Source organism: Streptomyces sp. NPDC046866, from assembly GCF_040704625.1.
Taxonomy (GTDB): Bacteria; Actinomycetota; Actinomycetes; order Streptomycetales; family Streptomycetaceae; genus Streptomyces.
On the sequence record NZ_JBEYXN010000008.1, the window covers coordinates 115,344 to 172,646 of the forward strand.

Annotated in this window: 47 protein-coding genes, 1 tRNA gene and 1 pseudogene (1 of these 49 cut by a window edge); 21 read left to right on the forward strand and 28 right to left on the reverse strand. The window is 73.3% G+C overall.

What is annotated here, in order from left to right; all coding sequences use genetic code 11:
• The 3 genes in view from AB0953_RS14795 to ettA are tightly spaced (at most 14 nt apart) and all read right to left on the reverse strand, a layout consistent with a single transcriptional unit that may run on beyond the window.
• Positions 1-169: the start of a hypothetical protein gene (locus tag AB0953_RS14795; protein ID WP_366859837.1), read on the reverse strand. It extends 626 nt beyond the left edge of the window; only the first 169 of its 795 coding nucleotides appear in the window; it begins with the start codon at positions 167-169; its stop codon lies beyond the left edge, outside the window.
• Complete coding sequence (locus AB0953_RS14800) at positions 166-654, reverse strand: thioesterase family protein (protein ID WP_366859838.1); 489 nt, start codon at positions 652-654, stop codon at positions 166-168. Before AB0953_RS14800 ends, AB0953_RS14795 begins: the two co-directional genes overlap by 4 nt.
• Before the next feature lie 14 nt (positions 655-668).
• Positions 669-2,333 (reverse strand): energy-dependent translational throttle protein EttA, encoded by a 1,665-nt coding sequence (ettA, locus tag AB0953_RS14805; protein WP_366859840.1) that lies wholly within the window; start codon positions 2,331-2,333, stop codon positions 669-671.
• A gap of 174 nt (positions 2,334-2,507) precedes the next feature.
• Between ettA and AB0953_RS14810 the strand changes: the two genes are divergently transcribed.
• A complete protein-coding gene (locus AB0953_RS14810; RefSeq protein WP_366859841.1) occupies positions 2,508-3,092 on the forward strand; it encodes a hypothetical protein in 585 nt (194 codons plus the stop codon).
• Between the two features lie 13 nt (positions 3,093-3,105).
• Here AB0953_RS14810 and AB0953_RS14815 read toward each other — a convergent pair whose 3' ends face one another.
• The 5 genes from AB0953_RS14815 to AB0953_RS14835 all read right to left on the reverse strand — a co-directional run bounded on the left by AB0953_RS14815 (position 3,106) and on the right by AB0953_RS14835 (position 9,949).
• Positions 3,106-4,599, reverse strand: a complete 1,494-nt coding sequence (locus tag AB0953_RS14815; RefSeq protein WP_366859842.1) for a phosphatase PAP2 family protein — start codon at positions 4,597-4,599, stop codon at positions 3,106-3,108.
• Between the two features lie 84 nt (positions 4,600-4,683).
• Positions 4,684-5,805, reverse strand: coding sequence for a thioester domain-containing protein (locus AB0953_RS14820; protein ID WP_366859843.1), 1,122 nt, complete (start codon positions 5,803-5,805; stop codon positions 4,684-4,686).
• A gap of 221 nt (positions 5,806-6,026) precedes the next feature.
• On the reverse strand, positions 6,027-6,434 hold the full coding sequence (locus AB0953_RS14825; RefSeq protein ID WP_366859844.1) for a single-stranded DNA-binding protein: 408 nt from the start codon (positions 6,432-6,434) through the stop codon (positions 6,027-6,029).
• A 97-nt stretch (positions 6,435-6,531) separates the two neighbouring features.
• Positions 6,532-8,331: a GTPase gene (locus AB0953_RS14830; RefSeq protein WP_366859845.1), complete on the reverse strand. Its 1,800-nt coding sequence runs from the start codon at positions 8,329-8,331 to the stop codon at positions 6,532-6,534.
• 4 nt (positions 8,332-8,335) lie between these two features.
• A complete protein-coding gene (locus AB0953_RS14835; RefSeq protein WP_366859846.1) occupies positions 8,336-9,949 on the reverse strand; it encodes a dynamin family protein in 1,614 nt (537 codons plus the stop codon).
• A 331-nt stretch (positions 9,950-10,280) separates the two neighbouring features.
• On the opposite strand from AB0953_RS14835, the gene AB0953_RS14840 reads away from it, so the two are divergent.
• Positions 10,281-10,353: transfer RNA gene (locus AB0953_RS14840), tRNA-Arg, on the forward strand.
• Positions 10,354-10,439: 86 nt separating this feature from the next.
• Here AB0953_RS14840 and AB0953_RS14845 read toward each other — a convergent pair.
• Positions 10,440-11,975, reverse strand: coding sequence for an AMP-binding protein (locus tag AB0953_RS14845; RefSeq protein WP_366859847.1), 1,536 nt, complete (start codon positions 11,973-11,975; stop codon positions 10,440-10,442).
• Between the two features lie 148 nt (positions 11,976-12,123).
• Here AB0953_RS14845 and AB0953_RS14850 point away from each other — a divergent pair, with 148 nt between their 5' ends.
• Complete coding sequence (locus AB0953_RS14850; protein WP_366859848.1) at positions 12,124-12,903, forward strand: class I SAM-dependent methyltransferase; 780 nt, start codon at positions 12,124-12,126, stop codon at positions 12,901-12,903.
• A 101-nt stretch (positions 12,904-13,004) separates the two neighbouring features.
• Here AB0953_RS14850 and AB0953_RS14855 read toward each other — a convergent pair whose 3' ends face one another.
• A complete protein-coding gene (locus AB0953_RS14855; RefSeq protein ID WP_366859849.1) occupies positions 13,005-13,517 on the reverse strand; it encodes a phospholipase in 513 nt (170 codons plus the stop codon).
• Positions 13,518-13,871: 354 nt separating this feature from the next.
• On the opposite strand from AB0953_RS14855, the gene AB0953_RS14860 reads away from it, so the two are divergent.
• The gene (locus AB0953_RS14860) at positions 13,872-14,366 is read left to right on the forward strand and encodes a hypothetical protein (RefSeq protein WP_366859850.1); all 495 of its coding nucleotides are present in this window, start codon (positions 13,872-13,874) and stop codon (positions 14,364-14,366) included.
• Between the two features lie 84 nt (positions 14,367-14,450).
• Here AB0953_RS14860 and AB0953_RS14865 read toward each other — a convergent pair whose 3' ends face one another.
• Positions 14,451-15,221, reverse strand: coding sequence for an alpha/beta hydrolase (locus AB0953_RS14865; protein WP_366859851.1), 771 nt, complete (start codon positions 15,219-15,221; stop codon positions 14,451-14,453).
• A 121-nt stretch (positions 15,222-15,342) separates the two neighbouring features.
• Here AB0953_RS14865 and AB0953_RS14870 point away from each other — a divergent pair, with 121 nt between their 5' ends.
• The 5 genes from AB0953_RS14870 to AB0953_RS14890 all read left to right on the forward strand — a co-directional run bounded on the left by AB0953_RS14870 (position 15,343) and on the right by AB0953_RS14890 (position 20,609).
• Positions 15,343-16,044, forward strand: a complete 702-nt coding sequence (locus AB0953_RS14870; protein ID WP_366859852.1) for a 4'-phosphopantetheinyl transferase superfamily protein — start codon at positions 15,343-15,345, stop codon at positions 16,042-16,044.
• Between the two features lie 168 nt (positions 16,045-16,212).
• Complete coding sequence (locus tag AB0953_RS14875) at positions 16,213-16,626, forward strand: GNAT family N-acetyltransferase (RefSeq protein WP_366859853.1); 414 nt, start codon at positions 16,213-16,215, stop codon at positions 16,624-16,626.
• A gap of 78 nt (positions 16,627-16,704) precedes the next feature.
• Positions 16,705-17,895 (forward strand): S8 family peptidase, encoded by a 1,191-nt coding sequence (locus AB0953_RS14880; RefSeq protein ID WP_366859854.1) that lies wholly within the window; start codon positions 16,705-16,707, stop codon positions 17,893-17,895.
• Between the two features lie 220 nt (positions 17,896-18,115).
• The gene (locus tag AB0953_RS14885; RefSeq protein ID WP_366859855.1) at positions 18,116-19,408 is read left to right on the forward strand and encodes a hypothetical protein; all 1,293 of its coding nucleotides are present in this window, start codon (positions 18,116-18,118) and stop codon (positions 19,406-19,408) included.
• Between the two features lie 124 nt (positions 19,409-19,532).
• A complete protein-coding gene (locus AB0953_RS14890) occupies positions 19,533-20,609 on the forward strand; it encodes a DUF916 domain-containing protein (protein ID WP_366859856.1) in 1,077 nt (358 codons plus the stop codon).
• Between the two features lie 144 nt (positions 20,610-20,753).
• Here the strand turns inward: AB0953_RS14890 and AB0953_RS14895 are convergent, their stop codons facing one another.
• Genes AB0953_RS14895 through iolC form a run of 4 tightly spaced genes read right to left on the reverse strand, consistent with a single transcriptional unit; the run spans position 20,754 to position 26,020 of the window.
• On the reverse strand, positions 20,754-22,253 hold the full coding sequence (locus AB0953_RS14895) for a CoA-acylating methylmalonate-semialdehyde dehydrogenase (protein WP_366859857.1): 1,500 nt from the start codon (positions 22,251-22,253) through the stop codon (positions 20,754-20,756).
• 13 nt (positions 22,254-22,266) lie between these two features.
• Positions 22,267-24,147, reverse strand: coding sequence for a 3D-(3,5/4)-trihydroxycyclohexane-1,2-dione acylhydrolase (decyclizing) (gene iolD / locus AB0953_RS14900; protein ID WP_366859858.1), 1,881 nt, complete (start codon positions 24,145-24,147; stop codon positions 22,267-22,269).
• Positions 24,144-25,115 carry a 5-deoxy-glucuronate isomerase gene (gene iolB / locus AB0953_RS14905; protein WP_366859859.1) on the reverse strand — a complete coding sequence of 324 codons (972 nt, stop codon included), beginning with the start codon at positions 25,113-25,115 and terminating at the stop codon, positions 24,144-24,146. The genes iolD and iolB overlap by 4 nt, the downstream gene beginning before the upstream one ends.
• Positions 25,103-26,020 carry a 5-dehydro-2-deoxygluconokinase gene (iolC, locus tag AB0953_RS14910; RefSeq protein WP_366859979.1) on the reverse strand — a complete coding sequence of 306 codons (918 nt, stop codon included), beginning with the start codon at positions 26,018-26,020 and terminating at the stop codon, positions 25,103-25,105. Before iolC ends, iolB begins: the two co-directional genes overlap by 13 nt.
• Before the next feature lie 60 nt (positions 26,021-26,080).
• Between iolC and AB0953_RS14915 the strand changes: the two genes are divergently transcribed.
• The 5 genes from AB0953_RS14915 to AB0953_RS14935 all read left to right on the forward strand — a co-directional run bounded on the left by AB0953_RS14915 (position 26,081) and on the right by AB0953_RS14935 (position 31,288).
• The gene (locus tag AB0953_RS14915; protein ID WP_366859860.1) at positions 26,081-26,995 is read left to right on the forward strand and encodes a sugar phosphate isomerase/epimerase; all 915 of its coding nucleotides are present in this window, start codon (positions 26,081-26,083) and stop codon (positions 26,993-26,995) included.
• 19 nt (positions 26,996-27,014) lie between these two features.
• Positions 27,015-28,025, forward strand: coding sequence for a Gfo/Idh/MocA family oxidoreductase (locus tag AB0953_RS14920; RefSeq protein WP_366859861.1), 1,011 nt, complete (start codon positions 27,015-27,017; stop codon positions 28,023-28,025).
• Between the two features lie 258 nt (positions 28,026-28,283).
• Positions 28,284-28,484: a MerR family transcriptional regulator gene (locus tag AB0953_RS14925; RefSeq protein WP_366859862.1), complete on the forward strand. Its 201-nt coding sequence runs from the start codon at positions 28,284-28,286 to the stop codon at positions 28,482-28,484.
• 152 nt (positions 28,485-28,636) lie between these two features.
• Positions 28,637-28,873 (forward strand): heavy-metal-associated domain-containing protein, encoded by a 237-nt coding sequence (locus AB0953_RS14930; protein ID WP_366859863.1) that lies wholly within the window; start codon positions 28,637-28,639, stop codon positions 28,871-28,873.
• Between the two features lie 96 nt (positions 28,874-28,969).
• On the forward strand, positions 28,970-31,288 hold the full coding sequence (locus AB0953_RS14935) for a heavy metal translocating P-type ATPase (RefSeq protein WP_366859980.1): 2,319 nt from the start codon (positions 28,970-28,972) through the stop codon (positions 31,286-31,288).
• Positions 31,289-31,669: 381 nt separating this feature from the next.
• On the opposite strand, the gene AB0953_RS14940 is transcribed toward AB0953_RS14935, so the two are convergent.
• The 3 genes from AB0953_RS14940 to AB0953_RS14950 all read right to left on the reverse strand — a co-directional run bounded on the left by AB0953_RS14940 (position 31,670) and on the right by AB0953_RS14950 (position 36,528).
• Positions 31,670-32,959, reverse strand: coding sequence for a citrate synthase (locus AB0953_RS14940; protein ID WP_361915118.1), 1,290 nt, complete (start codon positions 32,957-32,959; stop codon positions 31,670-31,672).
• A 167-nt stretch (positions 32,960-33,126) separates the two neighbouring features.
• Complete coding sequence (locus AB0953_RS14945; protein ID WP_366859864.1) at positions 33,127-35,370, reverse strand: ATP-dependent RecD-like DNA helicase; 2,244 nt, start codon at positions 35,368-35,370, stop codon at positions 33,127-33,129.
• A 255-nt stretch (positions 35,371-35,625) separates the two neighbouring features.
• Positions 35,626-36,528 (reverse strand): EamA family transporter, encoded by a 903-nt coding sequence (locus AB0953_RS14950; protein ID WP_366859865.1) that lies wholly within the window; start codon positions 36,526-36,528, stop codon positions 35,626-35,628.
• 111 nt (positions 36,529-36,639) lie between these two features.
• Here AB0953_RS14950 and AB0953_RS14955 point away from each other — a divergent pair, with 111 nt between their 5' ends.
• Positions 36,640-37,596, forward strand: coding sequence for a LysR substrate-binding domain-containing protein (locus AB0953_RS14955; RefSeq protein ID WP_366859866.1), 957 nt, complete (start codon positions 36,640-36,642; stop codon positions 37,594-37,596).
• A gap of 10 nt (positions 37,597-37,606) precedes the next feature.
• Positions 37,607-39,490: a glycoside hydrolase family 3 N-terminal domain-containing protein gene (locus tag AB0953_RS14960; RefSeq protein WP_366859867.1), complete on the forward strand. Its 1,884-nt coding sequence runs from the start codon at positions 37,607-37,609 to the stop codon at positions 39,488-39,490.
• Positions 39,491-39,553: 63 nt separating this feature from the next.
• Here the strand turns inward: AB0953_RS14960 and AB0953_RS14965 are convergent, their stop codons facing one another.
• The 8 genes from AB0953_RS14965 to speB form a co-directional block, all read right to left on the reverse strand.
• On the reverse strand, positions 39,554-41,017 hold the full coding sequence (locus AB0953_RS14965; RefSeq protein WP_366859868.1) for an aminopeptidase: 1,464 nt from the start codon (positions 41,015-41,017) through the stop codon (positions 39,554-39,556).
• A gap of 85 nt (positions 41,018-41,102) precedes the next feature.
• Positions 41,103-41,462, reverse strand: a complete 360-nt coding sequence (locus AB0953_RS14970; RefSeq protein ID WP_366859869.1) for a hypothetical protein — start codon at positions 41,460-41,462, stop codon at positions 41,103-41,105.
• Positions 41,463-41,616: 154 nt separating this feature from the next.
• Positions 41,617-45,462 carry an ABC transporter ATP-binding protein gene (locus AB0953_RS14975; RefSeq protein WP_366859870.1) on the reverse strand — a complete coding sequence of 1,282 codons (3,846 nt, stop codon included), beginning with the start codon at positions 45,460-45,462 and terminating at the stop codon, positions 41,617-41,619.
• 231 nt (positions 45,463-45,693) lie between these two features.
• Complete coding sequence (locus tag AB0953_RS14980) at positions 45,694-46,173, reverse strand: hypothetical protein (RefSeq protein WP_366859871.1); 480 nt, start codon at positions 46,171-46,173, stop codon at positions 45,694-45,696.
• A gap of 178 nt (positions 46,174-46,351) precedes the next feature.
• Positions 46,352-48,499 (reverse strand): hypothetical protein, encoded by a 2,148-nt coding sequence (locus tag AB0953_RS14985; RefSeq protein ID WP_366859872.1) that lies wholly within the window; start codon positions 48,497-48,499, stop codon positions 46,352-46,354.
• Between the two features lie 12 nt (positions 48,500-48,511).
• Entirely contained in the window at positions 48,512-48,958 is a 447-nt protein-coding gene (locus AB0953_RS14990; protein ID WP_366859873.1) for a hypothetical protein, read from the reverse strand.
• A 54-nt stretch (positions 48,959-49,012) separates the two neighbouring features.
• Positions 49,013-50,707, reverse strand: coding sequence for a thiamine pyrophosphate-binding protein (locus tag AB0953_RS14995; RefSeq protein WP_366859874.1), 1,695 nt, complete (start codon positions 50,705-50,707; stop codon positions 49,013-49,015).
• Between the two features lie 45 nt (positions 50,708-50,752).
• The gene (gene speB, locus AB0953_RS15000; RefSeq protein ID WP_366859875.1) at positions 50,753-51,721 is read right to left on the reverse strand and encodes an agmatinase; all 969 of its coding nucleotides are present in this window, start codon (positions 51,719-51,721) and stop codon (positions 50,753-50,755) included.
• 114 nt (positions 51,722-51,835) lie between these two features.
• On the opposite strand from speB, the gene AB0953_RS15005 reads away from it, so the two are divergent.
• On the forward strand, positions 51,836-53,497 hold the full coding sequence (locus AB0953_RS15005) for a helix-turn-helix domain-containing protein (protein ID WP_366859876.1): 1,662 nt from the start codon (positions 51,836-51,838) through the stop codon (positions 53,495-53,497).
• Here the strand turns inward: AB0953_RS15005 and AB0953_RS15010 are convergent.
• On the reverse strand, positions 53,457-53,747 hold the full coding sequence (locus AB0953_RS15010; protein ID WP_366859877.1) for a hypothetical protein: 291 nt from the start codon (positions 53,745-53,747) through the stop codon (positions 53,457-53,459). The genes AB0953_RS15005 and AB0953_RS15010 overlap by 41 nt on opposite strands.
• A 106-nt stretch (positions 53,748-53,853) precedes the next feature.
• Between AB0953_RS15010 and AB0953_RS15015 the strand changes: the two genes are divergently transcribed.
• Both AB0953_RS15015 and AB0953_RS15020 read left to right on the forward strand, forming a co-directional pair.
• On the forward strand, positions 53,854-54,648 hold the full coding sequence (locus tag AB0953_RS15015) for a helix-turn-helix transcriptional regulator (protein ID WP_366859878.1): 795 nt from the start codon (positions 53,854-53,856) through the stop codon (positions 54,646-54,648).
• Positions 54,641-54,865 (forward strand): DUF397 domain-containing protein, encoded by a 225-nt coding sequence (locus AB0953_RS15020; protein ID WP_366859879.1) that lies wholly within the window; start codon positions 54,641-54,643, stop codon positions 54,863-54,865. Before AB0953_RS15015 ends, AB0953_RS15020 begins: the two co-directional genes overlap by 8 nt.
• Positions 54,866-55,451: 586 nt before the next feature.
• On the opposite strand, the gene AB0953_RS15025 is transcribed toward AB0953_RS15020, so the two are convergent.
• A complete protein-coding gene (locus tag AB0953_RS15025; protein ID WP_366859880.1) occupies positions 55,452-55,745 on the reverse strand; it encodes a YciI family protein in 294 nt (97 codons plus the stop codon).
• Positions 55,746-55,829: 84 nt separating this feature from the next.
• Here AB0953_RS15025 and AB0953_RS15030 point away from each other — a divergent pair.
• Positions 55,830-56,370 (forward strand): annotated as a pseudogene (locus AB0953_RS15030) (HAD family hydrolase).
• Between the two features lie 116 nt (positions 56,371-56,486).
• Positions 56,487-57,299, forward strand: coding sequence for a hypothetical protein (locus AB0953_RS15035; RefSeq protein ID WP_366859881.1), 813 nt, complete (start codon positions 56,487-56,489; stop codon positions 57,297-57,299).
• Positions 57,300-57,303 lie beyond the last annotated feature (4 nt).

Genomic DNA, 57,303 nt, shown 5'->3' on the forward strand with positions numbered 1-57,303 from the left:
TGCGGATGGCCAGCACGTCGAAGGACGGCGGCCGCCCGAAGACGGCGAGCGCGCCGCCGCCCGCCTGGAGGCGGACCGCGGCGGCGCGGTCGTAGCGCACCAGCCGGCCCAGGAAGGCGGCGAGGTCCGCCGCCTCCCCGGGATCGGCGAAGTGCAACTGCAGGCTCATGCCGCGAGGCGTCCTTCGGAGCGCTTGGCGCCGGCGCCGGCACCGGTCCGCTGGGGCGCGGGCGCGTCGAGGTACTCCTCGAGGAAGTGCCGCTCCTCGTCGGTGATGCGGCGGGGCCGCCCCTCGGCGAGGTTGTACGGCACGACGACGGTCTCGGCGCGCACGTACACCGTCTCCGGCCGGTCCTCGGTCGCCTCGTCCTTGACCTCGTAGCGGATGGTCAGGGACGCGGCGCCGATCCGGGTCACCCAGGACTCGATGAGCACGGGCTCGTGGCGGTGCACGAGGGGCAGCTTGTAGTCGATCTCGTGGCGGGCCACGACGGAACCGCCCGTGAAGGACTCACTGCCCTCGCCCGGCGCGAGGCGGAACATGAAGTCGATCCGCGCCTCCTCCAGGTAGCGGAGGAAGACCACGTTGTTGACGTGCCCGAAGGCGTCCATGTCCGCCCAGCGCATGGGGCATCGGTACTGGTGTCTTGCCATGGTGGCTGCCTGCCTCAGCCCCGGGTGAGCTTCTTGTAGGTGGCGCGGTGCGGACGGGTGGCGTCCGGGCCGAGCCGCTCGACCTTGTTCTTCTCGTAGGACTCGAAGTTGCCCTCGAACCAGAACCACTTCGAGTCGCCCTCGTACGCCAGGATGTGCGTGGCGACCCGGTCGAGGAACCAGCGGTCGTGGGAGACGACCACGGCGCAGCCGGGGAAGTCCAGCAGCGCGTTCTCGAGGGAGGACAGGGTCTCGACGTCGAGGTCGTTGGTCGGCTCGTCGAGGAGCAGCAGGTTGCCGCCCTGCTTGAGGGTGAGCGCCAGGTTCAGGCGGTTGCGCTCACCGCCGGAGAGGACGCCGGCGGGCTTCTGCTGGTCCGGGCCCTTGAAGCCGAACGCGGAGACGTAGGCGCGGGAGGGCATCTCGACCTGGCCGACGTTGATGTAGTCCAGCTCGTCCGAGACGACCGCCCACAGGGTCTTCTTCGGGTCGATGTTGGCACGGCCCTGGTCGACGTAGGAGATCTTGACGGTCTCGCCGACCTTGATGTCGCCGGAGTCCGGGTTCTCCAGGCCCTGGATCATCTTGAACAGCGTGGTCTTGCCCGCACCGTTCGGACCGATGATGCCGACGATGCCGTTGCGCGGCAGCGTGAAGGACAGGTCGTCGATGAGGACCTTGTCGCCGAAGGCCTTCGAGAGGTTGTTGACCTCGACGACGATGGAGCCCAGGCGCGGGCCCGGCGGGATCTGGATCTCCTCGAAGTCCAGCTTCCGCATCTTCTCCGCCTCGGCGGCCATCTCCTCGTAGCGCGCGAGACGGGCCTTGGACTTGGCCTGGCGGCCCTTGGCGTTGGAGCGGACCCACTCCAGCTCTTCCTTGAGGCGCTTCTGGCGCTTCTCGTCCTTCTTGCCCTCGACCTTGAGGCGCTCGGCCTTCTTCTCCAGGTAGGTGGAGTAGTTGCCCTCGTAGGGGTGGGCGCGGCCGCGGTCGAGCTCGAGGATCCACTCGGCGACGTTGTCCAGGAAGTAGCGGTCGTGGGTGACGGCCACGACGCAGCCCTTGTACTGGGCCAGGTGCTGCTCGAGCCAGTTCACGGACTCGGCGTCGAGGTGGTTGGTGGGCTCGTCGAGGAGCAGCAGGTCGGGGGCCTCCAGCAGGAGCTTGCAGAGGGCGACGCGGCGCTTCTCACCACCGGAGAGGTTGACGACGGGCCAGTCGCCGGGCGGGCAGCCCAGGGCGTCCATGGCCTGCTCCAGCTGGGCGTCGAGGTCCCACGCGTTGGCGTGGTCCAGGTCGTCCTGGAGCTTGCCCATCTCCTCCATCAGCTCGTCCGTGTAGTTCGTGGCCATCTCCTCGGCGATGGCGTTGAACCGGTTGAGCTTGCCCTTGATCTCGGCGACGCCGTCCTCGACGTTCTCCAGGACCGTCTTGGACTCGTCGAGCTTGGGCTCCTGCATGAGGATGCCGACGCTGTAGCCGGGCGAGAGGAAGGCGTCGCCGTTGGACGGCTGCTCGATGCCCGCCATGATCTTCAGGACGGTGGACTTGCCGGCGCCGTTCGGGCCGACCACACCGATCTTCGCCCCGGGCAGGAAGTTCAGGAAGACGTCATCGAGGATCACCTTGTCGCCGTGCGCCTTGCGCGCCTTGCGCATGGTGTAGATGAACTCAGCCAAGAGAAACCGTCCGGCAGATCGATGGTGGGCAGATACACCCCATCTTGCCAGCCGTCCACCCTGCGACGGAAACCCGTATGGTCAGCGCCCTGATCTGCGGCGGGGCCGGGCCCGGCCGCGGGCGGGGCAGGATGTCCGTACATCCATGGCACGAGCACGGAGAAGGGGAGCTCTGTGGGAAACGCTCTGGTCGGACTGGCCACCGCGCTGGTCGGCGTCACCGGCACGCTCGTCGTGGCCGTCCTGTCGCACCGGTCCCTGGCCCGCGTCCAGACGGACCAGTTCGAGCGCCAGCGGCGGCTGGCGGAGGTCCAGTGGCTGCGGGAGCAGGAGAAGGCGGAGCTGGACCGCCGCCGGGACTGCTACATGAACGTCAACGCGGTCTTCCGCCGCTACCGGACGCAGCTGATGAACTTCCTGTGGCTGATACAAAAAAGGGAGGTGACCGCCGATGCCCGGGAGGCGCTCGAGGAGGCGCGGCGGGAGCACCACTCGGCCTTCGCCGAGGCGCAGATGATCGCCTCCGCCTCGGTGCTGGCCGAGCTCGACGGGATGAGCGGCGCCCTGTCCGACATGTACCGCCGGATCATGTGCCTGGACGAGGGCAGTCCGGAGCCGGACGGCTCGTTCGACGAGATACGCACGGGGGACTTCCACCACCTCTACCGGCGCTGGGACCGGATGCGCGCGGTGATGCGGACCGACCTCGGGGTCGGGGCGGCCGCCTCCGCCCCGGCCCCGGCGGCGGCCGTGAGCTGAGACCACGGCGCCGTCAGTCCCGGCGGTCCGGGCGGTACACCGTCAAGGCCGCGGGCATGGTGTCGAGGGTCAGGGAGGAGGGGGAGCGGGCGTACTCGCCGTCGTACGCGAAGGGGGTGTCGGGCGGGATCTCGGCGATCCGGAGAGTGCGCAGGCTGGTGGCCGTGTGCAGCGGGGAGCGCGAGAGGGGTCCGGTGAAGGCCGCGGCGAGGAGGCGGGGGCCGGGGCGGCCGCCGCCGTGGACGAGGCGGACGTCCAGCAGGGCCTCGCCGAGGCCCTCGCGGCGGCGCGGCGCCGGGCCGGTGCCGTGGTAGGTGCCGTTGCCCGCGAACAGCAGCCAGACGCTGCGCCGGCGCCCGGCCAGCCGCAGCCGCACCGGCCGCTCGGCCCGCAGCACCTTCCAGGCGGCGAGCAGCGCGGCCGGGCCGCTGCCGATCCGCGGGGACCAGTGCAGCCGGTGGCGCAGCAGCTCGGGGTACGCCCCGATGCTGAAGGTGTTCAGGAAGTACCCCGGCTCCGCCGGCCCGTCCTCGGACCCGGGGGTGAAGCGGCCGACGGCGACACGGACGGCACGGCCCTCGGCGACGGCGCGGCAGGTGTCCTCCGGGCCGGTCAGGCCGAGGTCGAGCGCGAAGTGGTTCATGGTGCCGCCGGGGAACACGGCGAGCGGCACCCCGGCCTTCATCGCGGCGCCGGCGGCCGCGTTGAGGGTGCCGTCGCCGCCCCACACCCCGAGGACGGCGGCCCGGGAGGCGGCGTCCGCCAGCGCCTCGGGCAGCTCCGTGCCGTCGCACTCGACCACCTCGGCCGCGGGCAGGGCGGCGCGCAGGACGTCGAGCCCGGCGGCGGCCGGGGTCCCCGAGGCGGCATTGACGACCACCACGAGCCCCTCGCCGTCGGGCAGGGCCGGGGCGTCGGCGGCGGCCGGCTCGTCCCGCGGGACGGCCCGGGCCTCCTCGATACGGGCGGCCAGCCGGCGCACGGCGAAGCCTGCGGCCACGCCCAGCGCGGCCCCCGCAGCCACGTCGGACGGGTAGTGCACGCCCGTGTACACGCGGGAGAACGCCACGGACGCGGCCACGGGGGCCAGCGCCGCGCCCCACAGCGGCGCGTGCAGCGCCAGCCCGGTGGTGAAGGCGAACGCGGAGGCCGAGTGTCCGGAGGGGAAGGAGGTGGTCAGCGGCTGGACGGCCAGCTGCCGCACGGCGGGCACCCCGTCGAGCAGCGGCCTCGGACGGCGCACGGACCACTTGCCGATGGTGTTGATCGTCGCCGAGGCCAGGGCCAGCGAGGCCGATGCGCGCAGCGCGGCCTTGCGGGCCTCGGGCGGGCCGAAGGCGGCGATGGCCGCCGCGGCCGCGCCCCAGAGCACCCCGTGGTTGGCGGCGCGGCTGAGCCGCGGCAGCACTCGGTCGCCGCCGGGCCAGTGCCGCCGGGCCACTGCGTCGAACAGGGCCCGGTCCCACCGCGCAGCGGTGCCCCACCAAGTCAGTTCTTGATCAGCCATTGTCCGCGCCTACCCCGGGACCGGGTCACGGAATCGGGCCGATCGAGCGCTGTCCCCCCGTACGCACCCCCTGCGCCTCGTCGTCTACGCCTCGTCGTCCTCCAGCGGCCGCTTGCGGACCAGCAGCACCACGAGCCCGCCCAGCACCACCAGTCCCACCGCCAGCGACGCGATCACGGGCGTGGCGGCCGAGCTGCCGCTCGTGGCGAGGCGTTCCTCGTCCGGGCTGGTGGGGGGCTCGGCCGCGGCGGAGGCGGCCGTCACCGCGCTCCCCCCGCCGCCCGTACCCGCCTCGGCCACCAGCGGCTGCGGCCACAGGGCCGTCGCCCGGGCCGCGGCCGCGGACTCGCTGGAGCCGGCCACGATCTGCGCCTGGGCGGGCAGGCCGCTGGTGAAGACCCGCCCGACCGGCACCTTCGTGGAGCCCTGGACGCTGATGGAGGCGGTCCCGTCCGGGGTGCCCGCCGGCACCTCGACGTACAGCCGGCTCCCGTTGGCCGCCGCGGTGACCGGTTGGCCCTCGGCATCGACGACCCGCACCCCCAGGGCCACGGCCGCCGCATCCGGCGTGACCGCCACGCTCTGCGCCCCGGTGCGCACGGTCACCGGCCCGATCCGGCTGCCCACCGGCCCGGAGACGCTCGCCGGATCCAGGTGGAGCGAGGCCGGCGGCTCCGGCAGGCGCCCGGCGGACCGCTGGAGGTAGTCGGCGAGCTTCTCCGCCGCCGGATCGGCGGCCTCCACCTGCACCCCGTCCGCCAGCCGCCAGATCGCCACCTGGGTCCCGGCCGCCGCGCTCTCCGCGGTGAGCGCCCCGGCCCCGGCCGCCTTGGCCAGCCCGACGAGATCGTTCAGCTGGGGGTAGGAGTGCTCCAGGACCCAGCGGATCCGGCCCGCCTCGGCGTTCCCGGCGAGCGGGCTGCCGCTCCAGCCGCTCTCCGTGTACCGGGCCTGGGGCTGCGCGTTGCCGGCCACCCCGACCCCGTAGGTCTGGAGCATCCCGCCGCCGTCGACCCGCATCTCGTACAGCCCGGCCGGGATCTGCCGGACCGACCCGTCGGGGGCGTGCAGGACGGCCTGCCCGAAGGTCTTGAGCCCGTCCAGTACGGCGGTCGCCCCCTCCGGTGCCCGGGCGGCCGGCGCGCCGGAGTCGGCGGCCGCCGTCGCCCCGGGCGCGGCCGCGAGGGCCGCGGCCAGGAGGGCCACCGCCAGCGGCCGCCGCGCGGAGCCCCGCCCCGCCGCGGCAGCGGCAGGCAGGGCGCGACCGGCAACGGCGACAGCAGCGGCGGCAGCCGCAGCAGCAGTGCGCGGAGCAGAAGCGGAATCAGAAGCGGAGGATGCGGGAACGCCAATCGACACAGTCTTCCCCTTCGGGCCAAAGACCCTGGTGCCCGTGAGTACCGGGGAATCCTAGCCGCCTCGAACACTCAGACCACCGCCGCCTTCTGAGTGACCATCAGCGACGGCTCCGCCTTGACCACGCGGCGGAACGCGGCCGTCCCCCGGTTGAGGTCGTGGCCGATGGCGGTGGCGTCGATCTCCGCCGAGAACCAGCGGTTCCCGTCGGCGTCGGGCGGGTCGTCCCGCACCCTCAGCCGCCCGTGCACCACCAACGGCTCGCCGACCGAAACGGAACCGGTCAGATTCACCGCGAGGGTGCGTCGGGCCCACACGGTGTAGAAGCTGGTGGCCCCATCCGTCCAAGCGTCCTTGCGTCGGTCAAAATACCGTGGTGTGACCGCGAAACGGAACCGTGCGGACGGCCCGTTGACGGTCTCTTTGTAGTCAATCTGCGTGGCCACATGGCCGATCAGCGTCACCAGCGTGTCGTTCACCGCGGCCGCCTCCCCCGCGTCGGTCCCCGCACGGACCCTCCGCGCGGCGTACGACCACAGTGGCCGACCGCCCCCGCACCCGGGCGCGGCCTGTGGATTACTGACGGGTTGTGGACAACTTCGCCACCGTCGCGTACTGCTCCCGCACCTCCCGGTAGCGCAGCAGCTCGGCCGCCACCGGCTCCAGCACCCGTGCCCGCCCGCACCCGGCCGCCGCCTGCCGCAGCCGCCGCTCGGCGTCCTGCCCGTACCGCCGCGCCGGTCCCCGCGCCGCGATCGAGCAGGCCCACTCCACCAGCGGCCCGCCGACGATGCCCGCCGCCATCAGCAGCACGGGCGGCAGCAGGTCCGGCTCGAGCACCCCGGCGATCTGCCCGACCAGCCACAGCCCGCCGTAGACCTGCAGCAGCGTCATCGCCGCCTGCGCCAGCACGGCCGCCGGCCACCACGCGGGCCGCGGCGGCTTGGCGCCCGGCACCGCGGCGGCCGCGCCGAGCGTCACCGCGACCTCGTCCAGCAGCCGGGGCAGCTGCTCGCCGCCGCGCACCGCGGTCTCCCGTACGGCCTGGGCCCAGGGGTCGGGCAGCCCGGCCACCGACGCATCGGCGACGGCCCGTACGGCCTGCTCCACCCGCTGCCGCGCCGTGACCTCCTCCTGCGCCGGACCCGCCCCGGAGGCGGTCCCGCCGCTGCCCGCCTCGAGGGCGGCCAGCGTGCGCGGGGAGCGCCGGCTCTCGTACCAGCGCCACAGCCGCAGCCACGGGGTGCCGCACGCCTTGCCGGCGTTGCGCCGCCAGGCCCGCTCGGCGGCGAGCCCGGCCGCATGCGCCCCGACCGCCTCCGCGAGCCGGTCCTCGAACTCGGCGCGCGCCTCCTCGCCGATCTCGGGCCCCGGGTGGCCGTCGGCCACGTACAGCGGGCGCATGCGGTCGGCGGCGCGGTCGACGTCGGCGGCGATCCGCCGGGTGGCGGCGCCGCGCTCCTGGGTGAACTGGCCGAGCAGTTCGCGCAGTTCCCCGACGCCCTCGCCGGTCAGCGCGGACAGCCCGAGGACGGTGGCGCCGGGCTCGTCGTGCTCGCCGAGCGCGATGCCGTCCTCGTCCAGCAGCCTGCGCAGGTCGTCCAGGACGAGGTCGGCGGCCTCCCCCGGCAGCCGGTCCACCTGGTTGAGCACCACGAACGTCACCTCGGCGTGTCCGGCGAGCGGGCGCAGGTACCGCTCGTGCAGCACCGCGTCGGCGTACTTCTCCGGGTCCACCACCCACACCACGGCGTCGACCAGCGCCAGGACGCGGTCCACGTGCTCGCGGTGGGCGCCCACCGCGGAGTCCAGGTCGGGCAGGTCCACCAGGACCAGCCCGCGCAGCGCGCCGGTCTCGGTGGTCTCGCGGGGGCGGCGCCGCAGCCGGCCGGGGATCTCGAGCCGGTCCAGCAGCCCGGCCGCGCCGTCGGACCAGCTGCACGCGATGGGCGCGGCGGTCGTCGGGCGGCGCAGCCCGGTCTCGGAGATCGGCACCCCCGCGAGTGCGTTGAACAGGGTGGACTTGCCGCTTCCGGTGGCTCCTGCGATCGCGACGACCGTGTGCTGCGCCGACAGCCCGCGCCGCGCCGCCGCCTCGTCCAGGACCCGACCGGCCTCGGCGAGGGTCTTGCCGTCGAGCCGGGTCCGGGAGAGCGCGACCAGCCGGCCCAGCGCCTCCAGCCGGCTGCGCAGGGCTCGGGCCTCGGGGCTGACGGGGGGCGCGGGCGTCCGGCCGCCGTCGCTGCCGGCGCCCGACAGGGCCCGCACCAGCGCATCGTCGTCGTCCCCGTCGTCGTCCGCCTCGCGGGCGCGGCGCGAGCGTGCGATCAGTCCGTCGTCCCAGCGGTCGTCGGTGCGGTCGGTCAGGAAGTTCACCGCGTCACCTCTCCTTCTGCAGTACGGACAGCGCGGCGATCAGCTCGGCCTGCGGCTCAGGGGTGACCTCGAGGGCCTCCAGCGGTGCCAGGCGCCGGTCACGTTCGGCGCGCAGCACCTGTTCGAGGTGGTCGGCGACGAGCTCGCCGCCGCGGTCGCGCAGCCGTACGGCGGCCTGTACGCCGATCCGCTCGGCGAGCCTCTCGCCCGCGGGGCGGGCCCGCCTGCCCCCGAGGAGCGCCGCGACGAGCAGGGCGGCGACCGCGTCGGCGTCGGGGGCGGGCTGCCGCTCGGACCAGGCGACCTCCTGCTCGGCGAGTTCCTCCAGGACGCGCCGCCAGCGGCGTACCGCCATGCCGATGCGTTCCGCCGCCTCCCGGTCCGGGACGGGCACGGGCACCGCCCCGGCGGCCGGCTCGCGCCGCCAGGCCTCGGCGATCCGCTCGTCGGCGGCGGCGACGGCGCACTGCAGGAGGGCTGCGAGGGATTCGGCGAGCGAGTCGAGCAGTTCGTCGGCGGTGGTGTCGAGGGGGTAGCCGCGCCACCGGGTCAGCGCGTCGCCGGCGAGTACGGCGCCCTGGTCGAGCCGGGCCCGCACCCGCTTGCCCTCCTGCTTGTACGCGTCCTCCACGGCCGTGGTGAGCCGTACGGCGGCGGCGTACTGGGCTGCGACGGCCGAGGCGAGCTCCGGCATCCGGCGCCCGAGGGAGTCCAGCGCGCCGAGCGCGGTGCGGCCGACGGCGTACTGCCGGGCGGCCGGGTCCTGGGCGTGGTGGGCGAGCCAGGCCCCGAGCGGGGCTACGGCGCTGGCCGGCAGCAGCCCGCCCCCGCCGGCCGATTCGGGCAGCTCGGGCACCGTGAAGCGCGGCACGTCGCCGAGCCCTGCGCGGGTCAGGAGCGCCCCGTACTGCCGGGAGACCTCGGCGAGCACCTGGTGCGGCACCCGGTCCAGGACGATGACGAGGGTGGCCTTGTACTGCTTGGCGGTGCGCAGCAGGTGCCAGGGGACGGCGTCGGCGTAGCGGGAGGCGGTGGTGACCATGACCCAGACGTCGGCGGCGCAGATCAGCTCGGCGGCGAGGGTGCGGTTCTCGACGACGAGGGAGTCGATGTCGGGGGCGTCGAGGAGGGCCAGGCCCCGGGGCAGCCCGGTGACGGTCTCGATCCGCAGCTCACGGGTGGGCGCGCCGTCCTCCCGCCCGGCGTCGTCCGCCCGGCCGGTGTCCGGATACGGATCGTCGTCGCCGGGCGGCGCCCACACCCGCAGCAGGTCGGGCAGGACCCGCATCCCGGCGAACCAGTGGTGGTCGTCGGGGTGGCACACGAGCACGGGGACGCGGGTGGTGGGCCGCAGGACTCCCGCTTCGCTCACCTGGCGGCCCACCAGGGAGTTGACGAGGGTGGACTTGCCGGCCCCGGTGGACCCGCCGACGACGGCGAGCAGCGGGGCCTCGGGCGCCTTCAACCGCGGTACGAGGTAGTCGTCGAGCTGCGCGAGCAGCTCGGCTCTGGTCTGGCGGGCGCGCGGGGCGCCGGGCAGGGGCAGCGGCAGACGCACGGACGCGACCCGGTCGCGCAGGGCGGACAGGGCATCGAGCAGCTGAGGCCGAACATCCAAGGTCACCACATGCGAAGAATGCCCAATTTAGGACCATTTTTGAAGCTTATACGCCCTCTGCGCGCCGACCGCGACTCGGAGGGACCTTCCGGTCAGAGCAGACGAGTGGGACGCAGGCATAACGAGTGCACAACACCCAGGGCGCCGCGGCGCAAAAGCGGTGCGAGAATCGCACCTGCCTGCGATTATCGGGACCGCTTCACCGAACCTCCACATCGTGGCACGCGGGTGAAGCAACCGGGACAAGGCAACCGGAGCCCTATCCTTGACCCGGCACGGACGACAGTCACACCCCCACCCCGGGGCTCCAGGCCACCACGGCCACCTTCCGGCCCCCGTAGCTCAGTGGATAGAGCAGGTGCCTTCTAAGCACTTGGCCGCAGGTTCGAGTCCTGCCGGGGGCGCTTTCACCACCCCAGTCGAAGCCCTCCCCCGGGAGGGCTTCCGTGTATGCGCGCGCGTTCCCGGGGCGGGACGTTTTATCTGTTTTTCATCTGCTTTCACCGGTGAACCCCGCCTCGGCGCGGAGAAGGGATTTATCGGGTTTTCCCTGGGGGGTCAGCGGAAGGTCCGCGCGCCAGAACACGGCCGTCGGGCGGTGCGCCGGGGAGAGGGTTTCCTCCACCAGGGCGCAGGCCTCGGCCGCGGTCGCCGGAGCCGGGGCGCGGCCCGGGGCCGGGACCAGGAAGGCGCAGACCTCCTCGCCCGTCGTGGCGCTCGGGCGGCCCACCACCGCTGCCCGGGCGATCGCGGGATGCCGGGTCAGGGCCGCCTCCACCGGCAGGCAGTAGACGTTGTCCCCGTCGACCAGCACCGCGTCCGCCAGCCGGTCGTCGAGGTGGAGGTAGCCGTCCGCGTCGAGGTGCCCCAGGTCGCCGGTGCGCAGCCAGCCGTCCCGGATCGCGGCCGCGGTGAGGTCGGGGCGGCCCCAGTAGCCGGTCATCATGGCCGCCGAGCGCGTCCAGACCTCGCCCGTGCTCCCGGCCGGCAGCGGCCGGCCGGCCGGATCGCGGACCTCCACCTCGACCCCGGGCGCCGGCCGTCCGACCGAGGCGAGCAGCCCCGGCCGGCCGGCGACGGCGGCCTCGTGGTCGCCGGCGGTGAGGCGGCAGATCACCGCCGACTCGTTCATGCCGTAGCCCTGCTGCCAGCGGCCGCCCCAGCGGGTCACGGCCTCGCGCAGCCGCTCCGGCAGGATGGGGGCGGCCCCGTACGAGACCACCCCCAGGCCGGGGATCCCGCCGGCCGTGGCGGGATCGTCGAGCAGGCGGTAGACCATGCCGGGCATCAGGTACGTCGCCACGGGCCCGAGCCGCCGGCAGACGGCCGCGAACTCCCGCGGCTCGAAGGCGCCCAGGACCTCCGTACGGCCCCCGGACCGCAGCTGCTCCAGGCAGCGGCCGCCCGCGCGCTGGGCCAGCGAGGTGACGGACACGTACGTCGGGGGCGGGGGGAGCTCACGGCCCCGGCGCCCTTCCGGTGCCTCGCGGCCCGCACGGCCGTCCGTGCGGGCCGCCAGGGCGCGGAAGGTGGAGGCCACCCCCTTGGGCGTGCCGGTCGTGCCGCTGGTGTACGCGACCCGGGCGATGTCGTCCTCCCGCGCGGCCACCGGCAGCGGCTCCGCCGGCCGGCGGGCGGCCGCCGCCAGCAGCTCGTCCAGGCCCAGCCGGGCCGCCCAGGGCGTCTGCGGCACCGCGATGTCGTGCACCACCAGGCGGGGCCGGCAGTCGCGCAGGATGAAGTCCAGCCCGTACGTGGAGCGGTCGGTGACGACCTGGGTCAGCCGCGCGCCCAGCAGATGGGCGGCCAGCCGCACCTGCACCACCTCCGGCCGGTTCCCGCCGAAGACGCAGGCGAGTCCGGCGCCCCGGCCGACGCCGCGGTCGGACAGCTCGCCGGCCAGCCGGTACACCAGCTCCAGCAGCCCGGAATGGTCCAGAAGCCGGCCCCCGCCGCCGAGCGCGGGGCGGCCCGCGTACCGCTCCAGCGCGCCGACCAGGCCGGTGACGTACCGTGCTGCCGCCATGCCCTGCTCCCGTCCTCTCCTGCGGGTGGAGACGGCCGCCGACCGTACGGCCGGGCTTTCGCCGCGCCGGGCCGGCCGGCATCGTCGCCGGGCGCCGCCGCCGTGCGCCGTTGACGCCCCGGGGCCCCGTCGGCGCAGCATGGACGGCATGACGGATGCCTCCCGCGCCCGCTCCTTCAGTGCGGCCGCCGCGCGCTACGCCGACCACCGTCCCTCCTACCCGCCCGCGCTCCTCGACGCACTGGAGGAGCTCTCCGGAATCCCGCCGGCCGGCGCGCGCGTCGCGGACGTCGGCGCCGGGACGGGTATCGCCACCGCCCTGCTGCAGTCGCGGGGGGCCCGGGTGGTGGCGGTCGAGCCGGGGGCGGGCATGGCCGCCGAGCTGCGGCGCCGCCACCCGCGGATTCCGCTCGTACGGGGGGACGGGGACAGGCTGCCGTTCGCGGCCGGATCGCTCGATCTGCTGACGTACGCGCAGTCCTGGCACTGGACCGACCCGTCCCGCTCGGTGCCCGAGGCGCTGCGCGTCCTGCGCCCGGGCGGGGCGCTGGCAGTCTTCTCGAACGACCCGGACGTCGGCGTGGAGTGGATCGCCGCCCAGCGGGCGCGGATCGAGGAACGCTTCGGCCCCGGCTTCTACATCAACGAGCGGGCCCGCTCCCAGGGCGGCGTGGAGTTCACCCGGCGCCTGCTGCGCTGGTCGCGGCGGGTGCCGGTGGACTTCCACCTGGCCAAGCTGTCCACCCATTCGCTCTTCCTGATCGGCAGGCCGGGCACGGACGACTTCCTGGCGGAGGAGCGCGAACGGCTCCGGGCGCTGTTTCCGGACGGCCTGCTCGTGGAGCACTACGTGGTCGACCTGAGCGTGGCCGTACGCCCGCCCCTGCGCCCCTCCCCCGGGGCCCCGGCCGCATTGCCTGGCGAGTAATCGATCTCCGAAGCCCCCGCTGCCATCGTGGTCCCACCGCCGGGGGGCGCGCACTCGCCCCCCGGCGGGACGGCTGGTGGCCGGGGCCGGTGGGGGAGCGGTTACCGCGCGGCGGACCGGACTGCCGGGCGGTCGCCCGGCTCGGCGGCCGGGACGGCCTCGGATGAGACGCCGAAGGCCTTGACCGCCTGGTAGTAGGTCCAGGCGGTGCTGTCGCAGGAGGTCTTCTTCGCACCGGAGTACGCCGAGCACACCCGCCTCAGGTCTGCGTAGAGGGCGTCGTCGAGGCGGCTCTTGTGGGCCGGGAAGGTGCCGGCGGCCTTGTAGTTGCGGTAGCCGAAGTCGTGGCGGGCGCAGGAGGTCCGGAACGGGAACCCGAAGGGGTTGTCGGGCGAGGAGGAGCAGTGGTCCGTCGACCAGTCGAACCCGTACGCCGCCCACTTGGCCTGGTTGCCGCGGGCGGCGACCCAGGCGCCGTAGCTGGAGGCGCTGGTCTGCGTCCAGGTGCTCAGCACCCGCGGCTTGTCGGCCGGGACGGCGGACGCGGGAGCCGCGAACACGAGCACGCCGGCCGCGGCCGCGGACGCGAGGACGGGTGCGAGACGACGGCGCATGGCATTCCTCCAGGACGGGGGCGGGTGGGGAGCCCGCGGGGGGAGCGCGGGGACCGGCCGCCCCGGCCAACTGCCGGTGCGGCGACGGGATCGGACTCGGAGGAGCGCATACCGCCGATCCCCACGACGCCTATAACGGGGCGCGCGGGCGGCGGTGTCGGGAGCTTGGGGCGCGGATGCGGCGGATGCGGCGGGCGCCCACGGATGCGGCGGCTGCCGTGGACCGGGCCGCCGCGGGGCGCGGCCGTAGACGGGGCAGTCCTCTGGTACGACTCGACGTCAGACTTCAGACAGACTTCAGGTTCGTCCTGGGGAGGGACGCACGATCGGTGCCCGCGCCCCGAGACTGATCACATGAAGCGCCGTCCCCTCGTCATCGCCGCCGCCGGCGTGGGCGTCCTCGCCACCGCTGCATTCGCCCTCCCCAACCTCCCGCCCAACCCCGTGACCGACTCGATCAACGACCAGGTGTTCCACGAGAAGACCAGGCGGTACGCGACCGCTGCGGACGCGCCCACGCGCGGCGCGCAGGCGTTCAGGCTGCCGTCCTGGGTGCCCAAGGACGCCACGGACATACGCATACGGGCGCGCAGCACCGGTGAGGCCCGGCTGATCCGCTTCACGCTCGGCTCGACCCCGCTGGACGGTCCGCAGTGCACCGCCGGCACGCCGAACCGGCTGCGGGGGCGCGAGTTGAGCGCGACCTGGTGGCCGCGCGGCACCCGGTCCGAGGAGCGGCCCGAGTGCCGCGACGCCCGCCAGTACCAGGTGGCCGTGCGCGGCAAGCGCGTCTACGCCTGGACCGACGGGACCCCGTCGCCCGGGGCGCAGCAGGGCCGGGCCCGCTAGGCCGTCTCTTCCGGATCCTGCCTGACCCGCGCCGCCCGGCACCGGACGACGCGGGCTTGACCGGCAAGATCCGAAAGAGACGACCTAGCCGCGGGCGAGGGCGTCCGCGGTGGCCCGGGCGAAGGCCTCCGGGTTGTCGAGCATGATGTTGTGCCCGCAGTCCGGTACGGGGACGATGTCGACGCCGGCCGCCCGGAGGGCCTCGGCTCCGGCGAGCGGGCCGTCGGCCTCGGGCAGGAGGTAGCTGCGCGGGATCTTCAGCTCCAGCAGCAGTTCCCGCATCGTCGGCGTCGTGCCCGCCGCGAGGTGCACGGCGGAGCGGTGCAGGGCGCTGCGGCCGGCCAGCCGCATCGTGGACCACCAGTGGGCGCCCACCCGGTCGCGCACCTCGGCCCAGCCGCCGGCCGAGAACTCCTCCTCGGTGTAGGAGGCGATCCCGCTGCTGCCGGCGGTGCGCGGGACGACCGGGACCGGGTCCAGGTTGGCGTCGACGAGCACCAGCCGGGACACCAGGCGGGGGTGGCGGTGGGCCAGCACGATGGCGACGGCGCCGCCCATGCTGTGGGCGATCAGCTCGGCCCCGGTGACGCCGGCGGAGTCGAGGGCCGCGGCGAGGGCGTCGGCGTGCGCTTCGAGGGTGTAGGAGAACTGCTCGGGGCGGTCGCTGTGCCCGTGCCCGAGGAGGTCGACGAGGAGGGAGCGGTGCCCTGCCAGCAGGGGGTGGACGGCGCTCGCCGCGAAGTAGGCGGGGGCGGTCGCGCCCAGCCCGTGCACGTACACCCGGGCGGGTTCGGCGCCGGGCAGTTCGACCCAGCGGATTCGGTCTTCTCCCTTTGTGACAACGGCACTTCGCACGCTGAACTCCTTGATCGTCTACGGAGGTGCCGAGCCTAGCCAGGAGAGCAGGAGCCTGCCGATCTTTGTTCGGGCCGTTCGGCTTTGTTCGGGCGGGGGCGCGCTCGTCTACCCTCGTCGGGTGACGACGTACGTGAACCGGCTCGGCGGGGACGCGCCGCGCACCGCGGAGCCGCCCGCGGGGGCGGCGGTGGCGGTGTGGTCCCTCGACACCACGCTCGACGTGGTCGGCGGCCACCGCGTCGACGAGGCGCTGCGGCTGCTGGACGCGGACGAGCGCGGCCGGGCCGACCGGTTCGTCCGGCCCGGCGACCGGCACCGCTACCTCGCCTCCCACGTGGGGCTGCGGGTGCTGCTCGGCGGCTACCTCGGGCTCGCCCCGGAGAAGGTCTCCCTGGTCCGCGAGGAGTGCCCGTGCTGCGCCGAGCCGCACGGGCGGCCGGCGGTGGCCGGAGGCGGCGTGCAGTTCTCGCTCTCGCACAGCGAGGACCTGGCGTATCTGGCGTTCGCGGCGGCGCCGGTCGGCATCGACGTGGAGGGGCTCCCGCCCGCGGAGGCGGTGGAAGACGTGCTGGGCATCCTGCACCCGGCGGAGACGCGGGAGCTGGCCGCGCTCGCGGAGGAGGACCGGCGGCCGGTGCTCGCCCGGCTGTGGGCCCGCAAGGAGGCCTACCTCAAGGGCACCGGCACCGGCCTGGCACAAGGTCTGGCCGAGCCCTACGTGGGCACCGGCCCGACCCCCGCACCCCTCCCGGGCTGGCGCCTGACGGACCTCCCGTCCCCCCCGACCTACGCAGCCGCCCTCGCCGTCCGCACCCCCTGACCGCCCCCCGGCGCCGTTCAAAGCCGGGGCCCGGCAAGAACACGCCCGCCCGCCGCCAGTGCCTCGTCCGCCAGGCCGAGGGAGCGTCGCACCGCCTGCGGGGCGGTCCGCCACGCCGTGTGGACATCAGAAGGCTCGTGCACCACGGCGACCATTATCGTGACGGCCATGGACATCCGTGTCGCGAGCACCGTCGCCGAACTCCAGGCCGCGGAAGGCCTTTTCGACGGCCCGGCCCGTCTGGACTGGTCCGAGCGCTTCCTGTCCGCGCCGGGGCACCTGATGCTCATCGCCTACGTCGACGGGGTGCCGGCCGGCATGGTCTCGGGGGTCGAGATGACCCATCCCGACAAGGGCACCGAGATGTGCCTGTACGAGCTCTGCGTCGACGAGGGCTACCGCCGCCGCGGCATCGGCCGGGCGCTGGCCGAGGCCCTGGCCCGCGAGGCCAAGGCGCGCGGCTGCTACGGCATGTGGGTGGGCGTCGACACCGACAACGAGGCCGCCCTGGCCACCTACGACGCCGCCGGCGCCCGCGACGAGGGCGTCTTCGCCATGCGCGGCTGGCCCCTGACCGGCTGACCCCTTCCGTCGGCGTGTCGTGCGGCCGATCGGCGCACCCTCCGCGCGCCCCCGCCGCGCGCCGGTGAGCATCGCGGCATGACCGCATTCACCGCGCTGCTCCCGGCCGCCGCCCTGCTGGCGGCGGCCACCGCCCTCCCCGCGCACCCCGCTGCGGCTCCCGCCACCGCCGCGTACGTCGTGGTCCTCGAGGGCGGCACCTCCCGCGCCCCCGTCTCCGCCCGCACCCTGGCCGCCGAGGCCGCGGAGGCGGGCGACGAGGTCGGGGCCGTCTACGACACGGTGCTCAGCGGGTTCGCCGTGCGCACCACCGCCGCGCGCGCCGCGGAGCTGGCCGCCGACCCGCGGGTGGCCTCCGTGGAGCCGGACGCCGAGTTCCGGATCAGCGACACCCAGGTCCCCGCCCCCTGGGCCCTGGACCGGATCGACCAGAGCGACCTGCCGCTGGACGGCGCGTACACGTACCCGGCGACCGGGCGGGGCGTCACCGCGTACGTCGTGGACACCGGAATCAACCTGCTGCACCAGGAGTTCGGCGGCCGGGCCCGGGCCGGCTACAACGGGGTGTTCCTGGAGAGGGGCAGCACCGACTGCAACGGCCACGGCACGCACGTCGCGGGCACCCTGGGCGGGTCGGTGCACGGGGTCGCGAAGGAGGTCTCCCTGGTTTCGGTGAAGGTGGCCGACTGCCGGGGCTCCGCGGCCCTCTCGGCACTCGTGGGCGGCCTGAACTGGCTGGTGAAGGACGCCGCGAAGACCCCGGGCAGGCCGGCCGTCGCCAACATGAGCATCGGCGGCAGCCGCAGCTACGCCCTGGACAAGGCGGTCACCAAGGCCGTGGCCGCCGGGATCACGTTCACCGTCGCCGCAGGGAACGGCAACGCCGACGCCTGCAAGGGCTCGCCCGCCGCCGTCCCCGCGGCCCTGACGGTCGGCGCGACCGACTCCCTCGACCGGCGGGCCGCGTTCTCCTCCTACGGCCCCTGCGTGGACCTCTCGGCGCCGGGCGTGTCCGTCACCTCGGCGTGGAAGGGCTCCACCACCGCGCTCGCCCGCGCCTCCGGCACCTCGATGGCCGCCCCGCACGTGGCGGGCGCCGCCGCGCTGGTCCTCGCGCAGGACGTGGCGAGCGGTGCCAAGGCGAAGACTCCCGCCCAGGTCTCCGACGCGCTGGTGCACGGAGCGCTGGTGAACCGGATCACCGGCCTGCCGGCCGGGACCGCGAACCTGCTGCTGCACCTGCCCCCGGTCTCCTCGCCGGCCGGGTAGCCCCGCAGGTGCCGGGGCCCGCCGGCACGGGGACGGGGACGGGCAGGAGCACCGGCACAAACCCGACCTGATGGGACATCAAATTCTGTGTGCTTCGGGCAAAGGGAAGTCATTGACTTCTCATGACCGCGACGCGTCAATGTCGGCCACCGCACCGGCTCGTCCTCCTCCACACAGCGGGTGGGGGGAGGGGTCCGTCCGACGAAGGAGTCGCGACCCAGTGAGTACAACGTTTCGACGAAGAGTCCTGGCCGGGGTGGGCGCGCTGTCCCTGGCGCTGGCGGGCGGCGCGGTGGGCCTGGCCGGCACCGCGCAGGCGGCGACCAAGACCACGCCCGTCTTCGAGAACTGCGACGCCCCGGCGCCGCAGCCGGACGGCTCCGGCAACCAGAACTACACGATCACCCTGCCCGACACGGCCAAGGCGGGGGACGTCGTCCCGATCACCATCGACCCGGGTGCGAGCCCGCTGGTCCCCGGCTTCTCCGTCACGACGGTGAACACCACCAAGATCACGCTTAAGGTCGGCGCGACCACGCAGGTGGTGACCAGCCCGCCGGAGACCGTCACCGTCGTGGCCGGCACGCCGCTCGACCCGAAGGCGTTCTCCGGCACCGTCAAGATCCCCGACGGCACCGAGGGCACCACGGTGGACGTCAAGCTCGACCTGGCCGTCACCGACGCGGACCTCAGCGGATCGGTCTTCACGACCACCTGCACCCCCGCGCCCCGGCCGAGCGCCGCGCTCGGCTCGGTCGCGGTCGAGGCCCTGCCGAAGGATCCGGTCACCACGAAGCTGACGCCGAACAGCGGCAAGGCGGGCACCGCCGTCACCGTGACCGGCGCCAACTTCCCGGCGGGCGCGGTCACCTGCTCGGCTCTGCTCGCGGGCGCGGCGACCGGTGACAGCGGGGCCGGCACGGCGGACGCCTCCGGCGCCGCGACCTGCAACCTCACCGTCACCAAGAAGGCCGACGCGATCAGGATCGACGGCTCGGTCGCCCCGTACAAGTCCTTCGTGTTCCTGGAGGACCAGGCGGGCGTGAAGAACCCGGTCGACATCGAGGTCCTGCCCGGACCGCTGGCGCTCGGCCCGAAGGACGGCCAGCCGGCCGTCGCCTTCCCCTCGGTCACCATCAACGGCAAGGCGCAGTCGGTGGTCGGCGTGTTCAACGCGGCGACCGTCCAGGACTTCCGCGGCGGCACGCTCGGCTGGGACGTGACGGCGACCCGTACGCCGTTCCTGAACGAGGCGACCGGCCACTCCATGGCGAAGGCGCAGCTCGGCATCCAGCCGTCCTGCACCGTGACCAACCCGGACAGCCCCAGCACCTGCACCGCGGGCGCGCCCGGCGCGATCACCGACACGCCGATGAAGGTGGCTTCGCAGGCGGCCGGCGGGGACGAGCTGACCGGCGGCGAGTTCGCGGTCGGCGGTGCCGGGATGATCCAGCTCCCGGCGTTCATGTTCGCCGACACCTACCGGACGGTCGTCACCTTCTCGATCGCCTGACCCGCCCGGTACCGGCCCGAACCGGGGTGGTGCGGCGCTCCGGCGCCGCACCACCCCCCTCGCCGTTCCGCCGGCGCCCGCCCGCGCACGCTCCCCGCCACCCGCGCCGACTGGAGAACCGCCCATGCGCTCACGCCTCCGCAGCCGCACCCGCACCCGCTCCGGCGCGTCCGCGCGCGGCCCGCTCCTCGCCCTGCTGCTCCTGGTGGCGGCGCTGCTCGCGCCGGCCGCCCCGGCCGCCGCCGCGGACAACGGCACCTGGGCGGTGTTCCCGACGCCCGCGGCGGGCGCCGCGATGACGGACCGGGCGTACTTCTTCCACCAGGGCGCGGCCGGGAGCACCGTCACCGACAGCGTGACGATCCTCAACTCCTCCGACCGGGAGCTGGCGTTCCGGGTCTTCGCCACCGACGCCGTGAACACCCCGGCCGGCGGCGCGTTCGCCCTGCTCCCGGTGGAGCGCAAGCCCGTCGGCGTGGGGGCGTGGACGGCGCTGGGACCGCAGGCCGCATCGACGGTGACGGTGCCGCCCAAGGGCCGTGCGGACATCCCGTTCACCGTGAGGGTGCCCGCGGACGCCGCCCCCGGCGACCACGTCGGCGGGATCGTCGCCCTCAACACCGCGGTGGAGGGCATCCGGCAGGAGGGCAAGGTCCAGGTCGGGGTGAAGCGGCAGGTCGGGGCGCGGCTGTACGTACGGGTGCCGGGGCCCCTCGCGCCCGGGCTGAGCGTGGAGGACGTGGAGGTCAGCCGGTCAACGCCGCTGCTGCCGTGGATCGGCACGGCCCGCGCCACGGTGACGTACGCGCTGGTCAACCGCGGCAACGTGGTCCTGGAGCCGAAGACGGGGGTGCGGGCCGAGGGGCTGTTCGGCCGTACGGTGCTGGACCGGCCGGCCCGCGAAAAGAAGGTGGTACTGCTGCCGGGCCAGCGGATCGAGCTGACCGAGCCGTGGCCGGACGCCCCGCAGCTGGACCGCGTCACCGTCCGGGTCTCGGCGACCGCAACGGCCTACCCCGACCTGGCGGCGCAGTCCGAGACGGCCTTCCTCGCCGTCCCCTGGCCGGCAGTCGGCGCCCTCCTGCTCCTGGCGGCCGCCGCCCTCGCCGCCCTGGCCCTGCGCCGCCGCCGTACGACCGCCCCCTCGGGCCCCGGCCCGGACCACGACGACGCCGCCCCGGCCCTGTCCCCGGCCCGCTGACCCGGCCGCGCGCCCGGCCCGGCCCGTCGGCCCGGCCCGGACACGGCGAACCCCCGGCCGGTGAGGGTGGGCCGGGGGTCGCTGGTTCTCGGGGAGCTGGTTCTCAGGGGGCCGCGCTGGTTCTCAGGGGGCGCCGCGGGGGCTTCAGTGGTTGCGGGGGAAGCCCAGGTCGACGCCCGCGTGGTCCTCCGACGGGTCCGGCCAGCGGGTCGTGACGACCTTGCCGCGGGTGTAGAAGTGGATGCCGTCGTTGCCGTAGATGTGGTGGTCGCCGAAGAGCGAGTCCTTCCAGCCGCCGAAGGAGTGGTAGCCCACCGGCACCGGGATCGGCACGTTGACGCCGACCATGCCCGCCTCGATCTCCAGCTGGAAGCGGCGGGCGGCGCCGCCGTCGCGGGTGAAGATCGCGGTGCCGTTGCCGAACGGCGAGGCGTTGATGAGGGCGACGCCCTCCTCGTAGGTCTCGGCGCGCAGCACGCACAGGACCGGGCCGAAGATCTCGTCGCGGTAGGCGTCGGAGTCGGTCTTGACGCGGTCGAGCAGGGACAGGCCGATCCAGTGGCCGTTCTCGTGGCCGTCGACGGTGTAGCCGGTGCCGTCCAGGACGACCTCCGCGCCCTGGTCGGCGGCGCCCTTGACGTACGAGGCGACCTTGTCGCGGTGGGCGGCGGTGATCAGCGGGCCCATCTCGGACGTCGGGTCGTTGCCGGGGCCGATCTTGATCTTCTCGGCGCGCTCGCGGATCTTCTCGACGAGGGCGTCGCCGATCGCGCCGACCGCGACGACGGTGGAGATCGCCATGCAGCGCTCGCCGGCCGAGCCGTAGGCCGCCGAGACGGCCGCGTCGGCGGCGGCGTCCAGGTCGGCGTCCGGCAGCACCAGCATGTGGTTCTTGGCGCCGCCCAGGGCCTGGACGCGCTTGCCGTTCGCGGAGGCGGTGGTGTGGATGTGGCGGGCGATCGGGGTGGAGCCGACGAACGACACGGCGGCGACGTCCGGGTGGGCGAGCAGCGCGTCGACGGCGACCTTGTCTCCGTGGACCACGTTCAGCACGCCGTCCGGCAGACCGGCCTCACGGGCCAGCTCGGCCAGCTTGTTCGCGGCGGAGGGGTCCTTCTCGCTCGGCTTGAGGACGAAGGTGTTGCCGCAGGCGATGGCCAGCGGGAACATCCACATCGGGACCATGGCCGGGAAGTTGAACGGGGTGATGCCCGCGACCACGCCGAGCGGCTGGCGGATGGCCGCCACGTCCACGCGGTTCGACACCGAGGTCGACAGCTCGCCCTTCAGCTGGGTGGTGATCCCGCAGGCCAGCTCGACGATCTCCAGGCCGCGGGCGACCTCGCCCAGCGCGTCCGAGTGCACCTTGCCGTGCTCGGCGGTGATCAGCTCGGCGATCGCGTCGCGGTTCGCGTCCAGCAGCGCGCGGTAGGCGAACAGCACCTTGGTGCGGGCGGCGAGCGAGGACTGGCCCCAGCTCAGGTAGGCCTCCTTGGCGACCTGTACCGCGGCGTCGACCTCCTCGGCGGAGGCGAGCGCGACCTGCGTGGTGACCTCGCCGGTGGCCGGATCGGTGACCGGACCGTAGTTGCCCGACGTGCCCTCGACGGTCTTGCCACCGATCCAGTGGTTGACGGTCTTCATTGCCTTTGCTCCTTCACAGATGGCGACGTCGCTGAGCGGCTTGCCGGTCGTACTCCTCGCGGGCCCCGACCGCAGCCGTACGGGTCGCGGTCTCGGCCACAGGAACATCCCACCACGCCTGTGCCGGGGGCGGGCCCGACACAGTGTCGGGTGTTCGGGTCTGTGCGTAGACACATGTGGGACGGTCCGCCTCCCGCGCCTGGGCGAGGGCTTTGCGCAGGTCACCGACGGTGCGGGTACGGATCACGGCCATCCCGAGGGAGGCCGCGTTGGCCGCCAGGTCCACCGGCAGGGGCGGCCCCGTGTACGAGCCGTCGCCCGCCCTGAAGCGGTACGCGGTCCCGAAGCCCTCCCCGCCCACGGCCCCGGACAGGCCGCCGATGGAGGCGTAGCCGTGGTTGTCCACGATCAACACCTTGATCGGGACGCCCTCCTGCACGGCGGTGACGATCTCGGTGGGGTTCATCAGGTAGGTCCCGTCGCCGACCAGCGCCCACACCGGCCGGTCCGGGGCGGCCAGGGCGGTGCCGAGGGCGGCGGGGATCTCGTAGCCCATGCAGGAGTAGCCGTACTCCACGTGGTACTGGTCGGCCGAGCGGGAGCGCCACAGCTTGTGCAGGTCGCCGGGGAGCGAGCCCGCCGCGTTGATCAGGATGTCGCCGGCGTCGACCAGGCCGTCGAGCAGGCCGAGCAGCTGCGCCTGGGTGGGCGGGGCGTCCTCGTCGGCGACGGCGTAGGCCCGGTCGACCTGCTCCTCCCAGTCGGCCTTGGCCTGCCGGTACGCCGCCTCGTACGCGCGATCGACCCGGTGCCCGGCGAGGGCCCGGCCGAGCTCCTCCAGCCCCTCGCGGGCATCGGCGACCAGGGGGCGGGCGGCCAGCTTGTGGGCGTCGTACGGGTCGAGGTTGAGGCCGATGAACCGGACGGCCGGGTTCTGGAACAGGGTCGCGGAGGCGGTGGTGAAGTCCGTCAGCCGCGTCCCGGCGGCGATCACCAGGTCGGCTCCGCGGGCCAGCCCGTCGGCGGTGGCGGTTCCGGTGTGCCCGACGCCGCCCACGTCGGCGGGGTGGTCGTACGGGAGGGCGCCCTTGCCCGCCTGGGTGGAGGCGACGGGGATGCCGGTGGCCTCGGCGAACTCCGCCAGCGCGGCCTGGGCCCCGCTGTGCCGGATGCCGCCGCCGGCGATGAGCAGGGGCCGGGCTGCGGTGCGTACCGCCTCGGCGGCACGGGCCAGCTCGCCGCGGTCCGGGCGGGGCCGGCGGATGCCCCAGACGCGCTCGGCGAAGAACTCCTCGGGCCAGTCGTACGCCTGCGCCTGCACGTCCTGCGGCAGGGCGAGGGTCACGGCCCCCGTCTGCACCGGGTCGGCGAGCACCCGCACGGCCTGGAGGGCTGCCGGGATCAGGGCCTCGGGGCGGGTGATCCGGTCGAAGTGGCGGGAGACCGGCCGCAGGGTGTCGTTGACGGAGACGTCGCCCGCGTACGGCACCTCCAGCTGCTGGAGCACGGGGTCGGCGGGCCGAGTGGCGAAGGAGTCCCCCGGCAGGAGGAGGACGGGGATCCGGTTGATGGTGGCCAAGGCCGCGCCGGTGACCAGGTTGGTGGCGCCGGGGCCGATGGAGGTGGTGACGGCGTGCGCGGAGAGCCGGCCGCTCTGGCGGGCGAAGCCGACGGCGGCGTGCACCATGGCCTGCTCGTTGCGGCCCTGGAGGAAGGGCATGTCGGCCCGGCCGGTCTCCAGGAGGGCCTGCCCGATGCCGGCGACGTTGCCGTGCCCGAAGATTCCCCAGGTGGCGGCGATCAGGCGGTGGCGGCGGCCGTCGCGCTCGGTGTACTGGCGGGCCAGGAAGCGGACGAGGGCCTGGGCGACCGTGAGCCGGATCGTGTGCCTCATCGGATCTCGTCCTCCGGGTCGTGGCCTCGGCCTTGGGCTTGGCCCTGGCCTTGTTCGCGGCCGTGGTCGTGGTCGTAGAAGGGGAGCCTAGGGTCCACGGGTTGGGTGGGCCAGGTGGTGCGGATCCAACGGTGGTCGGGGTGGTCGCGGATCAGCCACTCGCGTGACGGGTCCGGGCCGGCCATCACGTTCAGGTAGTACATGTCGTGCCCCGGGGCGGCGATGGACGGCCCGTGCCAGCCGTCCGGGATGAGCACCGCGTCCCCGGTCCTCACCTCGGTGAGGATGTCGGTCTTCCCGGCCGGGGAGGGGCTGACACGCTGGTAGCCCACGCCGGGCGTGTCCCCGTGCGGCGCGATCTCGAAGTAGTAGACCTCCTCCAGGCGGGACTCCCGCCCCGGGTGGTGCTCGTCGTGCTTGTGGGGCGGGTACGAGGACCAGTTGCCGCCGGGGGTGAGCACCTCCACGGCGATCAGGCGGTCGCAGGGGAACGCGTCCGCGGCGGCGAAGTTGTTGACCTGGCGGGAGCAGGGGCCGGCGCCGCGCAGTTCCACCGGGATGTCGCCCGCCGGGCCGTAGCGGGGCGGGAGGGTGCGGGTGCATGCCGCGCCGGCCAGGGCGAAGCGGCCTCCCTGCGGGGCGGTGATGCGGCTTCGGCTGGCGCGCGGGAGGTAGGCGAAGTCGCTGAGCGCGGCGAAGACGGAGGTCCGGCCGTGCAGTTCGAAGGTGACCGTGCCGTCGGGGCCGGGCTGCTGCCCTGCGGGCGCGTCCCCCGCCCCGCCCCTTCCCGCTGTGTCCGACGGAGCCCCCGTGCCCGGTCCCGGGGTGCACTCCACCACCGCCGGGCCCTGGAGCGGGAGGACGATCCACTCGCAGACGCCCGCCTCGTGGGCGTACGACTCCCCCGCCGCCAGGGTCAGGACGTGCAGGCGGGCGTGCGGGAGGGTGTGGGGGGTCACCGCCGGCATGTCAGGGCCTCCTCGATCTCCGCGGCGTACGGCATCGCCGAGCTGCACGCCAGGCGGGAGGCGACGATGGCGCCGGCGGCGTTCGCGTAGCGCAGGGTCCGCGGGAGGTCCCAGCCCGCCAGGAGCCCGTGGCACAGGGCGCCGCCGAACGCGTCGCCGGCGCCCAGCCCGTTGACGACCTCCACCGGGACGGGGGCCGCCTCGGCGACCGTGCCGTCGCGCCGCATGGCCAGGACCCCGTCGGGGCCCCGCTTGACCACGGCCAGTTCGACTCCGGCCGCGAGGAGGGCCCGGGCCGCCGCTCGGGGGTCGGTCTCCCCCGTGGCGACCTCGCACTCCTGCACGTTGCCGACGGCCACCGTGGCGAGGGCCAGTGCCTGCGCGTAGTGCTCCGCCGGGTCGTCAGCCCACAGGGTGGGGCGCCAGTCCAGGTCGAAGACCGTGGTCCCGGCCCCGGCGCGGGCCTCCAGCGCGGCCAGCGTGGCGGTTCGGCTCGGCTCCGCGCTCAGGCCGGTGCCGGTCATCCACACGATGCGGGCCTGCCGGAGCGCGTCCCGGTCCAGTTCGCCGGCGCGGATCTCCAGGTCGGGGGCCTTCGGCAGGCGGTAGAAGTACAGCGGGAAGTCGTCCGGCGGGAAGATCTCGCAGAAGGTGATCGGGGTGGGGTGGTCGGGGGTCTCGCCCAGCCAGCGGGTGTCCACCCCGAACTCCCCCAGCCGGGTGCGCAGGTAGGCGCCGAAGGGGTCGGCGCCCGTCTTGCTGATCAGGGCCGTGCGGCGGCCGAGGCGGGCCGCCGCGACGGCCACGTTCGCCGGCGAGCCGCCGAGGAACTTCCCGAAGGTGTCCGCCTCGGCCAGCCGTACGCCGGTTCTCAGCGGGTAGAGATCCACCCCGATGCGTCCCATGGTGATCAGGTCGAACACAGGCAAGTCCTCCCACTCGTCTCGCACCCTAAGGTGGCCGTCATGACGTCCTCCCCGCCCGAGCTGACCCGTATCCGCATCGGTTCGGCCCCGGACTCCTGGGGTGTCTGGTTCCCGGACGATCCGCAGCAGACCCCGTGGGAGCGCTTCCTCGACGAGGTGGCCGACTGCGGGTACGAGTGGATCGAGCTCGGTCCGTACGGCTACCTGCCCACCGATGCCGTCCGGCTCGCCGAGGAGACCGCCAAGCGGGGCCTGCGGGTCAGTGCCGGCACCGTGTTCACCGGACTCCATCACGGGCCCGGCGTCTGGGCGGACACCTGGGCGCACGTGTCGCGGGTCGCGGAGCTGGCGCGGGACACGGGCGCGGCCCACCTGGTGGTCATCCCCTCCTTCTGGCGGGACGACAAGACCGGCGCGGTGCTGGAGGACCGCACCCTGAGCCCCGCCCAATGGCGCGAACTGACCACCCAGACCGAGCGCCTGGGCCGGGAGGTGCGCGAGCGCTACGGCCTGCGGATCGTCGTCCACCCGCACGCCGACACGCACATCGACACCCCGGAGAACGTGGCCCGGTTCCTGGACGCCACCGACCCCGAGCTGGTCTCCCTCTGCCTCGACACCGGGCACTACGCGTACTGCGGCGGCGACAGCGTCGAGGCCGTCGAGACCTTCGGGGAGCGGATCGGCTATCTGCACCTGAAGCAGGTCGACCCGCGGATCCTGGCGGAAGTCGTCGCGCAGCAGGTGCCCTTCGGTCCGGCCGTGGCCCGCGGGGTGATGTGCGAGCCGCCGGCGGGGGTGCCCGCGCTGGAGCCGGTGCTCGCGGCCGCGCAGCGGCTCGGGGTGGACCTGTTCGCGATCGTGGAGCAGGACATGTACCCGTGTCCGCCCGACCGGCCGCTGCCCATCGCCCGCCGCACCCGTGCGTACCTGCGGTCCTGCGGTGCGCGCTGACCCACTGGAGGAGTACGAGATGAGCACGCTCGGGATCGCCGTCATCGGCGCGGGGAAGATGGGCGCCGACCACGTCCGCCGGATCGGGCGGACGGTCGGCGGGGCCCGGGTGGTGGCCGTGGCCGACACCGACGGGGAGCGGGCCAAGGAGGTCGCGGCGGGCCTGGACGGTGCGGGCGCGCACACGGATCCGGCGGCGGCGCTGGCCGCGCCCGGGGTGGAGGCCGTGCTGATCGCCTCGCCGGGGCCGGCGCACGAGGAGGCGATCGTCCAGGCCCTGGAGCGGGAGCTGCCGGTGCTGTGCGAGAAGCCGCTGACCCCGGACGCCGCGGGGGCGCTGCGGGTGCTGGAGGCGGAGCAGCGGCTGGGCCGGCGCCTGGTGCAGGTGGGGTTCATGCGGCGCCACGATGCGGAGTACGAGCAGTTGAAGGGGTTGTTGGACAAGGGCGGCATCGGCCGGCCGCTGTTCCTGCACTGCCGGCACCGCAACGCCGCCTCGCCGTCCTTCTTCACCAGCGACATGCTGATCAGCGACTCGGTGGTGCACGAGGTCGACGCGGCCCGGTGGCTTCTGGGGCAGGAGGTGACGGCGGTGTCGGTGTTCTCCCCGGCGTCGAGCGCGGCAGCCCCCGAGGGGCTGCGCGATCCCCGGTTCGTCCTCCTGGAGACCTCCGGCGGGGCACTGGTCGACGTGGAGATCTTCGTCAACTGCGGCTTCGGCTACGAGGTGCGGTGCGAGGCCGTCGGCGAGGGCGGCAGTGCCGAGATCGGCGACGGGCGGGCCATGGCCGTGCGCAGCGCGGGCCGGCGGCACGAGGCGATCCCCCAGGACTTCACCGTCCGGTTCGCCGACGCGTACGACCGCCAGCTGCGGCGGTGGGTGGCGGCGGCCGCGCGGGGCCGGGTGGCGGGGCCCGACGCCTGGGACGGCTATGCGGCGGCGGCCGTCTGCGAGGCGGGGCTGAAGGCGGCGCACAGCGGTGTGCGGACCGCCGTGGAGCTGGTGGAGCGGCCGGCCCTGTACCGCTGAGTTCTCGCTCCTGCGGAGCTTCCCCGCGCCTCTGGAGTCCCCGTCCGACCCCTGTGCCGTTCGCGTCACAGGGGTCGCTCTCGTGTCACACATGTCGCCGTGACGCCGGTTGTCTGTCACAGGCATGCGACAACCCCTCTCATCCCGTCACACTCCGTCGTTCTCCGGGCACAACCCGACCGATCGTGTGAAGTCCACGCGCCGGCTCCCCCGACGGCCTCCCGGCCGGCCCGTCACGTGGACGAGGAGGTGTCGTCGATGAGCGACGGACAGCTGTGGTCGTACAAGGAGATCGCCGCCCACATCCGCGTCCAGCCCGACTCGGTGCGCTCGTACCGCAAGCACGGGCTGCTCCCCCCTCCCGACCACGTCGAGGGCGGAAAGCCGTACTGGTACGCCGACACGATCCGGACCTGGGTGGCCAACCGGCCGGGCAACCGGAACCGGCGCTTCGAGTGACCGCGGCGCCGCCCGCGCCGCCGCGCGGAAAGGGGGCCGACAACACTCGCTTTCATACCCCCTGGGGGTATAGTCTTCGAGGTGTCGGGAGGACGGTGGAGGGACACCCCCCTTCCGGCAGCACCGGACGGACCCTTGAAGAGGAGAACGACATGAACGCCGAGACGGACACCCAGACCACCACCGTCTACCGCGTGACCGGCATGACCTGCGGCCACTGCGAGGGTGCGGTGACCGCCGAGATCTCCGCCCTGCCGGGCGTCACCTCGGTCAAGGCCGTCGCCGCGACCGGCGAGGTCACCGTGGTCTCCGCCGCCCCGCTCGCCGAGGACGACGTCCGCGCCGCCGTGGACGAGGCGGGCTACGAGTTCGCCGGCCCCGCCGCCTGAGCCCCCTCTCCTCGCGCAGCACCCGAACCGGGCCGTACCACCAGCTCATACTGGTCCCGTACGGCCCGGATCCCCCTTTGGAGCCGGATCATGAGCATGAGCACGAGCAGCAGCACGGCGCACGGCGGACCCATAGCGGCTGCGCCCCCGGGGGCGGCGGCGCAGCCCGCCACCGCCGAGGTCGAGCTGGCGATCGGCGGGATGACCTGCGCTTCCTGCGCGGCCCGCATCGAGAAGAAGCTGAACCGGATGGACGGGGTCAGCGCCTCGGTGAACTACGCCACCGAGAAGGCGCGCGTCGCCTACGGCCCCGGCGTCGAGGTCGCCGACCTGATCGCCACCGTCGTGAAGACCGGGTACACCGCCGAGGAGCCCCCGCCGCCGCAGCCGGAACCGCAGCTCGCGCCGCCCGCGGGTGCGCCCGCAGCGCCAGAGCCCGTACGCGACCCCGAGACGGCCGCGCTGCGGCAGCGGCTGCTGGTCTCCGCCGTGCTCGCCCTGCCCGTCGTCCTGCTCGCGATGGTGCCGGCCCTGCAGTTCGACAACTGGCAGTGGCTCTCGCTCACCCTGGCCGCCCCCGTGGCGGTCTGGGGCGCCCTGCCCTTCCACCGGGCCGCCTGGACCAATGCCCGGCACGGCGCCGCCACCATGGACACCCTCGTCTCGGTCGGCACGCTCGCCGCCTTCGGCTGGTCCCTGTGGGCCCTGTTCTTCGGCCACGCCGGCATGCCCGGCATGCGGCACGGTTTCGCTCTCACCGTCTCCCGCGCGGACGGCTCCTCCACCATCTACCTGGAGGTCGCCGCCGGCGTCGTCAGCTTCATCCTGCTCGGCCGCTACCTCGAGGCCCGCTCCAAGCGGAAGGCGGGCGCCGCGCTGAAGGCGCTGCTGGAGCTCGGCGCCAAGGACGTCGCCGTCCTGCGCGAGGGCCGCGAGGTGCGTATCCCGGTGGCCGCCCTCGCGGTCGGCGACCGGTTCGTCGTCCGGCCCGGTGAGAAGGTCGCCACCGACGGCACCGTCGTCGAGGGCAGCTCCGCCGTGGACGCCTCCATGCTGACCGGCGAGTCGGTCCCGGTCGAGGTCGCCGTCGGCGACGCCGTCACCGGGGCCACCGTCAACACCTCCGGCCGCCTCGTCGTCCAGGCCACCCGGGTCGGCGCCGACACCCAGCTGGCCCGGATGGCCCGGCTCGTCGAGGAGGCCCAGAACGGCAAGGCCGACGTGCAGCGGCTCGCCGACCGGATCTCCGGCGTCTTCGTCCCCGTCGTGCTCGCCCTGGCGCTCGGCACCTGGGTCACCTGGCTGCTGCTCACCGACGACCCCACCGCCGCCTTCACCGCCGCCGTGGCCGTACTGATCATCGCCTGCCCCTGCGCCCTGGGCCTCGCCACCCCGACCGCGCTGATGGTCGGCACCGGGCGCGGCGCCCAGCTCGGCATCCTGATCAAGGGCCCGGAGGTCCTGGAGTCCACCCGCCGCGTCGACACCGTCGTCCTCGACAAGACCGGCACCGTCACCACCGGCCGGATGGCCCTCGCCGGCGTGCACACCGCGCCGGGCACCGACGAGGCGGAGCTGCTGCGCCTGGCGGGCTCCCTGGAGCACGCCTCGGAGCACCCGATCGCCCGCGCGATCGCCGCCGGGGCCGTGGAGCGGGCCGGCTCCCTGCCGGTCCCGGAGTCCTTCCGGAACCTGGCCGGGCTCGGCGTGCAGGGCGTCGTCGACGGCCGCGCCGTCCTGGTCGGCCGCGAGCAGCTGCTGGCCGACTGGTCGATCACCCTCCCCGGGGAGCTCGCCGGGGCCAAGGCGGCCGCCGAGGCCGCCGGCAGCACCGCCGTCCTGGTCGCCTGGGACGGGGAGGCCCGCGGGGTCCTGACCGTGGCCGACGCGGTCAAGGAGACCAGCGCCGAGGCCGTGTCGCGGCTGCGGGCGCTCGGCCTCACGCCGGTCCTGCTGACCGGCGACAACCGGGCCGTCGCCGAGACGGTGGCCCGCGAGGTGGGCATCGACGAGGTGATCGCCGAGGTGCTCCCGCAGGACAAGGTGGACGTGGTCCGCCGCCTGCAGGCCGAGGGCCGCACGGTCGCCATGGTCGGCGACGGGGTCAACGACGCGGCGGCCCTGGCCCAGGCCGACCTGGGGCTGGCCATGGGAACCGGAACCGACGCGGCCATCGAGGCGGGCGACCTGACGCTCGTACGGGGCGACCTGCGGGTGGCGGCGGACGCGATCCGCCTCTCGCGCCGGACCCTCGCCACGATCAAGGGCAACCTGTTTTGGGCCTTCGGCTACAACGTGGCGGCGCTCCCGCTCGCCGCAGCCGGACTGCTCAACCCGATGATTGCGGGGGCTGCGATGGCGTTCTCCTCTGTTTTCGTGGTCACCAACAGCCTGCGGTTGCGATCCTTCCGGTAGGGGAGTCCCTCCCCACACTGTGCACACTTCCTTCACAGGAGACGCAGATCACAGCGATGACAACGTAACCATCGGGGCCGGGAGTGGGTCTAATGGGGCGATGCCAAGAACGTCTTGGGGGACGTTCGCGGGGGTCTTGGGGGACATCCGTGGCATCGGCCGGCCGGGACGCGTGCCCAACGGGGTGCTTTGAGCGGCCCTCCCGACCCGTACGGGTCCCGGCAGACACCCGACCGGAGGGCGCTCGCGCCCTCCTCGCCGACGCCCCGGCTCGGATCCCGTGGGGGGAATCCGGTGCCGGGGAAAAGGAAAGCGCCCCGTCCGTCGACCCGTGGGGGGATCGACGGCGGGGCGCTTTTCGCGTGCCCGGGGCCGCTGGGATCAGCGGGCCTCGACCGGAACGAAGTCGCGCTCGACGACGCCGGTGTAGATCTGGCGCGGGCGGCCGATGCGGGAACCCGGCTCCTTGATCATCTCGTGCCACTGGGCGATCCAGCCGGGCAGGCGGCCGAGCGCGAAGAGCACGGTGAACATCTCGGTCGGGAAGCCCATGGCGCGGTAGATCAGACCCGTGTAGAAGTCCACGTTCGGGTACAGGTTGCGCTGGATGAAGTAATCGTCGGAGAGCGCGTGCTCCTCGAGCTTCAGGGCGATGTCGAGCAGCTCGTCGGACTTGCCGAGGGCCGACAGGACGTCGTGCGCCGCAGCCTTGATGATCTTCGCGCGCGGGTCGAAGCTCTTGTAGACGCGGTGTCCGAAGCCCATCAGGCGGACGCCGTCCTCCTTGTTCTTCACCTTGCGGATGAAGGAGTCCACGTCGCCGCCGTTGGCCTGGATGCCTTCCAGCATCTCCAGGACGGACTGGTTGGCGCCGCCGTGCAGCGGGCCCCACAGCGCCGAGATGCCGGCGGAGATCGAGGCGAACATGTTCGCCTGCGAGGAGCCGACCAGGCGGACGGTGGAGGTCGAGCAGTTCTGCTCGTGGTCCGCGTGCAGGATCAGCAGCTTGTCGAGCGCGGAGACCACGACCGGGTCGAGCTCGTACTCCTGGGCCGGCACGGAGAAGGTCATGCGCAGGAAGTTCTCGACGTAGCCGAGGTCGTTGCGCGGGTAGACGACCGGGTGGCCGACCGACTTCTTGTACGCGTACGCCGCGATCGTCGGCAGCTTGGCCAGCAGGCGGATCGTCGAGAGGTGGCGCTGCTTCTCGTCGAACGGGTTGTGGCTGTCCTGGTAGAACGTCGACAGCGCGCTGACCACGGAGGACAGCATCGCCATCGGGTGCGCGTCGCGCGGGAAGCCGTCGTAGAACCGCTTGACGTCCTCGTGCAGCAGCGTGTGCTGGGTGATCTCGTTGCGGAACGACGCGAGCTGGTCGACGGTCGGCAGCTCCCCGTTGATCAGCAGGTAGGCGACCTCGATGAAGGTCGAGCGCTCCGCGAGCTGCTCGATCGGGTAGCCGCGGTAGCGCAGGATGCCCTGCTCACCGTCGAGGTAGGTGATCGCGGACTTGTAGGCGGCGGTGTTGCCGTAGCCGCTGTCCAAGGTGACGAGCCCGGTCTGGGCCCTCAGCTTCGAGATGTCGAAGCCCTGGTCACCGACGGTGCTCTCGACCACCGGGTAGGTGTATTCACCGTCCGCGTACCGGAGTACTACAGAGTTGTCGCTCACGTCATCCCTCACCGACGTAGTGCCTCTTCTTCGAGGTGCCCTGACTTCCTCTACCTTCCCCCATTTGGCGCAGGAGAGTGCACTCGGGGTCGGCGTTAGGCATTTTCGACGGCACTGAGTGCCGTCAACCTGCTTATCCTGCCCCCTCCGCGCCGAAAGCGGAAACCCTAGGCGAGGTTTCCCACCGGTATGCGGCCGGACAGCCTAGGGGCGACCGCCGTGAACCTCCTGCCTGCCGAAACGGTACGCACCGCCTGACCCAGCGCTTTGCGTGACCCGACCAGGACGACGAGTTTCCTGGCCCTGGTCACCGCCGTGTAGAGCAGGTTGCGCTGGAGCATCATCCAAGCCCCTGTGGTGACGGGGATCACGACCGCCGGATATTCACTCCCCTGCGAGCGGTGGATGGTGACGGCGTACGCGTGGGCCAGCTCGTCCAGCTCGGCGAATTCGTAGCCCACCTCCTCATCTTCCTCCGTGCGGACGGTGAGGCGCTGTTCGTCCAGGTCAAGGGCGGTGACCACGCCGACGGTGCCGTTGAAGACGCCGTTCGCGCCCTTCTCGTAGTTGTTCCGGATCTGCGTGACCTTGTCGCCGACGCGGAAGACGCGGCCGCCGAACCGCTTCTCGGGCAGGTTCGGCCGGGCGGGGGTGATGGCCTGCTGGAGCAGGCCGTTGAGGTTCCCGGCACCGGCCGGGCCGCGGTGCATGGGCGCGAGCACCTGGATGTCCCGGCGCGGGTCAAGGCCGAATCTGGCCGGAATCCGCCGCGCGGCCACGTCGACGGCGAGCCGGCCGGCCTCCTCGGTGTCCTCCTCGGCGAAGAGGAAGAAGTCCGGCAGCCCGTCCGTCAGCGGCGGCAGGCCGGTGTTGATCCGGTGGGCGTTGGTCACCACGCCCGACTGCTGGGCCTGCCGGAAGATCCTCGTCAGGCGGACGGCGGGCACGGGGCTGCCCTCCGCGAGCAGGTCCCGCAGCACCTCCCCGGCGCCGACGGAGGGCAGCTGGTCCACATCCCCCACCAGAAGCAGGTGTGCACCCGGTGCCACGGCCTTGACCAGCTTGTTCGCGAGCAGCAGGTCCAGCATGGAGGCCTCGTCGACCACGACCAGGTCCGCATCCAGCGGCCGGTCGCGGTCGTAGGCCGCGTCCCCGCCGGGCTTGAGCTCCAGCAGCCGGTGCACGGTGGACGCCTCGGCCCCGGTGAGCTCGGACAGGCGCTTCGCGGCCCGGCCGGTGGGCGCGGCCAGCACCACCTTGGCCTTCTTGGCCCGGGCCAGCTCCACGATGGAGCGGACGGTGAAGGACTTCCCGCAGCCCGGGCCGCCGGTGAGGACGGCGACCTTCCGGGTGAGGGCGAGGCGGACCGCGTCGCGCTGCTCGGGCGCCAGCTCGGCGCCGGTGCGCCCGGCCAGCCAGCCCAGGGCGCGGTCCCAGTCCACGTCCTGGAAGGACGGCATCCGGTCGTCCTCGGCGTGCAGCAGCCGGCGCAGCTGGCCCACCAGCGACAGCTCGGCCCGGTGGAAGGGCACCAGGTACACGGCGGTGAGCGGCGGCCCGCCCTCCGGATCGGGCACGGACTCGCGCACGACGCCCTCGGGGTCGGCGGCGAGCTCGGCCAGGCATTCGATGACCAGGCCGGTGTCGACCTGCAGCATCTTGACCCCGTCGGCGATCAGCCGCTCCTCGGGCAGGAAGCAGTGGCCCTGGTCGGTGGACTGCGACAGGGCGTACTGCAGGCCGGCCTTGACCCGGTCGGGGCTGTCGTGCGGGATGCCGACGGCCTGGGCGATCCGGTCGGCGGTGAGGAAGCCGATGCCCCAGACGTCGGCGGCGAGCCGGTAGGGCTGGTTCTTGACCACCGAGATGGAGGCGTCGGCGTACTTCTTGTAGATGCGGACGGCGATGGAGGTGGAGACCCCGACGCCCTGGAGGAAGACCATGACCTCCTTGATGGCCTTCTGCTCCTCCCAGGCGGCGCCGATCAGCTTCGTCCGCTTGGGGCCGAGGCCGGGCACCTCGATCAGCCGCTTCGGCTCGGCCTCGATCACGTCGAGGGTGTCCGTGCCGAAGTGCTCGACGATCCGGTCGGCGATCCTCGGGCCGATGCCCTTGATCAGGCCGGAGCCGAGGTAGCGCCGGATGCCCTGGACGGTGGCGGGCAGCACCGTGCGGTAGTTCTCCACCGTGAACTGGCGGCCGTACTGCGGGTGGGAGCCCCAGCGCCCCTCCATGCGCAGCGATTCGCCGGGCTGGGCCCCGAGGAGGGAGCCGACGACCGTGAGCAGATCGCCGCTGCCGCGGCCGGTGTCGACGCGGGCGACCGTGTAGCCGGTCTCCTCGTTGGCGTAGGTGATGCGCTCCAGCACCCCCTCCACCACTGCCTGTTGCACCGCCCCGTTGGTTGCCATGGCACGACGTTACCGTCCTGCTCCGACAGCCCGGCAGGCCTGTGGACAACCGGGCCCGGCCCCCGGGGGCGGCCCGGGACGGCCCGGGACGGCCCTTGGGGCCCGACGAGAAGGGGGCCCGGCCTCGCGGCCGGACCCCCTCACGGTTACCCCTCCCGTGCCGGACTTCCCGATCCCCCCAGATCCTCCCCCGGAAGTGCCGACGCACCATACGACCCCCGTACGCGCTGCGGGGTTGCACACCGAATCGGAACTTTACGTTTCTATTACTCGGGCCGTACGGCCGCGGACCGGAGCCGCCCCGCGCGCGGGCGTCAGCGAGGTCAGGGCCACCCCGCCCACCAGCAGCAACGCCGCGAGCCAGCGCAGCCCGGAGACCTGCTCGCCGAGGACCAGCGCCGCGGAGGACATCCCGAACACCGGTACGAGCAGCGAGAACGGCGCGACGGACGAGGCCGGGTAGCGCCGCAGCAGGTACCCCCAGGCGCCGAACCCGAAGACGGTCGACACCCAGGCGACGTACCCGATCACGGCCAGCCCGGACCAGTCCAGGCCCCGCAGCGCGGCCAGGTCCCGCTCGGGCCCCTCCAGCAGCAGCGACAGCCCGAACAGCGGGAGCACGGGCACGGTGCACACCCAGACCATGAAGTTCAGGGCGTCCGGCGGGGCCGCCTTGCGGGTCAGCACGTTGGACACGCCCCAGCAGGCGGCGGCCGCCACGACCAGGGTGAAGCCGAGCACCGGCCCGGAGGCGCCGCTGTCGGCGGCGGCGACGGCGATTCCGGCGAGCGCCACGCCCATCCCGGCCAGCCGCACCCGGCCGGGCCGCTCCCGCAGCGCGACGGCCGCGAAGGCGGCGGTGAAGACGGCCTGGACCTGGAGCACCAGGGAGGACAGCCCGGCTGGCATCCCGGCGGCCATGCCCGTGAACAGCAGCCCGAACTTGGCGATGCCGAGGGCCGCTCCGACCCCGAGGACCCACTTCCAGGCGACCTTGGGCCGGCCGACGAAGAACACGGCGGGCAGCGCGGCGGCGAGGAAGCGCAGGGCGGACAGCAGCAGTGGCGGGAAGTGCCCGAGCCCGATCTGGATGACGACGAAGTTGAACCCCCAGACGGCGGCGACGAGCACGGCGAGGGCGGTGTGTACAGGGCGCATGCTCAGAGCATCGGCGCGAGGACCATGTAGCACCAGCGCGGATTCCTTCAGGGATGGATGAAGCATCCCTAACGGATGGACAGGTGCCCCCGGGTGCCTACGATGGGCCGCATGCTCGACCTCTCCCGGCTGCGCGCCCTGTACGCCGTCTCCGTCCACGGGTCGGTCGCCGCCGCCGCGTCCGCCCTCGGCTACACCCCCTCGGCCGTCTCCCAGCAGATCTCCAAGCTGGAGCGCGAGACCCGCACCACCCTGCTGGAACGGCGCGGGCGCGGGGTCGCGCTGACGGAGGAGGCCTGGCACCTGGCCCGCACCGCCCGGGAGTTGCTGGCGATCGTGGAGCGCGCCGAGACCACCCTGGAGGAGCGCCGCGGACAGCCGGGCGGCCTGCTGACGGTGGCGGCCTTCGCCTCGGCGGCACGCGGGCTGCTGCCGGGCGTGCTGGCCGACCTGGCGCGCCGCCACCCCGCCCTGGACGTACGCCTCACGGAGGTCGACCCGCACCTGTCGGTGGACCTGGTGGCCCGCGGGGTCACCGATCTGGCGGTGGCCCACGACTGGGACATCGCCCCGCTGCCGGCCCCCGAGGGCGTGGAGCACGCGGTGATCGGCGACGACCGCTGCGACCTCATCGTCCCCGCGGACCACCCGTTCACCCGGCGGTCCGTCATCCGGCGGTCCGACCTCGGGGGCCAGCGGTGGGTGTGCCAGCCGCCCGGCCGGGTCTGCCACGACTGGCTGGTCCGCACGCTGCGCACGGCCGGTCTGGAGCCCGACCTCGTCCACGTGGCGGAGGAGAACCACACCATCGTCGCACTGGTGGCGGCGGGGCTCGGGGTGGCCGTCGTACCCCGCCTGGGCACGGGCGGGCTGCCGCCGGGGGCGGTGGCCGTACCGCTCGAACCGGGCCCCGTACGGCGGTTGTACGCCCTGTGGCGGACCGGGGCGGCCCGCCGGCCGGCGATCACCGAGGCCGTGCGGACCCTGCAGGAGCACTGGGCGGGCGCGGCGGTCCGTCCGGGGGACCCCGCCCGTGTCCTCGGCGCCGGGGGCGCACCGGGGGCGTAGGGTCCGGCGAGTGCCGTACCACGCCTCCCGCCGGTCCCTGCTCACCGCGGCCGCCGTGGCCGCCGTCACGGCCGCCGGGGCGGTCTCCTACGCCCTGGGCGCCTTCTCCGACGACCCTCCGCGCCCCGCCCGCTCCCCCGGCCTCGGCCCGGGCCGAGGCGGCGACGGCAGCCCGGGCGCCCCGTCGCCCGGCGGACGCGGCCCGGGCCCGTCCCCCGACCTGGCGCAGCTGCGCCGGGTGGTGGCCGGGATGAGCCTGACCGAGCAGGTCGGGCAGCTCTTCGTGTCCCGGGTGTACGGGCATTCGGCGACCGAGCCGGACGCGAAGGGCGCCGAGCGCAACCAGAAGCAGTTCGGGGTCCGCACCGCCGCCGAGCTGGTCTCCCGCTACCACCTGGGCGGGATCATCCTGTTCTCCTCGGCCGACAACACCCGTAGCCCGCAGCAGGTCGCGGAGCTGTCCGCCGGCCTGCAGAAGGCCGCCGCGGGGACCGGCGCCGGCATCCCGCTGCTGCTCTCCACCGACCAGGAGCACGGCGCCGTGGCCCGCATCGGCAAGCCGGCGACGCTGCTGCCCGGCGCGATGGCCCTGGGCGCCCGCAGCGGCAAGGGCTCCGCGACCGCCGAGGCCCGGCGCGCGGCGCGCATCGCGGGGACCGAGCTGGCCGCGATGGGCATCCGGCAGGACTACGCGCCGGTGGCCGACGTGAACGTGAACCCGGACAACCCGGTGATCGGCGTACGGTCCTTCGGCTCCGACCCGAAGGCGGTGGCGGCCCTGGTCGCCGCCCAGGTACGGGGCTACCAGGGCGCGGGGGTGGCCGCGACGGCCAAGCACTTCCCCGGCCACGGGGACACCGAGACCGACAGCCACGTCGGGCTGCCGGTGATGCAGCACACCCGGGCCCAGTGGGAGGAGCTGGACGAGCCGCCGTTCCGGGCGGCGGTGCAGGCGGGCGTGGACGCCGTGATGACGGCGCACATCGTCTTCCCCGCGCTCGACCCCTCGGGGGACCCGGCGACCCTCTCGCACCCGATCGTCACCGGCATCCTGCGCGAACGGCTGGGCTTCCGGGGCGTGGTGGTCACCGACGCGCTCGACATGGCCGGGGTCCGGCAGAAGTACGGGGACGACCGGGTCCCGGTGCTGGCGCTGAAGGCGGGCTGCGACCAGCTGCTGAACCCGCCGGACCTGGACCTGGCGTTCCGCAGCGTGGTGAAGGCGGTGGAGTCGGGCGAGCTGTCGCAGACGCGGATCGCGGAGTCGGTGCTGCGGATCCTGCAACTGAAGGCCCGCCGCGGCCTGTTCGACCGGGACCAGACCCTGGCGGCCAAGCTCGACGGGGTGGTGGGGACGCCGGCGCACCTGGCCGCCGCCGACGAGATCGCAGCCGGTACGACGACCCTGCTGGCCAATCCGCGCAAGCTGCTGCCGATCGACGCCTCGAAGGGGCCGTCCCTGCTGGTCACCGGGAACGACGCCGCCTCCCCCAGCGGTACGACGGGCCCCCCGACGGTGGTCCTGGCCCGGGAGCTGACCGCGCTGGGCTGCAAGGCGACGGCCCTGCCGCCGGCCCGGGCGGTGGCCGCGGCGCCGGGGAACGCGGCGGTGCTGGTGTGCACGTACAACGTCGCGGAGGGCGAGGACGACCAGCGCGACCTGGTCACGGAGCTGGTGGCCACCGGGGTGCCGGTGGTGCTGGTGGCGACCCGCAATCCGTACGACCCGGCCCGGCTGCCGGCGTGTGCGGCGGAGCTGGCGACGTACTCCTGGACGGACGTGGAGATGCGGGCGGCGGCCCGGGTGGTCACCGGGGCGGCGCGGCCGACGGGCCGGCTGCCGGTGGCGGTGCCGGACCGGTACCCGCTGGGCCACGGGCTGGCGTACGGCTGAGCGCGTACGCCCCCCGCGGCCCGGCGGGCGGGCCGGACCGGGTCGGCCGGAAGGCCGGGGAGGCTACGGCCGCAGCTGCGGCTCGCGCTCCAGGTCCTTCTGGTCGAGCTGCGCGTCCGGCTTCGCCAGCGGCCTCGCGCGGCCCGCGTCGGCGGCCGCGGCGGAGGGCGCGACCCCGGCCCACTGCAGGATCCGCTGGGTGGCCAGGGCCTTCTCGCCGTCCTGGAGCTTGGAGACGTTGGCCCCGTGGTTGGCGCCCGGCGCGATCATGACGTAGCTGTCGCGGACGGTGTAGCCGAGGTGGAACGGTTCGGCGCCCCAGGGGTCGTTCTGCCCGTAGACGAACAGCATCTGGTTCGCGTTGTTCTTCACCCAGTTGTCGACGTCGGCCATGACCCCCGGCTGGAAGGTCATCGGGATGTCGCGGGGCACGAAGTTGCGCGGCGGCTGGTAGCCGTAGCGGCTCAGGCCCTTCAGGTGGGGCTGCTTGATGTCGGGCGAGCCGAGCTGGGTGCCCGCCTGGTAGTAGTACGGCGTGTACGTCTCCAGGCCCTGGTCGGCGTAGGCCGAGAAGCCCGAGATCGTGTCGACCGAGTCCCAGATCTGCTGGTCGGTGGCGGTGGCGGCGTCCGGGATGGTGCCGCAGTCCGACAGCAGGCTGTACTGCCAGAACGCCCACACGTAGTCGAGCACGACGGCCTCGTAGGCCTTGTCGAGGCTGCCGACGGTGTTGAAGGTCCAGCCGTTCTCGGCGGCGGCCTGCGCGTACTTGGCCTCCAGCGGCTCGCGGCGGACGAGGGCCTCGCGCTGGACGGCGTTCAGCTTGTCGCGGCACTCCTTGGTGCCGACCTTGGCGAAGAACCGGTCGTAGGCCGAGTCCTCCTTGTTGACGACGTCGTTCGGCGCGACGTACGCGACGACGCCGTCCATGTCCTTGGGGTAGTAGCGCTCGTAGTAGGTGGCGGTCATGCCGCCCTTGCTGGCGCCGGTGGCGAGCCAGTTCTTGGTGTAGATCTTCTTCAGGGCGGTGTAAATGCGGTGCTGGTCGCTGGCCGCCTGCCAGATGTCCAGCTTCGACCAGTCGGCCGGGTCGGGCCGCGACGGGTTGAAGAATCGATACTCCATCGACACCTGGTTGCCGTCGACGATCGTCGTCGGCTCGCTGCGGCGCGGACTGGTGTTGACGTTGTACCCGGAGGTGTAGAAGACCGTGGGCCGGGACTCGTCCTTGTGCAGCAGGGTGATGCGCTGCTTGAAGGTGCCCTTCGACGGCTGCCGGTGGTCGATCGGCTGCTCGTAGTTCAGGACGAAGAAGCGGTAGCCCGGGTACGGCTTCTCCTCGATCAGGCTCATGCCCGGAATCGCGAGGATCCGGTCCTTGATGTCCGTGGCGGTGCTCTGCCCTGCGGTGGTCGGCGCGGCGGCGGCCGGCTCTGCGGCGGTGGCCGCCTGAGCCGTCAAGCCGGCCGTGCCCATGGTGCCGATCAGCACCGCGACGGGCAGCAGCCGGCCAAGCGTCTTGCGCATTCACCCTCCCCTTGAGTTCACTGTGGTCGCCCGTGAACCTAGCGGGGTCAACGCGCCGCTGACCAGACCCAGTTGGGACGAGACGTCAGCACAGGATCCAGCCGGATTCCACGGATTCGACCCCGATGCTCCCCTTTACATACACGCACCGGTTGATCGCTCCGACGGCGACAGGTCCGGCATAACGGGTGAATTGCCCCGCATCGCGCACGGGGACCCCGCCACGCGGCTGAATGCTCACCGCCATCGGGCGGCGCGGGCCCGGGTGGCGGGCGAAGGCCGCCGCGCAGGCCTGCGTACGCGATTTGTAGACGCGCACCTCGCCCGAGCCGGAGCCCAGCGGCAGCGACTTGACCAGCTGACCGCCACAGCCGCCGGTCGCGGCCCGGGCGGGCGGCGCCGCCAGCATCCCCGACAGGCACAGCGCCAGCACCGCGGCCGACACGGCCGCACGGGCGGCCCCCCGGCCGCGCCCCTTCCCTGCGAACATGGACCTGCCCCCCGATCCTCCGTACGTCATGCGTACGCACGTACGACGCACGAACCCCCCGGAAGGTTGCATACTGCAAGATCCGGGGGGGCCGCGGGGCGGGTTCGGCTCAGGCGGCGGCGCGCTCGTCCTCGCCCGCGAAGGTCCGCCACAGCACGGCGTACCGGCCGCCGCGCGCGAGGAGTTCGGCGTGGGTGCCGTCCTCGACGACCCGGCCGCGCTCCATCACCACGACCCGGTCGGCCCGCGCCGCCGTGGTCAGCCGGTGCGCCACCACCAGGGTGGTGCGCTTGCCCGCCAGCCGGTCGGTGGCGTGGTTGACCTGCGCCTCGGTGGCCAGGTCCAGCGCGGCCGTCGCCTCGTCGAGCAGCAGCACGTCGGGGTCGACGAGTTCGGCGCGCGCCAGCGCGATCAGCTGGCGCTGGCCGGCCGAGAGGTTGCGTCCGCGCTCGGCGACGGTGTGCAGGTAGCCGCCGTCCAGCGTGGCGATCATGTCGTGGGCGCCCACCGCGCGGGCGGCCGCCTCGACCTCGGCGTCGCTCGCCCCGGGCCGCCCGTACGCGATGGCGTCGCGGACGGTCCCGGGGAAGAGGTACGGCTCCTGCGGGACGACCCCGAGCCGCCGGCGGTACGCCGTCAGGTCCAGCTCCCGCAGGTCGGCGCCGTCGGCGGTGACCCGGCCCGCCGTCGGGTCGTAGAACCGCGCCACCAGCTTGACCAGCGTGGACTTTCCGGCGCCGGTCTCGCCGACGAAGGCGACGGTCTGCCCGGCGGGTATCCGCAGGCTGATTCCGGCCAGCGCATCGCCCTTCTCGCCGCGCTCCTCGGCGGTCCCGTACGCGAAGCGCACGTCCTCGAAGGCGATCTCGCCGCGCAGCTCGCGCACCTCCTGCGGATCGGCCGGCAGCGGGGTGGTGGTCGGCTCGCGCAGCAGCTGCTGGATCCGGCCCAGGGAGACCGTGGCCTGCTGGTAGCCGTCGAAGACCTGGGAGAGCTGCTGGACGGGGGCGAAGAACAGGTCGATGTAGAGCAGGTACGCGACGAGCGCACCGGTGGTCAGCGTCTGCGCCTCCACCCGGCCCGCGCCGACGATCAGCACGGCGGCCGCCGCGCCCGAGGACAGCAGCTGCACGAACGGGAAGTAGACGGATATCAGCCACTGGCCGCGCACCCGCGCCTCGCGGTAGGAGTCGCTGCGCTCCGCGAAGCGGGCGGCGCCGGAGCGCTCGCGGCGGAAGGCCTGCACGATCCGCAGACCCGACACCGACTCCTGCAGGTCGGCGTTGACCAGGCTGACCCGGTCGCGGGCGAGCTCGTACGCGGCGACGGACTTGCGGCGGAAGACGATGGTGCCGAGCACGAGCAGCGGGAGCGTGGCGAAGACGATCAGGGCGAGCTCGACGTCGAGGACGAGGAGCGCGACGAGGATGCCGAGGAAGGTGAAGACGGAGACGACGGCGGTGACCAGGCCGGTCTGCAGGAACGTGGACAGCGCGTCCACGTCGGTGGTCATCCGGGTCATGACCTTGCCGGTCAGCTCGCGCTCGTAGTAGTCGAGCCCGAGGCGCTGGAGCTGGGCGAAGATCTTCACGCGGAGCGCGTAGAGCACGCGCTCGCCGGTGCGGCCCGTCATCCGGGTCTCGGCGAACTGGGCGGCCCACTGGGCCAGCACCACCGCCAGGGCCAGCAGCGACGCCGCCCAGACGGCGCCGAGCGCGGCCTGCTCGACGCCCTGGTCGATGCCGTGCCGGATCAGCACGGGCAGCAGCAGTCCGGCGCCCGCGTCGACGGCGACCAGGCCGAGGCTGACGGCGAGCGGCGCCCAGAAGCCGCGCAGCAGGCGGCGCAGGTTGTAGCTGTCCTCGGCGGCCGCGGCGCGGGTCTCGTCCACGCCCGGCTCGTCGTCGGCGGGCGGCAGCGCGGCCACCTGCGCGAGCAGCTCGGGAGTGGCCGGCATCCCGGCGACGGCCCCGGCCATGGAGTGCCCGGCCCCGGGCGCGCCGGACCCGGCGGCGGGGGCGGTGCCGGAGGCGGTCTTCGGCGTGTCGGCCTCCTCGCGGCGCCACAGCTCGGGGGTCACCCCGTCGACGACCCGCCGCTTGGCGTTGACCGGTTCGGCGTCGATCTCGGCCTCGAGCTCGATGTCCTTCTCGAAGTCCCGCTCGAACTCGGCCATCGCCGGGGCGTCCGGGGTGCGCGGCGAGCCCGCGCCGAGCGCGTCGGGGTCGGTGAGCAGCCGCCGGTACAGGGCGGAGCGGCGCTCCAGCTCCTCGTGCGTACCGATGTCGGCGAGCTTGCCGCGGTCGAGGACGGCGATCCGGTCGGCGAGGGCGAGGGTGGAGCGGCGGTGCGCGATCAGGAGGGTGGTGCGGCCGGCCATGACGGCGCGCAGCGCCTCGTGGATCTCGTGCTCGACGCGGGCGTCGACGGCGGAGGTGGCGTCGTCGAGCAGGAGCAGGCGCGGGTCGGTCAGGAGGGCGCGGGCGAGCGCGAGGCGCTGGCGCTGGCCGCCGGAGAGGGTCAGGCCCTGCTCGCCGACCTTGGTGTCGTACCCGGCGGGCAGGGCCGTGATGAAGCCCTCGGCCTGGGCGGCGCGGGCGGCGGCGCGGATCTCCTCCTCGCCGGCCTCGGGACGCCCGTAGGCGATGTTGGCGCGGATGGTGTCGGAGAAGAGGAACGAATCCTCGGGCACCAGTCCGATGGCGGCGCGCAGCGAGTCGTAGGTCAGCTCGCGCACGTCGTGGCCGCCGACGCGGACGGTGCCGCGGTCGGCGTCGTAGAAGCGGGGCAGCAGCAGCGAGACGGTGGACTTGCCGGAGCCGGAGGCGCCGACGACGGCGACGGTCTCGCCCTCGGCGACGGAGAGGGAGAAGCCGTCGAGGACGGGCCGCGCGGGGTCGTAGCCGAAGACCACGTCGTCGAACTCGACGGTGGCGGGTGCGTCGGCGGGCAGCTCGACGGTGCCCTCCCGGATCACCGGCTCGGTGTCGATGAGCTCGAAGACCCGCTCCACGCCGGCGCGGGCCTGCTGGCCGACGGTGAGGACCATGGCGAGCATGCGGACGGGGCCGACGAGCTGGGCGAGGTAGGTGGAGAAGGCGACGAAGGTGCCGAGGGTGACCTGCCCGCGGGTGGCCATCCAGCCGCCGAGGGCCAGCATGGCGACCTGGCCGAGGGCCGGGACGGCCTGGAGGGCGGGGGTGTAGCGCGAGTTGAGGCGGATGGTCCGCATCCGCCCGGCGAAGAGGCGGCGGCCCGCGGCGCGCAGCTTGCCGGTCTCCTGCTCCTCCTGGCCGAATCCCTTGACGACGCGGACGCCGGTCACGGCCCCGTCGACCACGCCGGCGACGGCGGCGGCCTGGCCCTGGGCCCACCAGGTGGCGGGGAAGAGCTTCTTGCGGCTGCGCTTGGCGATGAACCACAGGGCGGGCGCCATCAGCAGCGCGATGAGCGTCAGCAGCGGCGAGAGCCACAGCATGACGGCCAGGGATATCCCGAACAGGAGGAAGTTGCCGATGGTCATCGGCAGCATGAAGAGCAGGCCCTGGATGAGCTGGAGGTCGCTGGTGGCCCGCCCGACGACCTGTCCGGTGGACAGCTCGTCCTGGCGGCGCCCGTCGAGGCGGGCGATGGTGTCGTACATGTCGGTGCGCAGGTCGTGCTGCACGTCGAGGGCGAGGCGGCCGCCGTAGTAGCGGCGCACGTACGTCAGCACGTACACCAGGAGGGCCGCGCCGATCAGCAGCGCGGCCCAGGGAGCCATGGGCTTGGAGCGGTCCCCGATGACGTCATCGATGATCACCTTGGTGACCAGCGGCACAAGGGCCATCACGGCCATGCCGGCCAGTGAGGAGCCGAGGGCCAGCAGTACGTTCAGCCGGTACCGCCAGGTGTAGGCAGCCAGCCGCCTGCCCCAGCCCTGTTCTTCCTCCGCAGCCGTCTGCGCCGTCGCCACGTCGTGCCTCCCCGTCCGTCCTGTCTGCCGCCTCCCCCAACGCCCCGACCGGCGGATTTCATCCCGCCGCAACAATCCGAACCTGGCCGCCCGGCGCCCGCGGCGCACGCCGGGCTGGGCCGGACGGGTGGCGCAGGGCGCGGACGGCTGCCCGGGCGGCTACGGTCAGGTGGGTCGGGCCGGGTCGGCCCGGTGCCCCGCGCCTCCTCCGGCGGCGCCGGCGGTGGCCCGTCAGGGGCTGGGCAGCGGCTTCACCACCGGAGGCTTCTCCAGCGGCTTGTTCTCACAGCCGAGCGCGTCGGTGACGCGGCGGGCCATGAGGTAGGTGAGGGCGGTCTGCCGGTCGCGGGCCGCCTGGTCGAGTTCCGGCTGACCGATGTTGATCGTGTACGAGGCGTCCGCGTAGAACCATGCAGACTTCGACGGGCCGCCGAGTTCGCCGGGCATGGCGCACTCGACGAACAACCTCGTGATGAAGTCGTTGGTTTCACCGAAGGTGCCATTGCCCTCGTACGGGACGCCCTTGGACAGGGACGGTTTCACGTCCTTGGACGCGCGGGGCGCCCAGCCGAATCCGAACGTCGCGCGTTCCACTCCCCCGTGAGGGGTCGGGCGGTACGCGCACGTGTAGATCGGAAGCGTCCGCTCCTCAGGCCCCATCTCCCGCAGGCTGCGCTCCAGCCTCTCGACCGCACGGCTCGTGCTGCTCATGGTGTCGATCTTGAAGTCGTCTGCACGAAGGATCTTCCGCAGAAGCACCTCCTCTTCCGAGGCAGGCGCGATCTCGCACGGGTGATCGATCCTCGCTTCGGGCTCGCCCGAATCGCACGATGCCAGTGTCAGCACACAGAGGAGGGCCGCCGTCAGTCGTCCGGGAGCCTTGAGCACGTCAGGACCGGAGGTGCGCACGGGCGGCATCCCTTCCACTGGTGTACCCCGTGCTCGCCATGTCCTTGGCATGAGCGAAGGCGGGGTCGTCCGCTATCTTCCGGTCCTTGCTCCATGCGTCGAACATCTCGTTGGTCGCCTGCATGCCCTTCCCGAAATTGCTGCTGGAGTCCTTCTTCCCCTGCTCCTCGGCCTCGTCCTTGACGCCCTCGACCCACTCGTACTTGAGCGAGTCGATCAGCGAGCCTCCGAGGGTTCCTGCGACCGGGATCTCGCCGATGAGGCCGTTGACGGTGGCAGCCGTGTGCTCTGAGGTGCCTTCCGCCCACTTCACCCGGTCGTCTTCCTTGTCCTTGTAGACGTCGGCCCCGATGCCGTTCAGGGCGCCGGCCGCCGCGCCGATGTCATGGGCCCGGTTGTCCCAGTCCGCGCTCACACCGTGCAGGTCGCCCTTGTACGGGGCGGCAGCCGTGAGCTGCTCCGCCGAGTACGACCGCTCCGCCTCGACCAACAGGGCGTAGCTCGGGCCGTCGTCCGCGATGCCGCGCATCACGCGGACCAGGCTGCCCTGCCCGACCGCGATCTGGGCCTCGTCGCCCGAGCCGTAGATCGAATCCTTGCCGTTTTGGCCGCCAAGGGTGGACTCCTGGCCTCCGAGGATGACGTGGGTGTCCGCCACGTAGTCGACCAGTGCCTTCGCCATCGGCTGGCGCAGGCCCTCCAGGTCCTCGGGGAACTTGTCCCCGCCCATTTCGCCGTCGAGCAGCCGGATGGCGTTGTGCATCACGCGGGCCTGGCCCTCGGTGTGCGGTCCGGGCGGGCCCAGCTTCTCGCCGTCCGTGTGGCCCGTCGCCGCCGCCTGGAGGGCGGCGCCCAGGCCCGCCGTCTTGTTGCCGTCCCTCTCGATCGGCTGGCCGACGCCCGTCGAGATCCACGGGTCCGGCATGTCGCGCTCGGTGAGCAGGTACTTCAGGTGCTCGTTCTTGTTGCCGGGCGCCGCGGGGTCGAGGAAGTACATCGCCGAGTCCGGGTCCTTGGCCATGATCCCCAGCAGGCCGTCCAGCGGGTCGGAGACCAGGTTCGGCCGCTGGGAGTCGTAGGCATGGTCGTCCATGTGCGGCTTCGACTTCTCGGCCGCGATCATGCCGTCGCCGACGTCGTTGAGGAACTGCTTGCCGTAGCCGCCGCCGTTCCCCATGAGGGTGACCAGCGCCTGGTACCCGTAGGTCGGCCGCAGGCCCTTGGCGACCAGCTCGGGGCCCTGCTCCTTGAGCCCGTTCACGAACGGCTTGTACGCGTAGCTGTCCGGGTCCTTGGTGCCCGAGGCGATCGTCCCCGCGAGGCCGGAGTTGATCGACTCGTAGAGCTTCCTGTCGGCCGCCGACGTACCCCGGTCGTTCGATGCCAGGTTCATCTGGTCGGCCAGCAGCAGGGTGTCCTTGGCCCCCAGCGAGTTCAGGTACGCCTCGCTGAAGTGCTTGTCCCCGGAGTTCTGCTTCAGGACCTCGTTGTAGTGCCGCAGCTCCTCCGGGGAGGCCTTGCCGTCACGGATCTTCCGGGTGAGGGCCAGCGCCTCCACGGCCTCGACGTCGTTGACGGGCTTGGAGTTGAAGCCGAACATCGCCGTGCCGTCCGCGCCCGACGCGTTCAGGAGGGCGACCTTGACGTCCGCGTCGAATTCCGTGACCGCCTTGACCGTGTCCGCGATCCGGCTCGTCCAGGCCTGCTCGACGTTCCGCAGGTCGGGGTCGTGACGCGCCGCGTTCGCGGTGGCCGCGTCGACCTTGCTGAAGTCGAAACTCGCGACGCCTGCGTCCGAGACCTTCATGCCCGCCTTGACGGCGTCCTCGACGGCGGAGGTCACCCGGCCCTTGAGCTCCGTGAAACGGGTGTGTGCGTCGCGGAGCAGTGACTCCATGGCCAGCGCCTCGGTTTGGGCCGAGTCGAACTCCTTGCGTGTGATGGCGGCGTTGGTGCTGGCCACCTGCTGACTGCTGCCCAGCCAGCCGTTACCGGAGGAGACGCTCTGCACCTCCTTCTCGTACACGTCCTCCATCGTCTTGAACTGCGCCGCCATGGCCTTCCAGCCGTCGGCAGCCGTCGTGAGCGCGGAGAGGTCCGTCTGCATGATCTCGTGATAGCCCGGCATGCGCGTCTGCCCCTACAGTCCCGAGACCTTGGACGACTGCACCGGCTGGAAGCTGCGTCCCGTCAGCAGGTCGTTCCCGGTGAACAGGTTCGACGCCCCGCGCAGGGCGGTCTTCTCCGAGTCGAGCCGCGCCATCAGGCGCTTGACCTGGTCGTCCCAGTGCGTGTGGGCCTTCGACAGGCCGGCCGCCGTCTCCCAGCCGGTGAAGGCCTTGACCGCGTTCTTGGTCGGCTCGTCGGCCACGTCCGCAGCCCTCTTCGTCCCGGGCTGCAGAGTGTTCTCGATGGTGTTGGCCGCCTTCTTCTTCTCCGGAGGGGCCGTGGCCAGCACCCCGTACCCGCTGGGCGTGCCGGTGCCCCCGCCCGGGTCGGCGGCGAGCTGGTTCAGCCGCATCTGCGGCGCCGGGCCGTCGGTCGAGGCCGCCTGCTTGTGCCGGTCCCAGTCTTCCTCGAACGACACCGTTTGCCCCCTCGCGTCCGCCCAGTGATCAAGGCCACTCTATCGAGGCGGTCGTCAACTGTGCGTAGGGGCGAAGAGGCGGAGGGTGGTCGGGAGGACGACGACCGAGGGGCCCGGGGCGGCCAGGGCCTTGGCCAGGTCGGCCGCGAGGGCGTCCGGGGAGGTCACCGTCGCTGGGACACCGAAGGACTCCGCCAGGGCCGCGAAGTCGGGCCGGGTGAGCTCCGTGCCCGTCGTACGGCCGTCGAAGGCGTCCCGCATGTACGCGCGCAGGATGCCGTAGCCCCCGTCGTCGACGATCAGCCAGGTGACGTCCAGGTCGTGCTGGCGGGCGGTGGCCAGCTCGGCGATCGAGTACATCGCGCCGCCGTCGCCGGAGACGGCCAGCACCGGCGTGCCCGGCTCGGCCAGGCAGGCGCCCAGCGCCGCCGGGAAGGCGTAGCCGAGGCCGCCCGCGCCCTGCGCCGAGTGCATGGTGTTCGGGTGCTTCGGGTCGAAGGCCGACCACGCCCAGTACGCCAGCATCGTCATGTCCCAGAAGGACGGCGAGCGCGCCGGCAGGGCCGAGCGGACCGCGGCCAGCAGCCGCTGCTCCAGGCTGTCGGGGCCGAGGTCCTGCGCGGCGAGGCGGGCGGCGACCGCGCCGAGCACCGCGCGGACGCGCTCGGGGGCGCCGGGATCGCGGCGCTCGGCCACCGTCTCCAGCAGGGCCTGCAGGGCGAGGCGGGCGTCCGCGTGGATGCCGAGGGCGGGGTGGTTGGACTCCAGCTTGCCGAGGTCGGCCTCGATCTGGACGACCCGGCCGCCGGGCAGGAAGGTGTGGTAGTTCGACGACAGCTCGCCGAGCCCGGAGCCGACGACGAGGAGGACGTCCGCGTCCTCCAGGAAGTCGGTCATGTGGCGGTCCTCCAGCCAGGACTGGAGGGACAGCGGGTGCGTCCAGGGGAAGGCGCCCTTGCCGCCGAAGGTGGTGACGACGGGTGCGCAGAGCCGCTCGGCGAGCTGCTTCAGCTTCCCGGCCGCGTCCGCGCGGACGACCCCGCCGCCCGCGATGATCACCGGTCGCTCGGCGGTTTCCAGCCAGTGCGCGGCGAGCGCGGTCAGCTCGGGGCGCGGGGCGAGCTCGTGCGGGGTCGCGTCCATGCCGGTGACCTGCGGGAGGATCGTTTCCGCGCGCAGCACGTCCTCCGGGATCTCCACCCACACCGGCCCGTGGGGCGCCGACAGCGCCGACTCCCACGCCTCGGCGATCACGGACGGGATCTGCGAGGGGGTCCGGGCCTCGTGGACGGACTTCACCACGTCCCGGAAGGAGGCCGCCTGGTGGCGCAGCTCGTGCAGGTGGCCGCGCCGACCCCCGCCCAGGCCCGCCGCCGGCACCTGGGAGGAGATCGCGAGGACGGGCGAGGACGCCGCGGCCGCCTCCGCCAGGGCCGGCAGCGCGGTCAGCGCCCCCGGCCCGGTGGACAGCAGCAGCGGCACCGCCTCGCCCGTCATCCGGCCGTACGCATCGGCGGCGAAGCCGGCGTTGTTCTCCACCCGCAGCGTCACCAGCCGCAGGTCGCTGCGGCCCACCGCGTCGAACAGTCCGAGGGCGTGCTGCCCGGGCAGTCCGAACACGGTGGTCGCACCGAGGCCGCGCAGCGTCTCCACGACCAGGTCCCCGCCCGTGCGGCCCGGCGGCGGCGCGAGCGCGGCCGCCCGCTGGGCCTCGGTGGGACGGAGTACCAGGTCGTGGTCGTGCGTCACGCGCTGCGCGCCCTTCGTGCGGCTGGTGCTGCTCGGTGCTGCTGCCTACTTGCCCTTCGCGGCCGCGATCTGGCGGCTCATGATGGTGGTCAGCTCGTACGCGGTGTGGGACGCCGCGACCGAGGTGATCTCGGCGTGATCGTACGCCGGGGCGACCTCGACGACATCCGCGGAGACCAGGTTGCAGGAGGACAGGCCGCGGATGATCTCCAGCAGCTCGCGGGAGGTCATGCCGCCCGCCTCCGGGGTGCCGGTGCCGGGCGCGTGGGCCGGGTCGAGCACGTCGATGTCGATGGAGATGTACAGCGGGCGGTCGCCGATGCGCTGGCGCAGCTGGTCGGCGATCTCGTCGGCGCCGCGGCGGTAGACGTCGGCGGAGGTCACGATGCCGAAGCCCATCTTGGCGTCGTCGTCGAGGTCCTGCTTGCCGTACAGCGGGCCGCGGGTGCCGACGTGGGACAGGGCCTCGGTGTCGAGGATGCCCTCCTCGACGGCGCGGCGGAACGGCGTGCCGTGGGTGTACTCGGCGCCGAAGTAGGTGTCCCAGGTGTCCAGGTGCGCGTCGAAGTGCAGCAGCGCGACCGGGCCGTGCTTCTTGGCGACCGAGCGCAGGAGGGGCAGGGCGATGGTGTGGTCGCCGCCGAGGGTCATCAGGCGGGAGCCGCCCGCGAGGAGCTCGTCCGCGGCGGCCTCGACCGTCTCGACGGCCTCGTTGATGTTGAAGGGGTTCACGGCGATGTCGCCGGCGTCGGCGACCTGCGCGAGCGCGAAGGGGGAGGCGTCCTGGGCCGGGTTGTAGGGGCGCAGGAGGCGGGAGGCCTCGCGGATGGCGTTGCCGCCGAAGCGGGCGCCGGGGCGGTAGGACACGCCGGAGTCGAAGGGCACGCCGACGACGGCCACGTCCGCAGAGCCGACCTCGTCCAGGCGGGGCAGCCGGGCGAAGGTCGCGGGGCCGGCGTAGCGCGGGATGCGGGAGGAGTCGACGGGTCCGCGCGGCGTCTGCTCGGTGCTCATGGGGGTGCCCTTCTGTGGTCCTGCGGGTGCGGTCCTTCGAGCGTACGGGGCGGGGGGCGGGGCGCGAAGTGTACGTTTTATCCATACGACCCTGCTGTTCTGTACGGAGCATCCATGAACCTGAACGTTGGCCCCGACGGCGGTCCGGGCGGTGCGGCCGGCGGGGGTCCGGGCGGTGCGGGCGGCGGGGGTGCGGGCGGATCCGGCGGTTCCGGCCCGGTGGCGGCCGCGGGTAGGCCGGCCGCGGGAGGGGCGGAGGGGGCCGCGGCCGCCGTTTCGCCGGTGCCGCCCGTGGCACTGAGTGCGCTGCTCGCCGACCGCGAGCTCGGGCTGCGGCTCGTCGCCGGGCCGGCCGAGGCCGCGGTGCACGGCGTCCACGCCTCCGAGATGGCCGACCCGTCCCCCTACCTCCTCGGCGGCGAACTCCTGCTCACGGCGGGGGCGGGGGCGCCCGGGGCGGGGGCCGGGCCGACGGGGGCGCCGGCGGCGGGGGATGCCGCGGCGCCGGGGGCGGAGGCAGAGGCCGGCGATGCTGCCGCGGCGTACGACCGCTACGCGGCCCGGCTGGCCGCGGCCGGCGCAGCCGCCCTCGGCTTTGGCGTCGCCCCCGTGCACCAGGAGGTGCCGGCCGCCCTCGCCGACGCCTGTGCGCGGCACGGGCTCCCGCTGCTGGAGGTCCCGCCGCGCACCCCGTTCACCGCCGTCGCCCGCGCCGTCTGGCGGCTCATGGCCGAGGCGCGGACCCGCGAGCTGCGCCGGGTCACCGAGGCCCAGCAGGCCCTCGCGGCGGCCGCCGCCCGCCCCGACCCCGTCCCCGCGGTGCTCTCCCGCCTGGCCGCCGGCCTCGGCGGGCAGGTGCTGCTGTGGCCCGACGGCCGGACCGCGGGGAGCCCGCCGCCGCCCGCGGCCGCGGCCGTACGGCCCGCCCTCGACGCACTGCTGGCCCGCGTCGGCGGCCCCGCCGGGGGTCCCGCGACCGCCACCGACCAGGCCGACGGCTGGCACCTCGCCGCCTACGCCCTCGGCCGCCACGCCGCCCTCGGCACCGCCACCCCCGCCCGCTCCCCCGGCGACCACACCGTCGCCTCCGTCGCCGCCGTCCTGCTGACCCTGCTCACCGTCGACCGGCCCGCCGGCCCCGCTACCGCGGCCCTGGCCCGGCTGCTGTTGGGCGGCTCCCCCGCCGAGGCGCTGAGCGGGCCCGGCCCCTGGTACGCCGTCCACGCCCGCGGCGGCGCGGCCTCCGCCGACCCGCAGGCCCTCGCCGCCGCGCTGGGCACCGTACTGCTCGACCCGGCCGGCCCCGCCGTACGGCTCCTGACCGACCGGGATCCCGAACCGCAGCCCGGATGGCGGCTGGGGGTCAGCGCCCCGGCCGCGCCCGACGCCCTGGCCACCGCCGACGCGCAGGCCCGGCGCGCCCTGGAACGCGCCGACGCCGCCCGCATCCCGCTGGCCCGCCACACCGACCCCGGCTTCGCGGGCCTGCTCGGCGAAGCCGAGGCCCGCGCCCACGCCGAGGCCCTGCTCGGCCCGCTCTCCCCCGCCCTGCGCGAGACGCTGCGCGGCTGGCTGGCCCACCACGGCAGCTGGGACCGCAGCGCCGCCGCCCTGGGGATCCACCGCAACACGGTCCGCCAGCGCATTGCCCGCTGCGCGGCGCTGCTGGACCGCGACCTGGACGATCCGGACGTACGGGCGGAGTTGTGGTTCGCGCTGCGGTGGCTCACCCGGGTCACTCCAGCACCTGATCAGCCATCCGCGCCCCGCGGCTGACGGCAACGCGGTGCACGTCGCGCAGCGACTCGGCCAGCCGGGCGGAGAGGTACCGCAGCTGAGCGGCGGTGGCACCGTAGTCGGCCAGCATGTCGTCGGCGTGGCCGAGCAGTTCGAGCGCCATGCCGAGCTGGATGCGCTCCATGTCGTCGGCGACGCGGGAGAGATAGCCCCGCCCGTCACCGACGAGGAAGCACGGCTTGCCGTCTGCGGTGCCCCAGGGGAGGAGTCGGCCTTGATCGTGCACCATCGCGGTCCTCTCTGCGTGTAGTGATCCGCTCACAGACTGCGAGGGGCGCGAGTAGGCTCGCCAGAGCACGGTGCGTGACTTCGACCCCGTCACAGGGGAGTTGACGATGAGCAACATCTACGGCGAGTGGCTGAAGGACAAGCGCAGGGCGGCGGGCCTGACGCAGCAGGAGCTGGCCGACGCCGCCATCATGACGCGGTCCCACATCGCCCACATCGAGGCGGGGCGGCGGATTCCGTCGCGGGAGGATGCGCGGCGGTTGGATCGGGCACTGGGGACGGGGGATGTGCTGAGCAGCTTCCTGCCCGGCGATGACGCCGTGGTCGCCGACTACTTCGAAGCTGCCCGTCAATTGGAACAGCAGGCAACGGAGATTCGCGAGTTCGCCATCTCACTGGTGCCGGGCATCCTCCAAACCGAGAGGTACATGCGCGCCGTCCTGAGCATGGCGTTACCCCCCTGGAGTGACCAAGAGTGTGACCGCATCGTCGTCACACGCTTGGAACGAGCAAAGATCCTCACCAAACCGGTGGCGCCCGTGGTGTGGGTGCTGCTTGACGAGGGAGTGCTACGCCGCCCTGTCGGTGGCCCGGATGTCATGGCCGATCAGTTGATGCACATCGTGCACTCAGCCGAGTCGGGCCGCATCCGTCTCCACGTACTTCCGTATGACGTGGGGCCACACCCGCTCCAGCAGGCCATGCTGACCCTCATGCGGTTCGAGGACCAGCCACCTGCGGGCTACACGGAGGCGGTGTACGCAGCTAAGCTGCACGACAGTCCGCCCATGGTCGAACGCTTGCACGCCGCCTACGATTTCGCGCTGGGTGATGCATTGCCCCGCAAGGAATCCGTTGCCCTCCTGCGGGCGACAGCAAAGGAATACGGACACCATGAGTGATCACATCCTCCGCGACGCATCCGCACTACTCGGCTGGCGCAAATCCTCATACAGCGGCAGCAACGCGGACAGCTGCCTCGAGGTCATGGACGGTCACTCCACCACCGTCCCGGTGCGGGACTCCAAGAACCCGGCCGGGCCCGCCCTGCTGATCCCTGCGGCGGCGTGGGGAACGTTCGTCGAGGCCATCAAGCGCGGAATCGGCGGCACGGCCTAGCCGGATCCCATCCGCGCGGCACGGCCCAGCAGATCGGCACCCTCAAGGAGCGGGGTCACGGTGGACCGGGGTCGGTGGGTGTCCGGGGGCGTCCCGGCCGCCCATTGTCCTTTCGGTTCGCGCCGGCCCGTCAAGGGCGCTCCCTTCGGTCGCGTCGCTTCGCGATGTCGCTCCGCTCCACCCTTGACAGACCGACACGACCCGAAATGCCAAAGAGCTGCCGGGAAGCCCCCGAAGGATGGCCAGGGGGTCATGTCCAGCCCTCTCCCTCGTCAGAGACCCACTCCCCCGCCCCAGGTGCGGAACCCTTCCTCCCAGGACCACCCTCCCCCTCCGGCACCGGGCATGCGGGCAGCCGAGCGCCCAGACCCGCAAAAGGGGCTTTCTCCGAGCCGAGGGGCTCCAACCCGCACCAGACGTCAATGAGAGGACCATCGGGAGCGGGCAGCGCCCCACATCGCTACGCGCTCCTCATGTCTCAGCGTCCGACGGCCGTCCGTGGCTGGTAGCGCACCAGATCGCTACGTGGTCCCGCACGTCCCAGCGACTGACGGCCGTCCGGGGATGACTCCCTGGCCCGTGCCCCTCACCGCTGGAGTTTGAGGTCTTCCAGGCCTGGGCCGACCAGCAAGGGTTCGAACTCCACGACGCTGTGCGAGGCAACACCGTTGAGGACGTAGGGATCGGTGGCCAGGATCTGGTCGAGGTCCTCTACAGGCATCGCGGCAGCGAGGTAGACGCCACCCACCAAGGGGACCTGACGCCCGGCCGCCAGTAGAACTCGCCGTGAAATGAGGTCTCGCAGCCAGTCGCCGTGGGCGGGGCGCCACGGGTCTACCACTTCCAGCGGCGCCGTATAGGTCACTGTGACAACGAACATGCTCGGACCGTAGTCGAGCCATGAGAACTCCATCGACCCAATTCCGTTGTCGCCGGCGGGCAATCGTGGTGCTAGACATAGGCGGTGACGGTTTCCCGGATAGCGAGCCGGCCCTTCGATGCGGTGCTGTGCGATCTCGACAACGTGATCCGCTTCTACGACACCGCTCCACTGGCCGAGCTGGAACGCGCCGCCGGACTGGCCGAGGGCACCATTATGGAGCTGGCCTTCGCGCCCGAGCTGGACCTACCCCTCCTCCGGGCCAGATCTCGAAAGAGGAGTGGGTGGCCGCCATCGCGTCGGCGCTCGCCGACCGCGTTTCGCCGACCCGCGCGCGTGAGCTGGGCAGGGCCCTGGCCGACGCCCCGTTCCGGGCCGACGAGGCCGTAGTGTCTCTGCTGCGCAGGGTGCGCGGACACATGCCGCTGGTCCTAGTCAGCAACGCAAGCCTGGAGCTGGAGCGGGACCTCGAGTCGATGGGCCTGGCGGACCTGGCCGACCATGTCGTCAGCAGCGCCCGGGTGGGCGTGGCCAAGCCCGACCGGGCGATCTACGAAATCGCTGCCGAGCGGGCGGGCGTCCCCCCGACCGGTGCCTCTATAGAAATCAGGGTCCGGCTGTCTGATTCATCGATCCAGCATCCCAAAGAATGGTGATGCTCCGCACTGATGGCAAATTCTGGTCGGCCTGGAAATTGGGCGACAAACAGTTCCAGGGAATCATTGACAAAGGGTTTTTGTGGTGACCAATTCAGAACACGACGACGCAATAGACTTGCAGGCTGTGCTCGGCCCGGACGGTGCCTTCGCCCCGTTGTGGCTGCGGGACAAATCGGTGGCCCCGGTGCCTGCGGGTGCACAGCTGGATGCGGCCCTGGCCCGTCGGCTCGCGGCCGGCTGCCACGCGGTCGGGGCATCGTACGTTCTCAGCGCGAAACCCGCCGACGGCCCCGGGGCGACGACGGGTTCGGTGTCCCGGCAGTCCACTCCTGCTGCGGGCACGGACATCCACCCGCCTTACATACTGTGCACGCCCGACCTGCAAGGAGCCGCCTTCTTTCCTCAACCGGGCTACGCACTGATCGCGGGGACCACCGCGTTCATGGCGGCGGCGTTCGGAGAGGGGGTCGACACGGCACGCGCACGCTTCGGCCGTTATGCGCGCACCTCCTCGGGCCGGGACCCCGCGTTGTCGGTTGTGGCAGCGGCGTACGAGCCCGCGCACCGGGCATGGTCCCACCTCGACGACGTCGACCCGGGGAGTGCGGTGGCGCGGCAACTGGCCCTGCTGGACGCGTTTACCAGTGGGGGTTGCGGCGCACCGGACTTCGCACAAGGCTGGTGGGAAGCCCGTCGGGCTTCCCAGGCGAGCGGCGAGCGCCTTCAGGGAGCACTCGAGGCCTTCTTCGACCAGGTATTCATGCTCCTTGAGGACTATTCAATCGATCCCGAATTTGCTGAACCTGGGGATCTCGACGATGCCGGCCTCAAGGCCGCCGTGCGCGCGGCCTGGGGGGCCTTCCGGCAACAGGAAACCGGCCGAAGCGGGCAGTGAGCGC

Coding starts and splice junctions, on each gene's coding strand:
- AB0953_RS14875 (WP_366859853.1), top strand. CDS start 16,213: ATGGACATCCGTGTCGCGAGCACCGTCGCCGAACTCCAGGCCGCGGAA.
- iolD (WP_366859858.1), bottom strand. CDS start 24,147: ATGAGGCACACGATCCGGCTCACGGTCGCCCAGGCCCTCGTCCGCTTC.
- AB0953_RS14985 (WP_366859872.1), bottom strand. CDS start 48,499: ATGCCGGGCTATCACGAGATCATGCAGACGGACCTCTCCGCGCTCACG.
- AB0953_RS14815 (WP_366859842.1), bottom strand. CDS start 4,599: ATGGCTGATCAAGAACTGACTTGGTGGGGCACCGCTGCGCGGTGGGAC.
- AB0953_RS14980 (WP_366859871.1), bottom strand. CDS start 46,173: ATGAGCAGCACGAGCCGTGCGGTCGAGAGGCTGGAGCGCAGCCTGCGG.
- AB0953_RS14915 (WP_366859860.1), top strand. CDS start 26,081: ATGACGTCCTCCCCGCCCGAGCTGACCCGTATCCGCATCGGTTCGGCC.
- speB (WP_366859875.1), bottom strand. CDS start 51,721: ATGAGCACCGAGCAGACGCCGCGCGGACCCGTCGACTCCTCCCGCATC.
- iolC (WP_366859979.1), bottom strand. CDS start 26,020: ATGGGACGCATCGGGGTGGATCTCTACCCGCTGAGAACCGGCGTACGG.
- AB0953_RS15020 (WP_366859879.1), top strand. CDS start 54,641: ATGAGTGATCACATCCTCCGCGACGCATCCGCACTACTCGGCTGGCGC.
- AB0953_RS14880 (WP_366859854.1), top strand. CDS start 16,705: ATGACCGCATTCACCGCGCTGCTCCCGGCCGCCGCCCTGCTGGCGGCG.
- AB0953_RS14895 (WP_366859857.1), bottom strand. CDS start 22,253: ATGAAGACCGTCAACCACTGGATCGGTGGCAAGACCGTCGAGGGCACG.
- AB0953_RS14800 (WP_366859838.1), bottom strand. CDS start 654: ATGGCAAGACACCAGTACCGATGCCCCATGCGCTGGGCGGACATGGAC.
- AB0953_RS14935 (WP_366859980.1), top strand. CDS start 28,970: ATGAGCACGAGCAGCAGCACGGCGCACGGCGGACCCATAGCGGCTGCG.
- AB0953_RS14950 (WP_366859865.1), bottom strand. CDS start 36,528: ATGCGCCCTGTACACACCGCCCTCGCCGTGCTCGTCGCCGCCGTCTGG.
- AB0953_RS15025 (WP_366859880.1), bottom strand. CDS start 55,745: ATGTTCGTTGTCACAGTGACCTATACGGCGCCGCTGGAAGTGGTAGAC.
- AB0953_RS14945 (WP_366859864.1), bottom strand. CDS start 35,370: ATGGCAACCAACGGGGCGGTGCAACAGGCAGTGGTGGAGGGGGTGCTG.
- AB0953_RS14855 (WP_366859849.1), bottom strand. CDS start 13,517: ATGCGCCGTCGTCTCGCACCCGTCCTCGCGTCCGCGGCCGCGGCCGGC.
- AB0953_RS14850 (WP_366859848.1), top strand. CDS start 12,124: ATGACGGATGCCTCCCGCGCCCGCTCCTTCAGTGCGGCCGCCGCGCGC.
- AB0953_RS14925 (WP_366859862.1), top strand. CDS start 28,284: ATGAGCGACGGACAGCTGTGGTCGTACAAGGAGATCGCCGCCCACATC.
- AB0953_RS14930 (WP_366859863.1), top strand. CDS start 28,637: ATGAACGCCGAGACGGACACCCAGACCACCACCGTCTACCGCGTGACC.
- AB0953_RS15005 (WP_366859876.1), top strand. CDS start 51,836: ATGAACCTGAACGTTGGCCCCGACGGCGGTCCGGGCGGTGCGGCCGGC.
- AB0953_RS14920 (WP_366859861.1), top strand. CDS start 27,015: ATGAGCACGCTCGGGATCGCCGTCATCGGCGCGGGGAAGATGGGCGCC.
- AB0953_RS15015 (WP_366859878.1), top strand. CDS start 53,854: ATGAGCAACATCTACGGCGAGTGGCTGAAGGACAAGCGCAGGGCGGCG.
- iolB (WP_366859859.1), bottom strand. CDS start 25,115: ATGCCGGCGGTGACCCCCCACACCCTCCCGCACGCCCGCCTGCACGTC.
- AB0953_RS14965 (WP_366859868.1), bottom strand. CDS start 41,017: ATGCGCAAGACGCTTGGCCGGCTGCTGCCCGTCGCGGTGCTGATCGGC.
- AB0953_RS14890 (WP_366859856.1), top strand. CDS start 19,533: ATGCGCTCACGCCTCCGCAGCCGCACCCGCACCCGCTCCGGCGCGTCC.
- AB0953_RS14860 (WP_366859850.1), top strand. CDS start 13,872: ATGAAGCGCCGTCCCCTCGTCATCGCCGCCGCCGGCGTGGGCGTCCTC.
- AB0953_RS15010 (WP_366859877.1), bottom strand. CDS start 53,747: ATGGTGCACGATCAAGGCCGACTCCTCCCCTGGGGCACCGCAGACGGC.
- AB0953_RS14955 (WP_366859866.1), top strand. CDS start 36,640: ATGCTCGACCTCTCCCGGCTGCGCGCCCTGTACGCCGTCTCCGTCCAC.
- AB0953_RS14845 (WP_366859847.1), bottom strand. CDS start 11,975: ATGGCGGCAGCACGGTACGTCACCGGCCTGGTCGGCGCGCTGGAGCGG.